The 57,671-nt window shown below is 42.0% G+C and carries 31 protein-coding genes and 2 pseudogenes; 24 read left to right on the top strand and 9 right to left on the bottom strand.

Annotated features, from left to right (window positions below; genetic code table 11):
- Nucleotides 1-52 precede the first annotated feature (52 nt).
- The 6 genes from SB775_RS10915 to SB775_RS10890 are packed head-to-tail and all read left to right on the top strand — an operon-like array spanning nt 53 to nt 6,124.
- Nucleotides 53-1,156 carry an amidohydrolase/deacetylase family metallohydrolase gene (locus SB775_RS10915; protein WP_410861609.1) on the top strand — a complete coding sequence of 368 codons (1,104 nt, stop codon included), beginning with the start codon at nt 53-55 and terminating at the stop codon, nt 1,154-1,156.
- On the top strand, nt 1,134-2,243 hold the full coding sequence (locus SB775_RS10910) for a DgaE family pyridoxal phosphate-dependent ammonia lyase (RefSeq protein WP_410861608.1): 1,110 nt from the start codon (nt 1,134-1,136) through the stop codon (nt 2,241-2,243). The genes SB775_RS10915 and SB775_RS10910 overlap by 23 nt, the downstream gene beginning before the upstream one ends.
- Entirely contained in the window at nt 2,240-2,995 is a 756-nt protein-coding gene (dagF, locus tag SB775_RS10905) for a 2-dehydro-3-deoxy-phosphogluconate aldolase (RefSeq protein ID WP_410861607.1), read from the top strand. Before SB775_RS10910 ends, dagF begins: the two co-directional genes overlap by 4 nt.
- The gene (locus tag SB775_RS10900) at nt 2,988-4,001 is read left to right on the top strand and encodes a sugar kinase (protein ID WP_410861606.1); all 1,014 of its coding nucleotides are present in this window, start codon (nt 2,988-2,990) and stop codon (nt 3,999-4,001) included. The genes dagF and SB775_RS10900 overlap by 8 nt, the downstream gene beginning before the upstream one ends.
- Nucleotides 4,002-4,018: 17 nt before the next feature.
- Nucleotides 4,019-4,741 (top strand): GntR family transcriptional regulator, encoded by a 723-nt coding sequence (locus SB775_RS10895; protein WP_089364489.1) that lies wholly within the window; start codon nt 4,019-4,021, stop codon nt 4,739-4,741.
- Between the two features lie 57 nt (nt 4,742-4,798).
- On the top strand, nt 4,799-6,124 hold the full coding sequence (locus SB775_RS10890) for a GntT/GntP/DsdX family permease (protein WP_089364490.1): 1,326 nt from the start codon (nt 4,799-4,801) through the stop codon (nt 6,122-6,124).
- Between the two features lie 240 nt (nt 6,125-6,364).
- On the opposite strand, the gene yppF is transcribed toward SB775_RS10890, so the two are convergent.
- Nucleotides 6,365-6,547 (bottom strand): YppF family protein, encoded by a 183-nt coding sequence (gene yppF / locus SB775_RS10885; protein ID WP_061463025.1) that lies wholly within the window; start codon nt 6,545-6,547, stop codon nt 6,365-6,367.
- A gap of 858 nt (nt 6,548-7,405) precedes the next feature.
- A complete protein-coding gene (locus tag SB775_RS10880; protein ID WP_410861605.1) occupies nt 7,406-8,695 on the bottom strand; it encodes an MFS transporter in 1,290 nt (429 codons plus the stop codon).
- Nucleotides 8,696-9,425: 730 nt separating this feature from the next.
- On the opposite strand from SB775_RS10880, the gene SB775_RS10875 reads away from it, so the two are divergent.
- The 12 genes from SB775_RS10875 (at nt 9,426) to SB775_RS10820 (ending at nt 21,681) form a co-directional block, all read left to right on the top strand.
- A complete protein-coding gene (locus SB775_RS10875; protein ID WP_410861604.1) occupies nt 9,426-10,262 on the top strand; it encodes an alpha/beta fold hydrolase in 837 nt (278 codons plus the stop codon).
- A 122-nt stretch (nt 10,263-10,384) separates the two neighbouring features.
- Complete coding sequence (locus tag SB775_RS10870; RefSeq protein WP_089364494.1) at nt 10,385-11,200, top strand: IclR family transcriptional regulator; 816 nt, start codon at nt 10,385-10,387, stop codon at nt 11,198-11,200.
- A 293-nt stretch (nt 11,201-11,493) separates the two neighbouring features.
- Nucleotides 11,494-12,027, top strand: coding sequence for a cupin domain-containing protein (locus SB775_RS10865; protein WP_284470894.1), 534 nt, complete (start codon nt 11,494-11,496; stop codon nt 12,025-12,027).
- Nucleotides 12,028-12,152: 125 nt separating this feature from the next.
- Nucleotides 12,153-13,091 carry a VOC family protein gene (locus SB775_RS10860; protein ID WP_410861603.1) on the top strand — a complete coding sequence of 313 codons (939 nt, stop codon included), beginning with the start codon at nt 12,153-12,155 and terminating at the stop codon, nt 13,089-13,091.
- Between the two features lie 118 nt (nt 13,092-13,209).
- Nucleotides 13,210-14,001, top strand: a complete 792-nt coding sequence (locus tag SB775_RS10855) for an SDR family oxidoreductase (RefSeq protein ID WP_089364495.1) — start codon at nt 13,210-13,212, stop codon at nt 13,999-14,001.
- A 30-nt stretch (nt 14,002-14,031) separates the two neighbouring features.
- Entirely contained in the window at nt 14,032-15,720 is a 1,689-nt protein-coding gene (locus SB775_RS10850; protein ID WP_410861602.1) for a thiamine pyrophosphate-binding protein, read from the top strand.
- A gap of 12 nt (nt 15,721-15,732) precedes the next feature.
- A complete protein-coding gene (locus SB775_RS10845) occupies nt 15,733-17,178 on the top strand; it encodes an aldehyde dehydrogenase family protein (protein ID WP_410861601.1) in 1,446 nt (481 codons plus the stop codon).
- A gap of 16 nt (nt 17,179-17,194) precedes the next feature.
- Nucleotides 17,195-17,980, top strand: coding sequence for an aspartate dehydrogenase (gene nadX, locus SB775_RS10840; RefSeq protein ID WP_410861600.1), 786 nt, complete (start codon nt 17,195-17,197; stop codon nt 17,978-17,980).
- 39 nt (nt 17,981-18,019) lie between these two features.
- Nucleotides 18,020-19,321, top strand: coding sequence for an aromatic ring-hydroxylating oxygenase subunit alpha (locus SB775_RS10835; protein ID WP_089364499.1), 1,302 nt, complete (start codon nt 18,020-18,022; stop codon nt 19,319-19,321).
- 21 nt (nt 19,322-19,342) lie between these two features.
- On the top strand, nt 19,343-19,852 hold the full coding sequence (locus tag SB775_RS10830) for an aromatic-ring-hydroxylating dioxygenase subunit beta (RefSeq protein WP_089364500.1): 510 nt from the start codon (nt 19,343-19,345) through the stop codon (nt 19,850-19,852).
- Between the two features lie 41 nt (nt 19,853-19,893).
- Nucleotides 19,894-20,682: an SDR family NAD(P)-dependent oxidoreductase gene (locus SB775_RS10825; RefSeq protein WP_284470888.1), complete on the top strand. Its 789-nt coding sequence runs from the start codon at nt 19,894-19,896 to the stop codon at nt 20,680-20,682.
- Nucleotides 20,683-20,721: 39 nt separating this feature from the next.
- A complete protein-coding gene (locus tag SB775_RS10820) occupies nt 20,722-21,681 on the top strand; it encodes a VOC family protein (protein WP_410861599.1) in 960 nt (319 codons plus the stop codon).
- Nucleotides 21,682-22,162: 481 nt separating this feature from the next.
- Here SB775_RS10820 and SB775_RS10815 read toward each other — a convergent pair whose 3' ends face one another.
- The 4 genes from SB775_RS10815 to SB775_RS10800 all read right to left on the bottom strand — a co-directional run bounded on the left by SB775_RS10815 (nt 22,163) and on the right by SB775_RS10800 (nt 24,984).
- The gene (locus tag SB775_RS10815) at nt 22,163-22,390 is read right to left on the bottom strand and encodes a twin-arginine translocase TatA/TatE family subunit (RefSeq protein WP_089364502.1); all 228 of its coding nucleotides are present in this window, start codon (nt 22,388-22,390) and stop codon (nt 22,163-22,165) included.
- Between the two features lie 229 nt (nt 22,391-22,619).
- Nucleotides 22,620-22,763: a hypothetical protein gene (locus SB775_RS10810; protein ID WP_410861598.1), complete on the bottom strand. Its 144-nt coding sequence runs from the start codon at nt 22,761-22,763 to the stop codon at nt 22,620-22,622.
- Nucleotides 22,764-22,778: 15 nt separating this feature from the next.
- On the bottom strand, nt 22,779-23,948 hold the full coding sequence (locus SB775_RS10805) for a ZIP family metal transporter (RefSeq protein ID WP_410861597.1): 1,170 nt from the start codon (nt 23,946-23,948) through the stop codon (nt 22,779-22,781).
- Between the two features lie 19 nt (nt 23,949-23,967).
- Nucleotides 23,968-24,984, bottom strand: coding sequence for a multicopper oxidase domain-containing protein (locus SB775_RS10800; RefSeq protein WP_410861596.1), 1,017 nt, complete (start codon nt 24,982-24,984; stop codon nt 23,968-23,970).
- 566 nt (nt 24,985-25,550) lie between these two features.
- Here SB775_RS10800 and SB775_RS10795 point away from each other — a divergent pair.
- Both SB775_RS10795 and SB775_RS10790 read left to right on the top strand, forming a co-directional pair.
- A complete protein-coding gene (locus tag SB775_RS10795; RefSeq protein ID WP_410861595.1) occupies nt 25,551-25,748 on the top strand; it encodes a hypothetical protein in 198 nt (65 codons plus the stop codon).
- A gap of 142 nt (nt 25,749-25,890) precedes the next feature.
- Nucleotides 25,891-26,334: pseudogene (locus SB775_RS10790) on the top strand (recombinase family protein).
- Nucleotides 26,335-26,417: 83 nt separating this feature from the next.
- Here SB775_RS10790 and SB775_RS10785 read toward each other — a convergent pair.
- From SB775_RS10785 to SB775_RS10775, 3 genes and pseudogenes are all read right to left on the bottom strand, one after another.
- Nucleotides 26,418-26,674, bottom strand: a pseudogene (locus SB775_RS10785) (IS4 family transposase); the annotation flags it as partial.
- Between the two features lie 203 nt (nt 26,675-26,877).
- Nucleotides 26,878-28,047 (bottom strand): serine hydrolase domain-containing protein, encoded by a 1,170-nt coding sequence (locus SB775_RS10780; protein ID WP_410861594.1) that lies wholly within the window; start codon nt 28,045-28,047, stop codon nt 26,878-26,880.
- A gap of 507 nt (nt 28,048-28,554) precedes the next feature.
- Nucleotides 28,555-29,751 (bottom strand): macrolide family glycosyltransferase, encoded by a 1,197-nt coding sequence (locus SB775_RS10775; RefSeq protein ID WP_410861657.1) that lies wholly within the window; start codon nt 29,749-29,751, stop codon nt 28,555-28,557.
- Nucleotides 29,752-30,049: 298 nt separating this feature from the next.
- On the opposite strand from SB775_RS10775, the gene SB775_RS10770 reads away from it, so the two are divergent.
- Genes SB775_RS10770 through SB775_RS10755 form a run of 4 tightly spaced genes read left to right on the top strand, consistent with a single transcriptional unit; the run spans nt 30,050 to nt 57,211 of the window.
- Nucleotides 30,050-31,279, top strand: coding sequence for an MFS transporter (locus SB775_RS10770; RefSeq protein ID WP_410861593.1), 1,230 nt, complete (start codon nt 30,050-30,052; stop codon nt 31,277-31,279).
- Nucleotides 31,280-31,311: 32 nt separating this feature from the next.
- A complete protein-coding gene (locus SB775_RS10765; protein ID WP_410861592.1) occupies nt 31,312-35,874 on the top strand; it encodes an amino acid adenylation domain-containing protein in 4,563 nt (1,520 codons plus the stop codon).
- 2 nt (nt 35,875-35,876) lie between these two features.
- Entirely contained in the window at nt 35,877-42,344 is a 6,468-nt protein-coding gene (locus SB775_RS10760) for an amino acid adenylation domain-containing protein (RefSeq protein ID WP_410861591.1), read from the top strand.
- Entirely contained in the window at nt 42,341-57,211 is a 14,871-nt protein-coding gene (locus SB775_RS10755; RefSeq protein WP_410861590.1) for a non-ribosomal peptide synthetase, read from the top strand. The genes SB775_RS10760 and SB775_RS10755 overlap by 4 nt, the downstream gene beginning before the upstream one ends.
- Nucleotides 57,212-57,671: the final 460 nt, after the last annotated feature.

Raw genomic sequence — 57,671 nt, 5'->3', positions numbered from 1 at the left:
CTTTTACAAAGTTACTTGCAATCGATAGGATGTACCGAAAAGGATGAGGGAAATGACAGGTAGTTTAATTCTGAAAAATGTAAAGATGTTAGACGGAAATGCAGCAGATATCATACTGGAAAATGGGATGATTAAAGAAATCGCTTTGCCCGGAACTGCATCTGGAGATGAAATAATAGATTATGATCACAAAGTTTTTGTTTCCAGCGGATGGATTGATATGCATGTACATGCATTCCCGGAATTCGATCCTTATGGTGATGAGGTTGATGAGATTGGATATAAAACTGGTGTAACAACGGTCATTGATGCGGGAAGCACAGGGGCAGATATGATATCTGATCTCGTTAACAGCTGTGAAAATTCCAAAACGAATGTTTTCGCCTTTCTGAATATTTCGCGGATTGGATTGAAAAGGGTTGATGAATTATCGGATATTTCATGGCTGGACGAAGGAGAATTAATGAAGGCAATTTCCAAGTACGGGGATTTTGTCGTTGGACTTAAAGCGAGAATAAGTAAAAGTGTAGTTGGTCCAAATGGTGTCGAGCCATTAAAAATCGCTAGGAAGTTCTCGGCTGAAACGGGTTTACCATTAATGGTCCATATCGGTTCAGGGCCGCCTGATATTAAAGAAGTCCTTGAATTACTTGAGGAAAAGGACATTATTACACATTTCTTAAATGGTAAAGCGAATAATTTATTTGATGAAAGAGAAGAACCGCTGCCTGAGTTCAGTAAGGCGATTGAACGTGGTGTCCATTTGGATGTAGGTCATGGAACGGCAAGCTTTTCTTTTAAAACTGCAGAAATGGCGAAAAAGCGGGGAATACGCTTCAATACGATCAGTACGGATATATATCGGAAAAACAGAGAGAATGGGCCAGTTTTTAATATGGCAAATGTGCTTACAAAATTTTTGTATCTGGGTTATCCATTAAAAGAAGTAATAGATGCGGTTACGGTCAATGCAGCAGCATGGTTGAATAAACCAGAGCTTGGAAGGATTTCAGCTGGGGATATTGCGAACCTGACTTTATTCTCGATCGAGAATGAACCGACCCTTTTATTGGATTCCGAAGGCGAAAAAAGGATGGCAGAAAAAAGAGTTGTTGTAAAAGGAGTGGTTATAAATGGAGAATTCATTGAATGCTAAATACGGTTTGAAAAGAGTCATCAATGCAAGCGGAAGAATGAGCATATTGGGGGTTTCTGCCCCAACTGACACAGTGATGGATGCGATGAAAAAAGGTGGGCAAAATTATGTTGAGATTTCTGATTTAGTCGATAAGTCAGGCCAGCATATAGCGAATTTGCTTCATTCTGAAGCAGCTGTCGTCGTAAACTCAGCATCAAGTGGAATTGCGCTTTCAGTAGCGGCGATCGTTACTGAAGGAAATAGAAGGAAAAGCGAAAGGCTTCATCAAGATCTCATTCAAAAGAATGAAATCATCATGCTGAAGGGCCATAACGTTCAGTATGGTGCACCCGTTGAAACCATGATTTATCTTGGCGGCGGAAAATTGGTTGAAGTTGGATATGCAAATGAAGGGAAAGCAGAACATATTGCGGAGGCCATAAATGAAAATACTTCCGCTATTTTATATGTGAAATCGCATCATGCTGTCCAGAAAAATATGATATCGGTCGAAGAAGCATGGGAAGTGGCAAAAATGAATAATATCCCTCTGATTGTCGATGCAGCAGCGGAGGAGGATTTGGAAAAATATGTACAATTCTCCGACCTGGCCATTTATAGTGGTTCAAAAGCCATTGAAGGACCCACATCCGGTATCGTTGCGGGCAGAAAAAAATATATCGAATGGGTAAAGGTTCAATTGCACTGTATCGGCAGGAGCATGAAGGTTGGAAAGGAAACGACCTTTGGTCTGCTTCAGGCATTGGATGAGTATTTTGTCAAGATGGATAATAGCGAAAAAGAAAAAGCTAGTTTACAAGTTCTCACATCACTTGACTCGATTGATGGCGTAAAAGTAACGATCGTTCAGGATGAAGCCGGACGTGCCATATATAGAGCACGCATTTCCATAGATCCTTTGATAACGGAAACGACGGCGAAGGAAGTGAACGAGCAGCTCAAAAATGGGGAAATCGCCATTTATACACGGGATTATGGGATACGGCAAGGCTTTTTCGATATAGATCCGCGTCCATTGCAAGGTGATGATATACATGTCATTGAAGCACAATTAAGAACCATATTAGGAGGAAAACAAGGATGACAAACATAAACAAACGGTTATTGAATGATCGTGTAGCCTTAAATGTACTTGCAAATAGTGTAGAAAATGCAGTGGAAGTCTTTGAAGCAGCGGAAGGCCATGTATTGGTTGGTGTACTCTCAAAGGATTATCCAACTGTGGAAGCTGGTGTTACAGCAATGAAAGAATACGGGGAAGCCATTGATGAGGCCGTTTCAATAGGATTGGGCGCGGGCGATAATAGACAGGCAGCGGTTGTCGCAGAAATAGCAAAATACTATCCAGGCAGTCATATTAACCAGGTTTTTCCTGCTGTTGGTGCTACAAGGGCCAATTTAGGTGAGAAGGATAGCTGGATAAATTCACTTGTATCTCCAACTGGGAAAGTAGGTTATGTGAATATTTCCACTGGTCCAGTAAGTGCAGATGCAAGTGAAACTGCCATTGTGCCTATCAAAGCTGCCATTGCGCTTGTACGCGATATGGGAGGAAATGCTTTGAAATACTTCCCGATGAAAGGCCTGAAGCATGAAGATGAATATCGTGCTGTGGCAAAAGCTTGTGGTGAAGAGGGATTTGCTTTGGAACCAACAGGTGGAATCGATTTAAATAATTTCGAGACCATATTAGAAATCGCATTAGAAGCAAAAGTGCCTAAAGTCATTCCACATGTATATTCTTCCATAATCGATGAAGAGACTGGAAAAACGAATGGGGAGGATGTACGTAAATTATTGGCCATAACAAAAAAATTGGTTGAAAAATATGCCTAAAAGGATTGTGGCATTCGGGGAAGTAATGATGCGTTTGCAGGTACCAGGGCATGAATTGCTATCACAGGCCAACACTCTGAAATACTCCTTTTCAGGCACGGGAGTAAACGTTGCTTCTGCGATGACAAAGCTAGGACATGATGGGTATCTTGTGACAAAGTTACCGGATAACCCCCTTGGGGATTCCGCGATTTCATCTTTGCAGCGATTGGGAATTGGAAGGAACTTCATCTCTAGAGGTGGCAAATACTTGGGGATGTACTTTTTGGAAAATGGTTTTGGACAGCGGGCGAGCCGTGTCACATATTCCAATCGACTGGAAAGCAGTTTTAATACAGCCTCCTTATCCGATTATGACATGGATATGATTGCAGAAAGTACGGATATCATCCATTTTTGCGGAATCACGCTTGCAATGGCGGAAAATGTACGGGAGAGTATGAAGGTGCTGGCAAGAAAAGTCAAAGAAAAAGGCGGTACAGTCTGTTTCGATTGCAACTACCGCCCCTCTTTATGGGAGGGAGGTTATGCTGATGCAAAGCCTAATTATGAAGAAATGCTTTCTTTGGCTGATATCGTCATGATGAATGAGAAAGACGCCCTATATATTTTAGGAATGATGTCTAAAGGCTCCACAAGGGAAGAACAGCTAATCGAGTTGATCCCTGAGGTGGCAAAGAAATTCAATATTCAGTCGATAGCAGGGACACATCGTTCAATCAACAGTGATAATAGCCATACGTTGAGGGGGTATATGTTCAAGGAAGAAACATTTTACTTTTCCGATATCCTATCATTTTCCGTATATGATAGAATAGGTTCAGGCGATGCTTACACCAGTGGAATTTTACATGGCGAATTGCTGGGATTTCCCCCAGAAAAGACAGTTCGGTTTGCGGCTGTTTCAGGAATGCTGGCATGTACTGTCGTTGGAGATACTCCTTTGGCAACCGAAAAGGAGATACTCTCGGCAATGGAAGGTGAAATGGAAGATATTAAGAGATAAAAGGCAGGAGATTAGGAATGAATGTGAACAGAAAAAATGGACCGATGTATTTACAGATAAAAGAAATAATGAAGGATCGTATTTTACATGGGGTTTATGCCATCGACACAAACATTCCCTCTGAGCCTCTTTTGGAAGAAGAATTTAACGTAAGTAAGGTCACTGTCCGTAATGCAATCAAAGAACTTGTGCAAGAGGGTTATGTTGAAAAGAAAAGCGGCAAAGGCACTAGGGTCATAGCGAATGGTTCGATTGTCAAACTTTCCAAAGGAAAGCGTTTCACAGAGCTTTTGGTGGAGGAAGGGCACTTCATTTTAAAAAAGGTGTTAAACATAAGTCATGTTGACCTTTCTTCAGGCTCTAAGTTGCATTCTTTATTTGGTGACCATTGCACAAGAATCGAACGAATATATTTATTGGACAATGAACCTTATATTTACTTTACACATTATGTTTCACTTAATTTAAACCAAGAAGAGATAAAAGAGGTCCAAATCAATTCTTTGTACAGATTTTTGGAAAATCAAAACGTCAAACTTGAAACATTCAGAGATGAGTTTGCCGTTGCCATCGCACCTGATCACATTTGCGAAACACTGAAAATCGAAAACAATAGCCCAGTATTAAAAAGGATTCGGATTTCCAGTGATGGGGACGGAAATGTAATGGAATACAGTGAAGGGTATTACAACACGGCTAAACAGAACTACATTGTGACATATAACGAGCCGGTACAATAAGCCTATTTATTGTATGGGTTTGATTGTAAGCGATTTCATTAAGGGTGGGGAGAACATATGGATCTATATTTATTAGGAATCACGCTGATAGCAATCGTAATTGTTATTTTGGGGGTATCATGGTGGAAATGGCATGCATTCATAAGTTTGACTGTGGCCAGTTTATTTTTAGCGGTTTTTTCTGGACTGCCGATGGACAAGATTGTAGGAGCATATGAAACGGGTGTCGGAGCGGTCCTTGGTCACCTTATTGGAATATTGGCTTTAGGGACCATCTTAGGAAAGATGATGTCCGACTCTGGAGCCGGTATGCAGGTTGCTGACTTTTTCATTAATAAATTCGGCGTGAAGAACCTGCCATGGGCCATGCTTTTATCAGGTTTCATCATAGGCATTCCCGTATTTTTCGAGGTTGGTTTAGTAATATTGCTGCCTTTGGTCATTTCCATTCGGAAATCAACCAAAGTGAACATCTTGTTAATAGGTATTCCAGTACTTGCTGGTTTATCGATTGTACATGGGCTGGTACCTCCGCATCCGGGAGCCATGACAGCTATAGGGATTTATAATGCAAACATGGGACACGTACTTCTGTACTCATTGATCATCGCTTTCCCGACTGCTGTAATTGCCGGACCTCTTTTCGCAAAATGGATTCATAAGCGGGTTATACCCGTTGGTGAACCGGAATTGATTCGGGTGGTAACAAAGTCAAGTGGATTACCAGGGACTGGAGTTTCGTTCTTCATCATCCTTTTGCCAGTATTGTTGATGGTTTTAACTGTAGTGGCGCCTTATCTGCCGCTACCGGGTTCGATTGAAAAATTCTTATTGTTTATCGGCAGTCCGGTGATCGCCCTATTAATCTCCTGTTTTGCAGCTTACTATTTCTTGGGCTACAGACAGGGAATGGATAAATCGCTAATTAAAAAGTTGACGGAAGAATGCTTATTGCCATTAGCATCCATAATTCTGATTATCGGTGCTGGCGGAGGGTTCAAGCAAATTTTAATTGATAGTGGCGTAGGGACTGCAATCGCTTCCATGTCTGAAGAAATTTCTTTATCACCGATCGTTCTTGCATTCCTTGTGGCCGGATTGATTCGGATTGCCACAGGTTCTGCAACCGTCGCTTTGACCACGGCAGCAGGGATCGTTTCACCGGTCGTTGCAAATATGACGGGTGTTAATCTAGAATTGCTCGTTATTGCCACGGGAGCAGGCTCACTTATGTTCTCCCATGTTAATGACGCCGGCTTCTGGTTAGTAAAAGAATATATGGGATTGACCGTAAAAGAAACGTTCAAAACATGGACAGTCATGGAAACCTTACTTTCTTTCGTGGCATTCGGTTTGGTTTTAATTTTGGATATATTCATATAGTCAACAAAGGAAATTCTGCGATTGCAGAATAAGTAGTCTTTACCTCCGTAATATGTCTTGGGGTGACATATTACGGAGGTTTTTATTTATGGAAAACATTCGGGATGGGATGGGGATATAGCCTTTCTTAGTAAAGAAAAGGGGTGAAAATAGCTGACTTAGCCCCTAAAGATAGGTCGATGCAACAGGGCAGAAACAAATTTCAAATCTTGATTTGAAAATGTATCAGAAGTGTTCCTTTCATCCAGAAGATGTTTGTTTTGCTCCTCGAAGATATAATTCCTGACAGAGACTCCTATATTGAAAGATTGACAGCTTCCCGTTTACATATTCCTTCTGAATATAATCCAATAATTCATTGGCATGATTGGGCTTTTGACGTTTTTCCTGAATATAATGGAGTATTAAAACTTCAATATTCACGCACTCACCTTACTTGACAAGTATTTTTATCATTAACAATATAACATGGGTTACCGAGTGATTGTCATTTTTTGAATATTTTAACTATCGACATTTTTATACAAAAAAAGGACAAGACATTCAGAGTGAATTTAGATTATGCTCTCCTCATCTAGTTTTAGCTTTTTTTAAAAATGCTGTTTTCCAACTCTTGCTGTATAACACCTAAATGAAGTTATATAATCTTTAATGCTTATTATAGGATATGCTCGTTCACTCAGAATTGTTTTCAAGTGTACTTCATAATAATAACCAGTAAAGGGTGGGTCCACTTTAATAGTTATCCGCCATTTTAAGAAGTTTGAACTAGTGATCCATGCTAATTAAGAACGGGGGCATGACTTTGCTGCATGCTCCTTTTGGTCGCGATCTGTTCTAGTAAGTGATGACTAAATGATAAAGCCGGTGGTATTGAGCAGGACTTTCTTGGAAATAAAATGGTTTTATGCTTCAGTTGTGGAAGACCAGGAATAACCCGAAGATCGGCTATCCAAGCAATTGATCCAGGAATGAAGCACTACTAATGGAGGTTGGAATAAGTGAAGCTATTTTTAAGATGGATGGTGGATGGCAGCCATAATAAGATTCTGGGATATTTGAAAAAATTAGATCCATGAATTCGCAGAAGAATAGGGTTGGATCTAGGAACAAGGAAAAATGCTGAGGGACAAGAGTAAAAGAACTATCTAGTAGCTACATGGAGTAATTGAAGGGATAATAGTACATGACTCATAGTCCGCTCAAGAAAAAACCCTTGATAATTCAAGGGTTGGATAAAGTCCATAAAAATGTTGGTCATGATTTCAAGGAACTTACGCTTCATACTTGGATCTTTTGTGCAGGCAAAGGTGATAAATGCAGTTCTGCCGCTTCTCTTTTAATGGAGAATATATACGCTCCCAAACCTAAGATGGCTGTAAAAATCAGCATGGCGATCGATGTACTGAAGTCCCCGCCAGACAAGTCACGAAGCCACCCCATGATATAGCTTGAAAAGCCGCCCATAATATTCGTGAATCCAATTAGACCAGCAGCCCGTCCTGCCGTTTCGGGTGTTGAGTATTTTATCATGAGCATATTACTTAAATGGAAAACACCGCCTTGACATCCCATTGCCAGTCCCATACATAGCCCGGCCATAATAGGGTTGGGGATGAAGACCGCAACAGTTAAAAAGACAGCAGTCAATGAAAATAGAATCGAGGCCATCAAACTTGGACGCCTGGTTTTGTCCGCCAGAAAGCCGCAGGCCAAGACAAATCCTAAAGCAAATAGCCAGGAAAGCGAAGTGATGCTCGACATCCCTTCCTTTTCGAATCCTTTTGCTTCAATTAGATAGGTAGGGAGCCAAATGCTGATTCCGAAAAAAAGGAAGGAGCATACGAGCATACCGAACCATACAATCCAGAAACGATAATCCTGAGCGAAACTCTTTTTCTCTGAATGGGCAATTTCTTTCCCTTCATCTTCCGATTGGCGAATGAAGGCCAATTCATCCTTACTTATACGGGGGTGCTCTTCTGGTGTATTCCTTGTCATAAAGATGAACATCGGGATATTAATAAATAAGTTGAAGGCCGCAAGCATAAAGAAAGCTGCTTGCCAGTGGAGTAAAGATATCACGAGCACCAAAACAATGGCTCCAGTTGCCGGACCTAAATAGTTTCCGGTAAGCCATGATGCCTGGGCCCTCCCCAATTCGCGTTTATTAAACCAGTTAGAAATCATTTTTCCGGAAACTGGAATCATCATCCCTTCGCCAAAACCAAGAATGATCCTGCTTATTAAAAACATTTCATATGAATTTGCTAAACCTGACACAATCATGGTAAGTGTCCATACGAATAATCCGGCGATGGCTGTTTTTCGGGCCCCTAATTTATCAATGATGAAGCCCCAAAAAAGATTTGAAACTCCATAAGCTATGGTGAATACAAAGGAAAGAAGACCGATCTTTGCATTTTTGTCATCGCCTGTCATTCCGAGTGCATTCAAGAATTCTGGATCTGTTTGAATGATGGAAATGCCAACCTTATCAATTTGTCCGAAAAACCAAAAGAAAAAAATTGGAACGGCAATATACAACCATCTTTTTTGCCCATTTAACATAATACCATCTCCTTGTCGCTTTTTAGCATTGCAAAAAACACTTACCATTGAGAATAGGTGGACTAAGGTTTTTCTTTAGATAGGCACTAGTTTCGATTTCCCCATTTACGAGCTGCATCCCGCCTTTCTTTAAAATACTGAGAGATAGATAAGGAATGGTAATGTTTTGTAAGTAAAACAAAGTTTTACTTTATTAACGATAAAATAAATAGAATTGATTGTCAATTTAATATTTTGATAATTTAATATTTTTAGAATAAATAAATATATTGTCATTTTTAACTTCTTCCATTGTGTTTTTTTATGTTTAAAATCGAACTACAATGGGATTCCTTTTTGCGTTGTGAGGGGAATCATACAAGGGAATGAGCTAAATGGCCTTTATTAAGGACTTAAAAGGGGGAGTGGATTTGATCTTTTGTGTCAAAAGAAGTAATTAATATCAAATTATTAAAAATTCTGACTTGTTGATATTGAATTTAAAATCAGGAAAATCTATAATTCATTTATATTGTTTTGTATATGAAATACTTATTATGGAAAATATCTATGGATTAAAATTCTTTAATTGTTCTTTCCTGCATATTTGGATATATTTTGTTGATCGATATGTCTTCGATAATATGCCAATTAAGTTAGGCCTCCCAAATAGTTTTAAATGTGTAATTATGCTTTAATTGACAAATAAACACTTAAATTATTTATTCAAAGGATTGTGAGGTTGAAAAGGATGCCAATTAGCCAATTAAAAGAATTCTCGATTCATTATCTGGAATCGGGAGAAGGAAAAGCGCTTGTTATCCTGCATGGTTTGGGAAATAATTCTCAGTCATGGAGAAAACAGCTCTGTCAGATGAATGAAGAATTTAGGGTAATTGCCTGGGATGCGCCAGGTTACGGTGAAAGTTCCGATCCAAAAGAGGAATTTCAAGATTTTTCTCAATTTGCAGATGTATTGAAAGAATTCCTTGAGAGTCTTGGTTTGCAATCGGTATACCTGCTCGGGCATTCGATGGGCTCGGCTATCGCACTCGATTTTACTAGCCGTTTCCCCGAGATGGTCGAGGCGCTGATTATATCTGATGCGACTCGCGGGGCAGCTGGTGTTAGCCAGGAAGAAAATAAACGGAAACTTCAGAATAGATTGCACTCCATCAATACGTTAAATCCGGGTGAACTGGCAAAGAAAAGGGTCAAAGCGCTAATGTCGCCAAATGCTTCTGTTGAGTTGGTTAAGGAAGCAGAACGCATCATGTCGCAAGTGCGCCCGGCTGGATACCGGTCTGTTTCCTTCTCTTTATCAAATTTAAACCAAATGGAAATCCTTTCTTCTATATCCGTTCCGACCTTGGTCATATGCGGTGAACTGGATCAGGTCACACCGGTTAGTGAATCGAGAATTTTTCATGAATTGATTCCTAATTCCGAATTTGCCATCGTACCGAATACCGGCCATTTATGTTATCAGGAAGATCCAGAAGTGTTCAATGAATATGTTACGGATTTTTTACAGAGACAACAGGTAGGGCAAAGTTGTAGTATGCATAAAAAATATACATCAACTTAATTTGCAGTAAAAGTTGTAAATATGCTGCAAGTTCCTTCTAGGTAAGAGTTGAGGTGAGAAAGCTTATTAAAATGGTTTATAACTCTTAGAGAATTGAGATATACAACGGGGGGAATACTCGAATGGAAAGCGAAGAAAAAGATAAAGAGAAATATAGTGCTAATTCATTGGTAAGAGGGTTGGAAATCATTAAGCTCTTTAATGAATTACAGCCGAGTTTGTCTCTTTCAGAAATTGCAAAACAACTGGGAGTAAGCCGAACGGTGCCATATCGTTTATTATTCACCTTACAAAATATTGGTTATCTGTCTCAGGATGAGCATACCAAACGTTATAGTTTAACACCAAAGGTTCTTGAATTGGGCTTCAGCTATTTGAATAGTTTGAAATTCCAGGAAATAGTCCAACCTTATATGGAGACCCTGCGTGATGAAATCGGAGCTTCCTGCCACCTGTCCATTTTGGATGGATTGGAAGTTGTTTATGTTGGCAGTGCCCCGATCAGAGGGGTATCTGCTGTCAATGTGAACATAGGGTTGCGGCTGCCAGCACATGCTTTGGCCAATGGAAAATTACTTTTGGCATATCAACCAAAAGAAATGCTCATGCAAATGTTCAAAATCTCAAACCTCACTCCTTATACAGACAAAACACTTACCGCGCCGGGTGAGTTTCAAAAACAGTTGGAATCGATTCGGCAAAATGGTTATTCGATGACAAGCGGGGAATTCCACCCTGGCATCCGTTCTGTTGCCGCTCCGATTTTTGACCGGACTGGAAAAGTATTGGCAGCCTTGAATGTCGTTGCAACAGAGTCGGCTTATCAGGAAGATTTCATCGATAAAATCGCCTTGCCGAAACTGCTGGAGGTTTCTCGGCAGTTATCCCTTTATATGGGGTATAGTGGGGTTATGTCGTTTCAACATGATGATGTGTGAACATGCTTTTAGTGCCAATCTAATAAAAAAGATAATCTCTTTCGAAAGTGTGGATATCCCAAATCTAGGGTGTCCGCACTTTTTTGCGTTAAGAAAAAGAAATATTTGGTTAAATCGATCCGAGTTATCGAAAAAAGAATAAATTGTTTGGATTATAAAAATAGTTTCAAATATTCTAAAAATTAATTGACAATGAAAAGGTTTCATTTTAGAATTAATTCATAGATGAAACACTGTTTTGCCAATGAAACACAATGTAATTTAGAAACAACAAATAAGGGAGGATTTTTAAAATGACAAAAGAAATTTTTTCAGTGAAAGATTTTGAAAAAAAATATGTTGCCCGATTGAAAGACCGTACGCTTGATTGGGATGTCTTGAAGTTCCAAGAAGAAATCGATCCAGCTTATAGACGTGCACAGATGAGATATATAGGACGAGGTGCCACTGCAAATAACGATACAAATGTAATTGCAGGTGAACATTTCACTCTAAGTACAATGGTTCTACCGCCGGGATGTATCGGGCCTTTGCATCTTCACGATGATGTTGAAGAAGTGTTTTTCATTCTTGAGGGTGAAGTCACGGCGTTAATTCAAGAGGATAGCTACAGCGAAGTGCATGAAATTAAACTAAGTGCGAGAGACTGCATCAGCAGTCCGCCAGGGGTTTATCGGGGAATTAGGAATGACGGGGATGTTGAGGCGCGCATGCTCGTAATGCTAGGGGCAGTGAAGCCTAACTTGCCAACATATCCTGAAGGCAGTGAACTGGAAGAACTGCGGAAACAACGCTCAAAAGAAAGAGAAGCCATCATTAAAGACTGATCATTTAGCCGAAAAGGGCACCTGCATTATGGAAATTAATGAGGCGCCCTTTTCGATTAGATTGTTAGATGTGGTCAATGCAAATCTTCTAAAAAGCAATCTAATTTATGGGAGGTATATAAAGGATGCTTGGGATTACTCATTTACGGCATATTAGCATGATTACTCCGAATTTCGACGATCAAGCAGAGTTTTATGAAAAGGTTTGGGGACTGGATAGGGTGGATGCTCCGGAAGAGGAGAATACGGTTTATTTTCGGGGTGCAGGACCGGAACATCATATTTTAAGCCTTCATAGGGGAGAAAAACGTGGTTTGCATCATATATCTTTCGGCATGGTCGATAAAAATGCAGTGGATCGTGCAGCGGGGATATTACAATCGAAGGGCGTTAGAATCATTGAACCACCTGGCTATTTGGATGAAGCAGGTGCTGGTTATGGATTACGGTTTATTGATCCGGAAAACCGCGTGATTGAGCTTTCGGCTTGGGTTGAAGTTCAAACGTCAATTTGGAACAAGAAAAATGTTGATCCAGTGAAACTGAATCATGTTGTAATGAATACGAAGAACTTAGATATGATCGTTGAGTTTTATACAGATGTACTTGGTTTTAAAGTTACCGATTGGAGTGAGCATCAAATGTCATTTCTGCGATGCAACAGGAAGCATCACTCCATTGCCTTTAATCAAGATGAACATGCGTCAATCAATCATATCGCATACGAAGTCGATTCAGTGGATGAACTGATGCGCGGCATAAGCAATGTGCGAAAAGCGGGACTGTCAGAACTTTGGGGACCTGGACGTCATGGACCTGGTGACAATATTTTTTGTTATTTCCAAGACCCAGGCGGTTTTGTTATGGAGTATACATGTTATCTGGAAACGATTGAAGATGAATCGGAGTGGAGGGCACGTGTATGGAAACGTGTACCACATCTAATGGATCAATGGGGGATTGCAGGGCCGCCGAAACCGGAAGCCCGCAAAGCAATGGGAGGAGATCCCGATCCTGGCTGGGTGAATTCCGTTATAGATGAATCAGTAACGGCCGAGAAATGAGATGGGCGTCCATTTCCTCCATTTCTTCTTGCACTGGATGTTATGGTTACAGTGAAAGTTAACTTCTTGTTTTTTAAAGGACTGCGCTTAAGGAAAATGGTTTTAAAGGAGTGAAGAGATGGATTTAGGATTGCAAGGTAAAGTGGCTGTCATTATGGGAGGCACGTCGGGCGTAGGATTAAAAACAGCAGAAATGTTTTTAGCTGAGGGAGCGAAAGTGGCTATATGCGGCAGAAGCACAGAGCGAATGGAAAGTGCACAAAGTCAACTACTCTCATTTGGTGAGAAGGCGGATATCTTTGCATCAACCTGTGATGTCACCTCAAAATCGGATGTGGATTCTTTCATTAATGGTACGGCTGAGAGGTTTGGCGGGATCGATATATTGGTGAATGCAGCCGGTCAAAGCGTCATGGGTCACTTTTTTGACATTACGGATGAGCAGTGGGATGAACAGATTCAATTAAAGTTCTTTGCCATCATATATGCCGTTCGTGCATCGCACCCTTATTTAGTGAAAAGGGGAGGGGGGCGGATTATTAATATTAACGCAACGCTTGCTAAAGAACCTGAACGTCATATGGTAGCGACTGCAGCAGCAAGGGCTGGTCTCCTTAATTTAAGCAAAACCTTGTCCCAGGAATTGGCCTTTGACAATATATTGGTTAATTCAGTGAGTCTTGGATTGATCCGGACCGATCAATGGGAGCGAAGAAGATTGAAAAATGCGCCGGATATGGATCCGGAAGAATATTACGGGGAACTTGCGAAAAAACGGAATATCCCTCTCGGCCGCGTAGGGGAAGCGGAAGAAGTGGCCAGTGTCATTGTTTTCCTTGCTTCAGACAAAGCAAGTTATGTAGCGGGTTCGACGATTGAGACGGCAGGAGCGATCGGAAAGGCACTTTAAATATATCATTAAAAAAGGTAGGCAAACGCGATGAAAATACAAGAAGAAATAGAGTTTACGACCGCCGATTCCATCGTAAAGGAGCTGGTTCAAGCAGGAGTGGGCGTTGCTTTCGGGATTGTCAGTATTCACAATATGCCCATCTATGATGCAATTCTTAGAGAAGGTAGCATTAAACTCATTTGTTCACGCGGAGAAAGCGGTGCCGTCAATATGGCTGATGGCTATGCCCGCGCCACTGGGAAATTGGGTGTGGTGATTACCAGTACCGGAACAGGGGCAGGAAATGCTGCTGGTTCACTAGTGGAAGCTTGGGCAGCTGGTGTCCCCCTTCTTCATCTTACCGGTGAGGTCGCTTCTTCTTATCTTGGTACAGGCAAAGGATACATACATGAGTGTAAAGACCAGCTTTCAATGATGAGAGGTGCTTGTAAAAATGCAGTGAGGCTTAGAAACCCTGCCCAATCAGCAGCGGTTGTAAGGAAGGTGATCCAAGAAGCCTTAACTGCACCAACTGGACCGGTCACATTGGAAATTCCCATTGACTTTCAATCGGCAATCATAGAAGATCTTTCACTCGAGGAGCTGCGAGTTTTGGCGTTTGAAACAAATTCAAAGCCATTTATTCCCGAACAAGCCGTGAAAAAAATGGTTGGAGCACGCCGTCCTGTGATATGGGCCGGGGGTGGGGTCATAAGTGCCAATGCTTCGCATGAACTGCAAAAATTGGCGGAGATCCTTGGTGCAGCAGTGATAACCAGTCAGTCAGGAAAAGGTTCGATCCCAGAAAATCATGAACAATGCATAGGACATTTTGCGGCCTATGAAACTACAAAAGAGTTTTTGAGAAATGCGGATTTATTGATTAGCGTAGGTGTAAGATTTAGGGGAAACGAAACATCCAACTGGAAAGTACCGGTTCCAGAAGAACATATAGCGATAGATGCAGATTGGCAGGCAATTAACCGCAACTACAAAGCCACACTAGGTTTGGTTGGCGATGCAAAAGATATGCTAGCTGGCATCATTCAAAAGCTCGAAGAAAACTCAGTGAATGCGGAACCTTCTTACTTACAAGAAGTTCTTTCGCTTAGAAATGAAGTGCGCGCTCAACTCCGGGAAACGCTTGGACCTTATGCGGAATTTTTAGATGGCATGAGGGAGATATTACCTGACGATACCATTTTAGTTCGAGATGTAACTGTGCAGGCAAACGTATGGGGTAGCCGTTTATTTGAAATCTATGAACCGAGAACCTCCATTCACGCATCTGGGGGTGGAATTGGTCAAGGTCTTCCAACGGCAATCGGTGCCCAAATAGGGTGTCAAGATAAAACGGTCGTTCTTATGGCTGGAGACGGAGGCTTTATGGTGAATGTCGGGGAAATGGTTACGGCCGCCGAAGAAAACTTACCAGTTATCATCGTATTGTTTGATGACTCAGGTTATGGGGTTCTGCGCAATATTCAAACAGCGGCATATGGCCGGCAGGTTGCCGTGGATTTATTGAGTCCCGATTTTGTGAAACTGGCTGAGTCCATGCATTTCGATGCTGTACGGATTGGTTCTGGAGATGAATTCATATCCGAATTGAAAAAGGCAAAGGAAAGACGTAAGCCTTCCATGATCGTTGTTGATATGGAAGCTGTGGGACCAATGGCAAAGCCATTTGGGGGACCGCCAGGAGCTGCGGAAGCATTTAAGCCCAAAAAACTGTAGGGGGGATTGAGGATGATTTCGACATATCCATTTGTTTCAGGAAAATACCTTGTTAATGGAGAATGGAAAGAAATGCCGGAAATAGTGGATGTGATAAATCCGGCAAACAGATCGGAAGTAGTTGGCCAGGTGGCAATATGCTCTGGGGATATCGTGAATGAAGCGATTGAAGCGGCAGAATATGCTTTTGAAAGTTGGTCTCGTTCTGATGTCAGGGATCGGGCTAACCGGATGAACTCGGCGGCAGCAGAACTTTCAAAAGTAATCGAGGAAAATGTTACAGTGTTCGTACGTGAAAATGGCAAAACACTAGTTGAAGCTAAAAAGGATTTACTACGATGTGTTGAAGTCATGAAGGGCTGCGCTACAGAGTTACTTGATTGGTGGAAACCTGAAGTGCTTCAAGGAAATCAAAAAGTCCAAATCCGAAGAAGGGCAAGAGGCGTCACGGCAATTATAACTCCGTGGAATTCTCCAATGATATTAACGTTCAAAAGGGTCATACCTGCTGTCTTGGCAGGCAATGCCGTTGTAGTGAAACCTGCAACGAATTGCCCGTTAACGATAATGACCTATTTAAAAGTAGTTGCTGAACATTTTCCACCAGGAGTCATCAATATAGTCTCAGGATCAGGAAAAGCAATCGGCGATACACTTTGTTCAGATTCCCGCGTCCGGACAGTGGCGTTTGTCGGTAGTACTGAAACCGGAAAAAATATCATGCAGAAATCAGCTGGAAATCTACAAAAAGTATATATGGAACTCGGCGGCAATGACCCTGCCATTATTTTGGAAGACGCCACTATGGATGAAGCGGCAATCAAACGTTTGAGGATGGGGATTTTACGAGCTGCAGGCCAGGTGTGTTCTGCTGTTAAACGAGTGTACGTCCAAGAATCACGTTTTGATGAGGTTGTTGAAAAGCTGACCAAAGAATTTAGCCGGATGGTAGTTGGTGATGGCATTCAGCCTGACGTAACGATGGGTCCATTGAATAATAAAGCACAGTATGACTTTGTGAATGGCTTGATCGAACGTACAGCTAAGTCGGGAGCAAACATAATCACCACTGGCATTCAACATAATCCTGAAGCTTGGGATAAAGGTTATTATATGCTTCCTTCTATTATTACTGATGTCAATCAGCAGAGCGAAGTGGTTCGGGTGGAACAATTCGGACCTGTCATTCCCATCCTACCATTCAATGATATTGAGGAGGCTGTGAAATTAGCGAATGATAGTGAGTTTGGCTTGCGTGCATCTGTTTGGACCGAGAATGAAGAGATAGCTATTGATATGGCAGATCGACTCGAAGCTGGTGCGGTTTTCCATAATAATCATACCGTTTTCAGTGACCTGGCTCTCGACTTCCCTGGATTAAAAGAAAGTGGTGTTTCCCGGGAAACAAGACATTGTGGGCTGGAATTCTTTGCGGACTCATACGGGTTTGCTAATTGAGGAAGGATGAATCTACATGAGGTTAGGCTTAATCGGATGCGGCAATATCGGGAAATTTCTGCTTCAGGCAATAAATAACGATGGGCTTCTTCCAGGTGGGAAAATCGTTTCGATTTATGCCCGCCGTGAAGAAATCGCAGCTCAACTAGCTGAAGAATTCAGGACACGGCCATTTAATGATGTTGATGAACTACTTAAATCCGATGTAGATTTAGTCATAGAGGCTGCAACGATTGAAGCTGCTGAAGAGTACGCATTTAAAGTGCTTAAAAGCGGGAAAAATCTCTTACTAAGCAGCATAGGCGTGATGGCCAATGCTGCCTTTGAAGAACAATCAAACCTGATTTGCAAAAATAATAACGTGAATATTTTCCTTCCGTCTGGTGCGATTGGAGGTCTTGATGTACTTAAATCGGCAAAAGCGGTGAATGGTCTTGAATCTGTTTGCATCACCACGAGAAAACCGCCAAACGCATTACCTGCAGGTTCTTCAATGGAAGAAGAAACGGTTTTATTTGATGGGTCGGCTGCAGAAGCGATCAAGCAGTTTCCGAGAAACATTAATGTTGCGATTGTGCTGGCTTTGGCTGGTCTGGGATCTGAAAAGACAAAAGTGAAAATCATTGCCGATCCAAGTGTACTGAAAAACATCCATCTAATAGAAGCGTCAGGTTCGTTCGGGAAACTCAAACTCGAAGTGGAAAATGATCCGATGCCAAATAATCCGAAAACGAGTTACTTAGCCGCATTAAGTGTTTTGGCTACTCTGCAAAACAAGGAAAAGAGCGTTCAAATCGGATAATGAATTATGAGGTCAAATTTATGGAAGGGAGAGAAAAGTATGCTTAAAACTGATAAGTCCCTGGAAGAAATGTCGAAACAGCAAGTTGTTAACTATTTGAACGAAACGGTTAAACCAGAGGAAGGCGTTATACCTGCATACCTCCTTGGAGATCAAAAGGTTTATGATATAGAACATGAAAAAGTGTTTTTGAAAACATGGGTTTTTGTCGGCCATGAATCTGAAGTACCCAACAAAGGAGATTTCTTGACCCGTGAACTGGCTGGCTATTCGCTCATCATAACCCGTGACGGTGAAGGGGAAATCAGGGCGTTTTATAATATGTGCACACATCGCGGAATGAAACTATGCCGTGCTGATAAAGGAAACAAGTCTTTATTTACGTGTCCCTATCATGGATTTAACTTTAAAAACACTGGTGAGCTAGTGGGGGTACCACTTCAAAAGGACATATATGGGAGCACACTTGACCGCTCAGAAATGGGCCTTCACAAAGTGAAGCTTGATTCTTATAAAGGACTTTTATTTGGAACTTGGAATGAAGACGCTGAGCCGCTTGAAGAGTTTCTTGGAGATATTAAATGGTATTTGGATATACTCGTAGGACGCGCAGAAATGGAAGTTATCGGGGTCCCGCAAAGATTCGTTGTTAATTCCAACTGGAAAGTGGGTTCCGATAACTTTGTTGGTGATTCCTATCACACGATGGTCACACACGGATCCATTGCAAAACTTGGCATGGTACCCAATGCCACCTATTCAAAGCGTGGTTTTCAAATCCATATGGATAACGGCCATGGGCTGAACTTAGGGACACCTAACCCTGACTTCGCTTTCCCGGAAGAATTGAAAGATGAATTTAAAAGTAATTTGTCTGAAGAACAATATGAAGTTTTATCAAACTTAAAGAATATGATTGGGAACGTTTTCCCCAACTTATCATTTTTAATATCCCATACAAAAATCAAAGACCAGTTCATCTCCAACACTTCAATTAGAATGTGGCGGCCAATTGGTCACAATAAAATGGAAGTGATCGCTTGGATGCTCGTCGAAAAGAACGCCTCCCAAGATTGGAAAGATAGATCAAGAGATTCGTTTATCTTGACCTTTAGCCCATCCGGTATTTTCGAACAGGATGATACGGAAGTGTTTACGGATATTACTGAAGCAGCCCAGGGCCCAATGCCTTTCCTAAAGAATTTAACCTATAATTATACCATGGGTCTTCATCGTGACCCTGTTGATTTCATAGGACCGGGCATTGCTTACGATGATAAATTCACAGAAGCGAGCCAACGGAATTTTTACAAGTACTGGCTGGAGTTGATGACGAAATGATAAGCGGGAGGGGGAATGGAAATGAATGTGGAGAAAATGTTGCTTAAATGTGAATTTGAACAGTGGCTGTATGATGAAGCACAATTACTGGATGATATTGAATTTGATGATTGGTTCGATCTAATGCACTCAAGCTTGCGCTACCAAATGCCTGTTCGCATTAATAAAGAAGGGGTGGAACGCCCGGATTATTCAACGGAAATGTTTACATTCAATGATGATATTGAGCTGCTGAGACTGCGCGTGGATCGTTTGAAAACAGATTATGCATGGGCGGAAATACCGCCATCAAGAACACGCCGTTTTGTCTCTAACGTGCGCGTTAAGGACTTTGTTGAAGGTGAAAAGGCAGTCGTCAAGAGCTATCTTCTTATCTATCGAAGCCGTAGCACGGATATTCAACACGATTTGATTTCGGGCGAACGAAATGATGAATTCATATTCGAAGAGGGTAAATGGAAACTTTCCAAACGGATATTCATCGTTGACCAAACAACGATAAATACCAGGAATCTTGCTATCTTCGTATAAATATTACTAGCATAAAAAGGATAACAAGGAGGCTGGTTGTAATGGCAATGGCGTTAAAGGATAAAGTAGTGTTGATTACCGGAGGGAACTCTGGTATAGGGGAAGCTGTCACTAGACGTTTCATACAAGAAGGAGCAAAAGTCAGCATTATCGGCCGCTCAATAGAAACGCTGAAGAAGATGAAGGAGGAATTTGGTGAAGGGATTCTGGTTCATCAAGGCGATGTAAGCAAATATGAAGACAATGAGAGGGCTGTACAAGCCACTGTCAGGCAATTCGGAAAGCTGGATGTTTTCGTTGCTAATGCTGGAGTCTTTGATGGGTTTGCCAAATTTGCCGACGTAACTCCCGATGCACTTTCCGAAGCATATGACTTTCTGTTCGATATTAACGTTAAAGGATCTTTCTTCGGTGCAAAAGCCGCTCTTGATGAACTGCAAAAATCGAATGGCAATATTATTTTTACTGTATCCGGTGCTAGTTTCTATCCTGATGGCGGCGGGGTTTGGTACACAGCAAGCAAGCATGCTCAAATAGGGTTAATGCGCCAACTTGCTTTTGAACTCGCTCCGAATATTCGGGTAAACGCTGTGGCGCCTGGTGGCACACTGACGGCATTATCGGTCATTCCCCCTCTAAGTCCATTCGTTAAAATCGTGGATAATGATACGAAGGCCAGCAGCATAAAGAAAAGAAATCCACTTCAGCTTGCCCAGATGCCCGAAGATCATGTAGCTGCTTATGTCCTGTTAGCATCGGACGAAGCGCGTGCAATTACTGGTGAAGTCATTTCCAGCGACGGTGGTTTGTCAGTTCGTGGACTGGGTTGAGTTTATAACAAAATAAACTGTGGAAGAAGGTTTATAAGGTTGGCAGAATCACTATTGGGCAATAGGAAAATTAATCAACTTGCATTTGTTGTTAAAGATATTGAAGCTGCTAATCTAGCTTTCACAAGACTGCTAGGCATTAAGAAGGCAGAACCATTTCTAACTGGTGACAGTTCTGTTTCGAAAGTGACTTTTAGGGGTGTACCAACGGAATCAAAATCTAAACTTGCTTTTCTGAATACACCAACCGTCCAAATTGAACTAATAGAACCAGATAAAAATCCAGGAACGATGCGTGAGTTCCTGGATGAAGTAGGTGAAGGGATCCACCATATTGCTTTTGATGTAGATTCTATCCAAAAGAGACTGCCAATCATGGAGAAAAGTGCATACCCAGCTTTGCAAACGGGTGAATTCACTTCAAGTGACGGCCGGTATGTATATGTGGATACACTAGATGATCACAAAACGTTAATTGAGCTGCTTGAAAGTGAAGAGCCAAGAAAAACGGCATGGGAAAGACCAGAAGATGAAAGAGTTCAGCCGTTATTAGGGACTAACAAAGTGGAACAGCTTGCGTTAGTTGTAAAAGACCTGGATGCGGCCGCAGATGCATATTGTAAGTTGTTGGGTATTGAAAAACCTCCCATCATTCATTCTGGATCAACCGAAATTACCAATGTGATTTACAAAGGGAAGCCCACTGAAGGAGAATCTAGATACATGTTCATCGATACCCCGTTAATTCAGGTTGAATTAATCGAACCGGGCGAATCACCTAGCACATGGAAAGATCATCTTGAAACAAATGGTGAGGGAGTTCACCATATCTCTTTTGTCGTTAAAGATTTGGAAGGTAAAATGAAGATGTTGGAGGAAATGGGCTATCCGGTCATACAGACAGGTAACTTTTTTAACGGAAAAGGGCGATATGCCTATATGGATACAATATCGACCTTTAAAGTGATTATTGAATTACTAGAACGTTTTGATGGGTAAAGTTTAATCCAAGAATATCAAAATGCTTATTCTTTTCAAGGAATCAAGCTGGTAAAAAACAATAGTAGGCGGAGGGAGTAGGGGATATCCGAAAAAAACAGGCTTTAGTATAGTTCTAATATACTTTATAAATCCAGATGAATAATATCGTCGAACAAGATCATCAGTTATTAATTAGCGAGTTCGTTCTAAGTTAGGCTAAAAATATTTCGAACAGCCAAACAATTAATCTGTGGAGTAGGTGATGCATATGCTGAAAAAAGGGCAACTTCAATAAATGGTGAAGTCTGCCTATAGTGAGAGAGTAAAAACATCATAATTCATAGTGGAAATAGATGTTGAGGTTATATGTTTCTAACAAATCATATTTGCATCAGAAACCGATAAGATGTATATCGCTGTATTCCTTGGCGGATGTCTCGTTTTTATAAAATTTATAAAATAAAATAAATAGACGGGTTGCCCCGTCTACCCTAGTACCTTATGAAACTGACGATTTATCCAGTTTCTTTTCACCAGTCGTTAACTCAGGGTTATTCTCTTCCTCTTTATCTTTTTCATCAGATACTAATCCATTGGTCGCACTTTTGAATTCAGTTAAAGTACGTCCAAAAGCCCGGCCGATTTCCGGCAGCTTTTTTGGTCCAAAAACAATCAAGGCAATGACAAGTACTAATATTAAACCTGGAATTCCGATATTTGAAAACATTAATAATCAGCCTCCTGAAATTGGAATTCTTTACAGAGTAACACAAAGGCATCGTTTCGCCAGGGTGACGTGCCATCCGCCACTCGGGTGCTGGACTGCAATGAATTACGCCTCTTCATTAGGGGGGAAATGGTGGTGTAGGCAAATTATGACGCCCCCATGTTTTTGAACCTTTAGAGAACACTCTTTAAATGATGGTCGTACATGTGACCTTATTTCAAGAAATCACCTAAAAAACATGAACAAGAGAATAGAAGTCTCCTGCAATGTCTTCTTCCTTGATATCTACTAATCCTTTAATTGATTGTTCACTTAAAGAACAACCTACTCCCGACATTAGAAAGCTTTTTAGGTCAAATACTCCAAGGTTCATTTATTTAGTTCTCCCTTAAAATTTAACGAAAAATGCAGTAAAGTACATGATTAACAGTCCAATCGTGAATCCAGAAAGGTTTAACCATGAGACAGATGGTTCTCTATGTGTTCTATGATCGTCAATGAGCATTTTCGTTATTACATAAATTACTTGAAGAATTGCCCCTGCACCAATACCCAGGAACAAAGCTCCCCAAATTGGCGAGAAGATGAACGCCCCAACCCAAGTACCTAAAATGGCGGGTGCACCTGCGATACCTCCCAGTAATAAAAAGTCTTTCAATCTAGGTGTGGTCTTTAATAAAGGAGCAGCGATTCCAATACCTTCCGTAATGTTGTGAAGGGTAAATCCGATAATTAAAAAGGTTCCTAAAGCGGCTTCACCAAGAGAAAAAGAAGAACCAATTGCCAAGCCTTCCCCAAAGTTATGAAGTCCTATTCCGGTAGCCATCAACAAAGCCATACCAAAAGGTGAATACCCTTTCTTTTCTTGCTTTCTTTGTTGATACTGATCAAAGCCGATTAAAAATAAGAAGGTTAAGGAAGCTCCAATAATGACAATCATATTGCCCTGAAAGACAGAAGGAGCTTCTGCACCAATCTCAAATCCATCAGCTAGCGTCCCAACAAATAAAAATAAAAGCAGCCCAACGGTAAGGGCAAGAATCGAATTAATCCACTTTCGTGAGAAACGTTTCATAAATGGATACCACAACAAACCCAATGTAATCGGCACTATTCCAACATAAAAGCCTATTAAGCCGTAGTTCAAAAAGTTGCTTCGGTTGGTTTCTGGAGTAAGCGTAGTGGCTGCAAGTGCACCTTCCGTGATAATCCCATTTTCTGTGATTAATTTAATGGTATGTGGATCACCTTCCACCCATGGGTAAGCGATGTTTACCTTTCCTTCCTCAAATCGTTCAAGTTTAGCTTGAGGGGAGACACTGTAATTCCACACCGAATCATTGACCATAACTTGGGAAATCGTTAATGGTGTGGGTCCCGTATTACTAACAGATAATTCGAAACCGGTATTAGTTACCTTGATGCGTTCAATGTTCAACACTTCTATTGGTGCTACAGGATCTTTTTCTACACCTGCTCCATTCTTTAGCACAAATCCCAGCACACCTATTAATATTATTAACGGTATTAAACCAGTAATTATTCCTTTCCCCTTCATATTAATATCTCCCCCTTCTTTACTCGACCTCAAAAAATCCCATCCAGCCTAACTCAGCAAATTCACTAACATGGGCATGAAACATATATGTTCCCGCGTAAGGAAAACGAACCTCAATTATTCCACGCTCTCCCTGACATTGCATGATGGTATCTGTAAACTGGGAGGGGTTATCGTTTCTACCGGTTGGATAGTACGTAAAATAATTCGCATGCAAGTGAAACGAATTTAATAAGTCGAATTCTGTTAAATTACTTAGATAGATCCGAACGAGTTGGTCTTTTTTAATTTTAATAGGGTGATTCATAAATGCGAAGGCATAGCCATTCACTGTGTAAAATTCGTTTTCGCCATCTAAATCCAAATCAAATCCATTCATAACCATGTTTAACTCGAATGCCGGCTCTCTTGGCTTCTTTGGATCAATAATAAAATTACCGTATAGACCTTTATGGATATGGCGGGCTAGGGGGAGTACATGGCAATGGTAAATTTGTAATCCGTATGGTTTCGCTTCAAATTCGTATGTGAATTTTTGTCCAGGTAAAATGGAAGTTAAACCGTCCATCTCTGGAGGATGGATACCGTGAAAATGAATAGAGTGGGGATGGCTGCCCTTATTAATAAAGTGAAACCGCAAAAGGTCCCCTTCGGTACAACGAAAAGTTGGTCCTGGAATAGTCCCGTTATAAGTCCAGCCAGGAAATTTAATTCCTTTGGCAATTTCAATTTCTTTATCAATAGCCACGACCTCGTATTCCCGGAGTGTTTGCCCGTTTGGCAGCTTGGTAACTTTTCCATAATCAAACTCAGTAAGGAGCCGTTCTGCCATTTTATAACCTGTCGTTTTTGTTTTATCAATCATGTTTGCATGATTGGAATGGTGGCTAGTTTTGTGAGACGAATCATTTGCTGCCTTAGCTACAGTTGGAAATTGTGCCATTTTATTAAAGTAATACGTTCCAGCTACCCCAAACGCTCCTGCAGTCCCCATCTTTAATATATCTCTGCGGGATACCTTGTTTTCTTCAGACATCACTTGACCACCTCTCAAAAAGTTTCTTTAAGGAAACTTTTTTTGTATTAGCTATAATTTAAAGCGGAGACAAGGTTCATGTCAACATATTTTTGCAAAATGCTTCGTATGCAAAGACACGCAAGTACAAATCTGTGAGAGGTGCATGAATAATTCATGATTCAACTTTAATTATTAGTTTTTTGTTCAATTTGATTACAGCTTGACTATATTTTCTGGAAGAGGATGATATTTTTGGTAATGTTAAAGTACACTTCGTTGAAAGAGAAGATTTGGAGTATTTATCGTTCATTTTGAGGAATGGTATGGTGACGGCCAAAAATTTGTCAAGCATGAACGCATTGCACATAAAGTAGGGGTTTATCTTGGAACGATTAAGGCAAGGAAATTAACGAATGTCAATGTGACCGTTCCAAATAAGGCAACGATCTACACCATGCAGCATGATCTTCTTATTACCGACTTGATACATGAACTACAATCGGAAAAGCAGGCCGTTGCCTTTATATCGAACAGAGAGGGAAATTTGCTTTTCTATGTTAGGAGAAGGAGATAATCAAAGTAAATTGAAGGCCTACAATGATAATCGAGACCGAATACCAGATGCTGTTTTCTTTTTAAAGGAACTGATGGGAACGTCTACCACTTGGGTTGTACTGGAATTGAATAAGAAAGATCGTAAGCGCTATGATAGATTAAGATGTTTGATGATATGCTTTCCAGTGGACGACGGGACCATCAGCTTTACTCCTACGATCAGGTGATCTATTTTGCGAATGACGTAAAAATTCATAATGCGATCAATCAGGCCAAACAGCGGTTGATTAATGCCAGAAAGATTACTGTGCGTAATATGGATATGCCAGAGTGAGTACCTTAAACCAAGATTCGGAATCTGAAATTCAAATGTTGAAAAAAGGTTGCGAGGTAATTTACTCCGAAAAGTTTACGGGGACAAAATTTGATCGCTTTGCACGTTCGGTAAAAATGCTATTCAAACAATTAGATGGTTTTCTCTAAAAAGGGGGTAAGGTTCATATACTCAAAATGATAGTAGTGGAAAATACACCAATAGAAAAAAATTGATGTTTAATATCATGAGTTCATTTGCCGAATTTGAAAGAGATACGATTGTAGAACACACAAGAAGGAAAAGTGATTCCGAAATTAAATCCGGATTTTAAAGAAGGGCGACCAAAGAAATATAAAAAGCAGATTGCACATTCTCTTGATTTATTAAAAACGAAATCTTATAGACAAGTTGAATAAATGACAGAGATCAGTGTAAGTACCTTGCCGCGGGCGAAAAAACAACACGAAGAAAAAAAAGTAAAGGTATTAGTATTGTGATGCTTGATATGAAGATAATAAATAAAAGGAAGTGAAATCTATGTTTATGATATTTAGAGGTTGTCAGTCTATTAATATTCGTTATTTAATGCTTGATAAAAAAGTGGAAAATAATCTTTAATGATATAAACAGCCTTATATTCACTCAATTTTCGTTTCTTCTTGATGAGGAGTAATTGGCGCATTTGAAGCATATTGTGGGAACAAAGAAGGATGCTAATTAATTGTCCATATAGATGACACTCTAATCTTTCCAGTTTTACGAATTACATTACTTAATACGAAAAAATGATTTCCGTGTTTTAAAGTTAAGTTCAATTTGCCAACATAATGAGTAAAAACGCCATCCTTTCCTATGGTTTTACAGAAAGAATAGCGTATTTTTTCATTTTAAGGAGGATTTTGTTTTATTAGCTAATAGCATGGGGTTGCCAACTGGATTCCAAAAAGCCCTAAATTTATTTTTAAAAGTAAGTCGGGTCTTTTGAATCAGAAAAGTATATTTTTAGCTATAAAAACTACGACAAAATTTTCCCTTTTTGCCTACTTGCTAAATTCAGCAAGTAAAATATTTTTAAAAGGATTAGGACTGTTATCTCTACCCAAACTGTTCAAACTGACGACCAACGTATGCTTGCCTCCAAGTGTACCTCCAGCAATAGTAGAAAACCCTAGAATGCCACCTGTGTGTCCCCATATCGAGACACCGTTTGGAAGCTTAGTTTCATAGATTCCAAGACCATATCCATCAATTCCTGCTCTTCCTGTAGGAACTGTAGTAAGCATTTGTTTTAGTTGCTGTTCCTTCAGTAATTTGCCACCGAGCAAGGAGGAGAAGAATTTATTTAAGTCGTCAGCAGTAGAAATCATATCTCCAGCCGAGCTGCCTGCACTTGGGTTATAATAGGTAACGTCTTTTATCTCACTTGCTTCATCTGGTTGGGAATATCCCCGGGCGTGCTTGGTGCCTGGAATAACGCTTGAATTACCAGGTAGGAATGTATCCGACAATTCAAGCGGTTCAATAATCCGATTTTCAATCTCTTCCGCGTAGCTGTTTCCGGTTACTTTTTCAATAAGAATACCCAGTAATACGTACCCTGTGTTTGAATAGGACCAGCCCTTTCCTGGGTCAAAGTCTGGGGGCAGTGAAATCCCCATCTTCACTAGTTCTTCAGCCGTATACGATTTTTTTGTATCCATAAAATCAGCGTCTTTTGACCTTGAGTATTCAGCGATACCACTTGTATGGTTCAATATCTGCCGGATGGTAATCTTTTTCTCATTATATCCGTTTCCTTGAATGACACCAGGCAACCATTTTTCGATGGAGTCGTCTAGACTCAAGCGGTTCTCTCCAGCTAATTGAAGTACAACCGTTGCGGTGAACGTCTTCGTCACGCTGCCAATACGAAAACGAAAATCTGTTTTCATTGGTTTCTTGGTGCTCAGATTCGCTACCCCAGCGGCATAACCCCACGTTTTTCCACTCTCGGAAGTTTTAGCAAGTATCCCTGGGAATCCAAGTTGCAATGTATCCCGCATTGCTTGCTTGACGGAATTATGACCTCGTTGAGTGCTTGTTTGTAACGGACTAGATACATTTTGAGTGGGCTCTACTTTTGCAATTGAGGTTGGCGATGTGTATAGCAGGGAACTTCCAGCTAGTAAAAGGGCCAGACTTGCAAAAGTAATTTGCTTACGTATTTTCATAAGGCATTCCTCTTCTCTATTAATATTGTATAGGTGATTTCTTACTGTTCCTTACCTCCTGACAAGGCTTAGGGAAAAGGCCCTTTCTCATATAGATAGATTAAACCCTCAGTACAAAGGTATCTATCAATATCAACAATTTGAGCCATTTAAATCTCCATCCCTTCTATAACAAAATTATTTAAAGGTATGAAAGCATATTATGTAACCTTAGTTATTGTAGATTAGCACAACATGAGATATACCATCAACCTACATTTTACTATTTTATCCATAATATGTATTGAGGGGGAGTGTAAATTCGAATCATTTCCGTACCCAAACTATTGATCGTCTTTTTCACCTATTATAATTAGATATTTAGAATTTCATTTTATGAATCACAGTGAAAAAGGATCTTCAACGAAGATCCTTTTGATGATTCAATTGACCTGTTACTTCGATAATCTCTTCTAGGAGTGATACAGATGTCAATCGATCATTTTCTGACCGTACCCCTTATATGCCTTAGAAGATACCCGAACTTACCTTTTTTAAGTACTCATCTATAGCCGTTAGAGCTTCTTTTGCTCCACCTGATGTTTTAAAGCTATTGCTCAACTTCTTAGCATTTTCCCGATAAGCAGGATTGGACAATACCTCTTGAACGGATTCTTGTAGCTTTTCTATGCTTACTTCATGTGGATCAATTCTAAACCCGGCTTGAAGTTCCTCTAATCGATTAGCGATCATAGGCTGATCTGAGGTCTGGGGGATGACGACAAGGGGCACTTCATAATAGAGAGCCTCGCTCGTACTATTCATTCCTCCATGGGTAATGAAGACGTCCGTATGCTTTAAAACTTCAAGCTGCGGTAAATATCTACGTACAATGAAGTTTTCCGGCAAAGGCTGCAGCTTGGCTAAATCAGTAGCCATGCCCACTGAAAATATGACTTTCCCCTCCAAGTTTCTAAAAGCCTCTACACAGGTTTGAAAGAAAGATTCAAATCCTTGCAATATGGTACCCATTGAAATATACAGTACTTTCTGGTCTTTCAGTTCCTCTAACGGAAAATCATGTGTTTGCACCCGTTTCGTGATGGAAGGACCGATAAATACATATGAATCATCCATATATTCTCCACCTGGTTGAAACTCTCTGCTTGTATAGACAATATTCAAATCAGAAGTATTCATCATAAATTGGAAGTGGTGCTTTACCTTCACACCGAAACGTTCCTGGATCCGTTCCGTTATAGTCGAACTTTCTTTCTCCATTTCCGGCGATGGATTTAGAGGAAGACCTCTGCCACTTTCTAGCATTTTCAGGAATTGCTCCTGAGGAATAGCGAAGGAAGATGATGAAGAGATAGAAGGAATGTTTAAATAGTCTTTGACCAGCAGTCCCGCACCAAATGTATCATGATACACATAATCAAATGGGATGGAATCAGCTAATTCTTGAACAACAGCCAAAATATCATAGGAAAGTTTTAATTGGATTTGCATAAATTCATGGATACTAGTGACTTTTTGAGGTGTTAATCCCTTTAAATGATTAGGATGAAGGTATACATTAGCACCCAAACCTTCAATTCTCTCTTTAAATTCTTCAGTGGTTACGTAATGAACAGAATCTCCACGATCAATTAAAGCTTTTACTACACCAAGAGTCGGATTAACATGGCCCTCAGCTGGAATGTTTATCATTAATACATTCATCAACTTTCATTCCCCTTTTCAATAATATATAAATCACTCAATCTCTTTTCATGATACATACCATTCTTATCTTTTTCCAATATAAACCATCGTATTTTCTTTTGTGTATAACTTCATCATTAAATCGCTTTAAATGCGTAATAGGGATATAAGTATATAATTGTAATTTTTACTTTTTTTTGTAGTAGGGGGAAATTTTGTATGATATTATGTTAGATGGAAAATCTAGATAATCCTGGAAAAGAGGGGTGCGGATTGGGTGTCCAAACTATTGTAAAAACTTAAGGAGCTCGTCTTCATGAAACCTACCGACTCAAAAAGTCTATGGGGAAATACAATTTATTTACAGGTTTTCTCTGCGTATTCACTGCTTATGCTCGGAGTGTTTATTGACATGTTAGCCATTATGACCATTGTTGCTTTTGAATGGGAAGTAGACCCTACCATGATTGGATTGATTCCTGTCGCGTATGCACTTCCTGGAATTTTATTTAGTTCATGGGCAGGTGTGATGGCTGATCGCTTTAGAAAAATTCCAATTATGATGTTTTGTAACCTTATGGTTGGTCTATTAACAATTGTTCTTTTATTTGTCCAAAATATTCATTGGCTTTTGTTAGCATTAATGATTCGTTCCATTTTTACCGTTTTCTATTTTCCTGCACAGCAAACACTAACACGACAGATTGTTTCCCCTGATCTGCTTACCAAAGCGGTAAGTATCAATGGGATAGTTGAGCAAGGAACCAAGATAGTGGGTCCACTTATAGGAGGAATGTTACTGAGCTGGTTTCAGCCAGAGTTTTGTCTAATTATAAGGGCAATATGCTGTTTTCTAGCTGCTTTGGTTCTGTTACCCACAATAAGGTTAAAGGAATCTCTGTCAAGAGAACATTTTGAAAAGCAACAGCAAAGTACTTGGACTGCTTGGTTACAAGGTTGGGGTTATGTATTATCCAATCGGATGATTTTATCAACCATGATTTTCGTTACAATAGCTATGGCAGTATTACAATTAGTGGACTCACAGTTCCCTACTTTATTTAAGAGTTTGTTCCCAAATGATAAGAGTAAAATGGGATACTTCATTTCTATTATTGGTCTTGGGGGAATAATTGGCGCATTCGTAACTCAGAAATTAAAACATTTTCAATATGGTTGGGCAGTATGTGGAGGCATTGCTTTAATGGGAATTGGCTTTGGTGGGATTGCTCTGATAAGCCCCAGTACATCCCTCATTTTTGGCTATCTGATTAGTTTTATCGCTGGTATCGGGAGTGGACTTATGCTTGTGACCAATCAAGTCATTCTGCAAAAAGAATCCCATCAAGAACAGGTTGGAAGAGTATTTGGGATTCAAAGCAGTTTAACAAATGCAGTCCTTATCATTTCTCCTGCCATGAGCGGACCACTGGTTCACTTTTTTGGAGTAACCCAACTCTATTTTTATGTGGGGATTGGGCTCATCATCATTGGAGTAATTGGAGTTTTATTACAAAAATATTTTTGGGTAAACACGAACACATAAGTATAAATAATCTTTTGAAGGGAGGATCTTGTATGTCCAATGAGGAGTGTTACCCTTTTAGTCATCCACAGAGGAGAATATGGTATACAGAAGTTATTTATTCAGGTAAAGGAATATGTAATCTGAAATTCTTGTTCAAGATCCATCGAAAAATGAATTATTCGATATTAAATCGTGCCGTGAATCGTGTCATCAGTGAACATGATGGTCTGCGTATCAGGCTGAAAGAAAATAGGCACCGGGAACCTGAGCAATATTTTGTTAAACATCAAGAACGAGAATTGGACTTCTTCGACTTCAGTTCCGAGAGAGAGCCGGATTTGCTGGAAAAATGGATTGAGCAGAAGACGCAAGATACGTTTACGTTATTTGATTCTGATTTATACTATTTTGCTTTAATAAAAATAAGCGATAATGAGTGTGCCGTCTTTGGCAATGTTCATCACATTATCATGGATGGTTTATCAATCCAAATTTGGACTAGACAGATTGCTAAATATTATTATGAGTTTCATAGTGAGAAAGATGATAGCATCCCTAAGAGCTCATATGTTCAGTTTCTAGTCGATGAACAGACGTACTTGAACAGCAGTCGTTTTCAAAAAGATCAAAGCTTCTGGTTAGAGGAATTCAAAACACTTCCATCGGTGACGGGATTGAAACCCTATAATGCTTACCAAGTTAGTACGAGAGCATCACGTGAGTCGTTTATATTATCGGAACATTCAAAGAAAAAGGCAGAGGAATTTTCTGACCATTCCGGATTTAGCATATATACTCTTTTTGTTGCTGCGCTTTCGTTATCGATGTATCGATGGACTTCGTCTCTTGATATTGCCTTGGGAATGGCTTATGGCAATCGTATGACTAAAATGGAGCGGGAATTAATTGGAATGATGGTGAGTACAGTTCCTCTGAGAATGGATATCGATCCTGAAGAAGAAGCACTCTCATTTATTGGTCGAGTGTCGAGAAAACAACGTAAAGCCTTACGACATCAGAAATATCCATTTGATTTGTTATTAAAGCAGATGAATCAAGAGAATAACAATAGTGTTCGACTTTTTGGAACTACGATCGATTATAGAGAGCGTGGCGAAAGTGGTGACTCTCTTTGGATTCCAAATCGTGAAGAAGTGCAAGATTTTGCAGTGCATCTCGAAAACTTGACTGATATAGACTCTTTGCAAGTACATATTGATTATCGTGAAGAATTATTTTCCAAAGAAGAGATAACTCGCTTTTTTAAAACCATGCTAGCATTAATGGAAAACATATATAAAAATCCGAAGCAGAAGGTTGCTGAGATCGAAATCCTTTCAGAGGAGGATAAAAGAAAAAGTTTAGTAGAGTTCAATGATCCTAAGCTTGACTTTCCACCTCAAGCAACCATTCATGAGTTGTTTGAGCAGCAAGCGATGATTCATCCCAATGCCATTGCAGTTATGTATGAAAAGGAGAGGCTTACTTATAGGGAGCTTAATGAACGCGCGAATCAATTAGCTCACTATCTGCAGAAAAAAGGAGTAGGACCCGATTCGTTGGTTGGACTTTGTGTTGAACGTTCTCCTGACATGGTTGTAGGTATTTTGGGGATTCTGAAGGCTGGTGGAGCTTATGTTCCACTCGATCCAACATATCCAGAGCAGCGACTTCGGTATATTTTAGAGGACGCTGGCATTGAGTTGGTCGTAACGCAAGAAAGTTTAAAAGGATCGAAATGGTTACCAGAGAATATCAAATCGATTTGTCTTGATCGAGATCAAGTTGAGATTGAGAAAGAAGGTACTGCTTTACCGATTTCTGATGTCAGTCCCCAACATCTCGCTTACGTGATTTATACTTCAGGGTCAACAGGGAATCCGAAGGGAGTTATGGTAGAGCATCACAATGTGATTCGTTTATTTAAATCAACGGAATGCTGGTATCAGTTTGATGAAAAAGATACTTGGACGCTATTCCATTCTTATGCGTTTGACTTCTCGGTATGGGAAGTTTGGGGGGCATTGCTTTATGGTGGAAGATTGGTCGTTGTTCCTTACTGGATCAGTCGATCGCCCAAGGATTTCTATCAACTGTTAGTAGAGGAAGAGGTTACGGTTCTTAATCAGACACCATCCGCATTTCGACAATTGATACAGGTGTGTGAACAAGAAGATGAGAATAAAAACTTGCATCTGCGCTATGTCATATTTGGTGGGGAAGCACTCGATCCTACCAGCTTGATACCATGGTTTCAAAGATATGGAGAGCAGAAGCCACAGCTAATCAATATGTATGGAATTACAGAAACTACCGTTCATGTTACTTATTATCCAATTACCCAAGATGATGTGCAGCATTCTTCAAAAAGTAATATCGGAAAGCGGATTCCAGATTTAGAAGTGTATGTGCTGGACTCTTGTCAACAGCCTGTGCCTTTTGGCGTAGCTGGCGAACTATATATTGGCGGAGCAGGACTCGCACGTGGGTATTTAAACAGACCCGAATTGACAGCAGAACGTTTCATTCCTCATCTATTCAGTAGTGACCCGGGAGCTCGATTATATCGGACAGGAGACTTAGCGAGATACTTGCCGGATGGAAGTCTGGATTATCTTGGGAGGATTGATCACCAGGTGAAGATCCGTGGTTTCCGAATTGAACTCGGGGAAATTGAATCTGCTTTAAACGCGCATGCATCCATAAACGAGGCTGTTGTGATCGTTCGAGAAGATCAGCAAGGTGATAAACGATTAGTGGCATATGTCGTGGGTGATGGAAATGTAGGTGCATATAGAGTGTATCTCAAGGCGGAACTACCAAGCTATATGGTTCCTTCAGAATTTGTGATGATGGAAGCCATTCCACTAACTGCGAACGGTAAAGTTGATCGTGAGGCCTTACCTGTACCAGAGGAGAGGGAAATCAAAAGTGAATGTGTTGCCCCCCGGAATGCTAACGAAGAAACACTGGCTACCATTTGGGAGCAAGTATTAGGGATTAAAAAGGTGGGAATCCATGATAACTTCTTTGAAGTTGGTGGAGACTCGATCCTCAGCATTCAGATCATATCACTAGCGAATCAATTGGGCTTAAAACTTACACCTAAGCAAATGTTTGAACACCAAACGATTGCCGAGTTGGTACAAGTAGTCAAAGAAGATGATCAGGGAGTACAAGCGGAGCAGGGTGCTGTGATGGGAGAGGTACCGCTCACTCCGATTCAGTACTGGTTCTTCGAGCAAGAACATCCGCATCCACAACATTGGAATCAGTCGATGCTTTTGAGAGTAAGAGAGAGATTGAATGTGGAGTTACTAGAGGAAGCCCTATTATACTTACTCAAACATCATGACGCCTTACGTTTCCGATATGGACAGTTGCTCAATGGAACCTGGAATCAGAGAAATGAGGGGATCGACGAACAGTCTATACTTCGTGTGATAAAGCGGAACGATGCTGATCAACAAGGGTGGAATCAAGTGATTCAAGATGAGATGGATATCACTCAAGCCAGTTTCAATTTACTTACAGGTCCGTTGATGAGAATAGTGTACTTCGATGGTGGTTCGAATGGGAACGATCGATTATTCTGGACGATTCATCATTTAGTAGTAGATGGGGTATCATGGCGAATTCTATTGGAAGATTTACAGGCCGTATACAACCAGTTGAAACAAGGTAAGAAGGTTCGGTTACCTGCGAAAAGTACATCCTTTAAAGAATGGTCGGAACGACTACAGGCATACAGTGAGTCAGATATTTCAAAAAAAGTACTAGATTATTGGCATGAACACGCAGCAAAACAAGTGATGACGATTCCGATGGACCATCCTATACAGGAAACGACAGAAGCATCGACTGATCAAGTGACGATGACGTTGGGAGCAGATGAGACCCACGCGTTGTTACATGAAGTTCCTGCGACTTATAAGACTCGGATCAATGAGGTATTATTGACGGCATTAGTACAAGCTATAGCCGACAGTACAAATCAGCATAAGCTTTCTGTTCACATGGAAGGACATGGGAGGGAAGAGATGATCGAAGGTGTTGATCTATCGCGGACAGTGGGTTGGTTCACGAGTATTTACCCGGTTCACTTTGATCTTCAGGGAACAACGACACCTATTGAGGGATTAAAGGCTGTGAAAGATCAATTGCGTCGAATTCCGAATCATGGTGTTGATTATGGTATTTTACGTTACTTGAACAGAGAATTGCTTCCGTTCTATCAGCAGCAAAAACCATCGATAAGCTTTAATTATTTGGGACAATTAGATCAAGTGTTTTCCAAAGAATCCTTGTTCATGCAGGAGACAGGATTTACACGCTTAGACCATGCTCCAGAATCGAAACCATCTCACCCGATTGATGTTGTCGCTATGGTAAAAGATGAAAAGCTACATTTTGTTTGGATGTACAGTAGAGAACAGTTTTCTAGATTGACAATTCAAGAGATGGCAAAGGGCATGTTAAATCAGCTTCGATTGCTGATAAATCCACCAGATGCAGAGTCTGCTTTTACGGTATCTGACTTTGCTGATGCAGAGGCTCTGACGGAAGAAAGCTTGAGTAAAGTATTACTTAAATTAACAAAGAAGAGGGTGTAACGATGAGCGACATTATCGATATATACGGATTATCACCCTTGCAAAAAGGGATACTGTTTCATACTTTATATGATCAAGACGATGATCATTCTTTTTCCTACATTGTACAGGTAGATTTCATACTTGGCGGTCGATTGGATGTTGCTGCTTTCGAAAAGGCTTGGGAATACATCATTCACCGGCATGAGATCATACGTTCTGTTTTTGTGTGGGAGGAAGTAGAAAAGCCATTGCAAGCTGTTTATCAACGTCTTCCTTTTACCATTCGCCGAGAAGATTGGAGCGCTCTTCCGTGTGGAGAGAGGGAAAAGAAATTACACCAGTTTTTGAATGAAGATCGGAGGCAAGGGTTTTCGTTAGACGAAGCACCGTTGATGAGAATCACTGCGATCAAAGAAGCAGAAGAAGAAACGAGAATCATTTGGACACATCATCATATTTTATTGGATGGATGGAGTGTGTCCCTGGTCTTCAATGAAGTGATGGAAGTTTATCTCAAGATGATAAAGGGAGAAGCATTCGACCTTCCCAAGTCTCTTCCCTATAAAAAATATATCCAGTGGATTAATAAACAAGATCGAAGTAAAGCTGAGAAATTTTGGACAGATGAATTAAAAGGATTTCATGCACCTACGCCATTAATGATGGAGAAAAATGACCAGGGGCATGAGAAGGGTTATGGAGAGAGCGTTTATCGGCTATCTGAGGAACTGACTGAGACTTTACAAGAGTGGGGGCGAAATAGTCAGCTAACATTAAATACGTTAGTACAAGGAGCCTGGGCTTACTTGATGAGCCGGTATAGCGGCGAAAGCGACATCGTATTTGGTGTGACTAGCTCTGGACGTCCTCCTGAATTAGTAGGAGCAGAGAAAATGGTTGGTCTATTTATAAACACATTGCCTACCCGAATTCGGGTAATGGATGATCATTCATTAGTGGACTGGCTCCGTAAGATACAGATGAAAGAACTGGAACGGAGACAATACGAGTATAATTCGTTGGTCGATATTCAAGGTTGGAGTGAAGTTCCAAGGGGTAGTGGTTTATTTCATACCTTGTATGTGTTCGAAAATTACCCGATACAAGGAGAGCGCAAGTCTGATTTAAGAGTGCTAGAGGTCCAAAGTGCTGAACAAACAAATTATCCTTTGACGCTCATTGCAATGCCAGGTAAGCAACTCACTTTGAAGTTGATGTATGACAGGCATCATTTTGATGAAGAGACCATTCAGAGGATTCAGGGCCATCTATCGCAAACATTGATCCAGATGACGAAAAGCTCAGACCCAAAGCTATCCGAAATTACCCATTTAACAATGGAAGAGCGGACACAACTGCTAGAGAAATGGAATGATACCCAAGTAGATTATTCATGTGAAAGCATGATTCATGCGTTATTTGAGCAGCAAGTGGAAAAAACGCCAGAAGCGATCGCGGTTATGTATGAAAATGAGCAACTTACCTATAAAGAGCTGAATGAGCGTGCTAATCAGCTGGCTCACTATTTACAGAAGCAAGGTGTGGGTCCAGAGTCTTTAGTCGGCGTTTATATGGAACGATCCCCGGAAATGATGATAGGGTTGCTAGGGATTCTAAAGTCAGGAGGAGCCTATGTTCCGCTTGATCCTACGTATCCCGAGAATCGCCTACGCTATATATTAGAAGATGCTAGAATCGAAGTGCTAGTGACGCAAGAAAGGTTAGAAAAAATAGGTACATCCGAACAAATCGAAATAATTTGTATGGATCAAGATCGCATTGCGATTGAACAAGAAGAACCGACCGCATGTACAAGCAGTGTAACAGGAAAAAATTTAGCATACGTCATGTATACTTCCGGATCTACAGGAAAACCAAAGGGAGTGATGATCGAGCATCATTCGGTGATCAATTATCTTGAATGGATGCAACATCAATATCCACTCTCTGAAAGAGATGTGGTTTTGCAGAAAACACCGATCTCATTCGACGTATCTGTGTGGGAGTTATTTTGGGGCATTAGTATAGGAGCATGTGTATCCTTCCTTCCTCCGGGCGGGGAGAAAGATCCTTCTATAATAGCTGAAGTGATAGAGAAGCATCGGGTTACGATTGTCCAATTTGTTCCCTCGATGCTATCTGTTTTCATAGATCATTTCGATCATACTGAGCTGAAACGGAAATGTTCATCCGTGCGTCATGTGTTTTCTGGTGGAGAAGAGCTTAGTCCGGGGTTGGTTAGACGATTTCAACAGCACTGGGATGAGAGCGGACAAGTTAAATTGACCAACTTTTATGGACCAACAGAAGCAACCATTTATGTGAATGCATATGACTGTCAATCCAATCAAGAATTTGTTTCCATTGGCAATCCGATTCAAAATATCCAGCTTTATGTATTCGATCGGAATCAGCGCTTGCAATCGGTAGGGATTGAGGGTGAGTTGTATATTGGTGGTGCAGGCTTAGCACGTGGTTACTTAAACCGACCTGATCTAACTTCTGAACGATTCGTTCCGCATCCGTTTCAATTAGGAGAACGGCTATATCGAACAGGGGATCTAGTAAGATATCTAACTGATGGAAATTTGAAATTCATAGGAAGAATGGACCATCAAGTGAAAGTGCGCGGCTTTCGGATTGAGCTTGGAGAAATTGAAGCGACTTTAGAAAGGCATACGTCTATCAAAGAGGCTGTCGTGATCGTTCGAGAAGATCGCCCAGGCGATCAGCGATTGGTAACGTATGTGATAAGCGATGGAAATATCCAAAAGTGGCGAGAGTATCTCCAAAACCAATTACCGAATCACATGGTTCCAGCACACCTTGTAGAGTTGGATTATTTCCCGCTTACTCCGAATGGGAAAATCGACCGAAAAGCCTTACCAGAACCGGAGGGACAGCCTATGGCCTTTAACGTCCTGCCGCGAACGCCATCGGAAGAGCTCATCGCAGCGGTTTGGAGTCAAGTGTTAGGAATAGAAAATATCGGCAGTCAGGACTCTTTCTTTGAACGGGGTGGGCACTCACTGCTTGCTACCCAAATCGTCTCTCGATTACAAGAAGCATTCCAGATCAAAATCCCGCTACGCGAACTTTTCAAGTACGATACGGTGGAGGCATTGGCGAAGCGACTGGATCAGTTGTGTAAAGGAGACAAAAAACGAGAGATTCCGCCACTTGTACCTATGGCACGGGAAGAATCCATTCCGCTTTCCTACGCACAGAAACGCCTATGGTTCATTGATCAGTTAACGCCAAATAGTGCGATGTACAATATTCATGCAGCATGCCGACTGACAGGGAAATGGTCACTTGAAGCATTGGAGACGGGATGGAATCAGTTGATTGAACGTCATGAATCATTGCGGACGGTGATTCAAGAGCGAGAGGGTCAACCGATCCAACAGATTCAGTCGCATGTCTTCAGGCCCCTCCCCCAAATGGATCTAACAATTCTCTCTCTGGAAGACAGAGAAAGAGAGATGAAGCGGTTCATTCAAAACGAAGCGGAAGAACCATTTCATTTGGGACAAGGTCCCTTGATTCGAACGCGAATTTTGAAAATGGACAAAGAGGAATGGATACTCCTTTGTACGATGCATCATATTATTTCGGATGGATGGTCAATGGGAATCTTGCTCGAAGAATGGATGGCTTTTTATGAAGGAGCGCTAAGTGGAAAGCCAGTGGAGCTGAAGAAGTTACCTGTTCAATATGCGGACTTTGCCCTGTGGCAAAAAGAATGGCAAAAAGAAGAGGATCTTGATGAACACCTTCAATATTGGAAGGAAGAATTGCATGGTGAGTTACCGGTCTTGCAATTACCGATGGATCGTCCTCGACCTGCTGTTCAAACTCACCGTGGAGCAAGTCAGACTCTGATGTTGCCATATTTCCTCCGGGAAAAGCTCAAAGAGTTAAGTCAGCAAGAAGGAACCACCTTTTTTATGACCTTAATGGCGGCGTATCAAAGCTTTCTTGCTCGTTATACGGGACAAGACGACATCTTGGTTGGAAGCCCGATTGCGAACCGGAATGTTAAAGAGATTGAAGGATTAATAGGTTTCTTTGTAAATACGTTGGTTTATCGAGCTGATTTCAGTGGAAATCCGACGTTCCAAGAACTTCTGTCGCAGATACGAATAAAAGCACTAAAAGCATACGAGTACCAGGACATTCCGTTTGAGAAAGTGGTAGAAGCGGTAAAACCTGAACGGAATACCAGTCATTCGCCGATTTTCCAGACCATGTTTACCTTGCAGAATACGAAACAAGGGTTACCTCAGCTATTTGAAAGAAACATGGAGATGATGGAAAGTCATACTTCGATTGCCAAATTTGATTTGAGTTTGTTTGCATCGGAGACGGAAGAAGGGCTATTGCTAACTTTTGAATATAATACCGATTTGTTTAATGCTGCAACCATTGAACGAATGGCAGGACATTTTGAACATTGGTTATCTGAAATTGTATCTCATCCAAAAGATTCTTTAACAAAACTGAATATGCTGCCGAAAGCAGAATATAAGCGGTTACTAGAGGAATGGAATGACACAGATGTTGTCGACCTACGTGAAGAAACGATCCATACATTGTTTGAGGAACAAGTGGAGAAAACGCCAGAAGCAATCGCGGTAGTGTGCGAAGATGAGGAGCTGACATATCGGGAACTGGACGAACGTTCCAATCAGTTGGCCCATTATCTCCATAAGCGTGGGGTGGGATGTGAATCATTGGTTGGGATCAGCGTTACACGTTCATCCGAGATGATTGTCGGTCTTTTAGGAATCATGAAATCAGGAGGAGCGTATGTACCGATTGATCCTTCGTATCCGGAGAGTCGATTACGGTATATTTTAGCGGATGCTCATATCGAAGTACTGGTGACACAGGAAAAGTTGCCGCAAAAAATGACGTTACCGGAATCCGTTGACATGATTTGTATCGATCGTGATCGAGCGGAAATCGAACAGGAAGTGACGACGGCATGTACGGGTGAAGTGACAAGCGATAACCTAGCTTATATCATCTATACCTCAGGATCAACTGGCAAGCCTAAGGGAGTGATGATTGAGCATCGGAGTGCGTTGACGATGATCCATTGGGCACATCAAACCTATTCCCGACAGGAATTAGCGGGAGTGCTGGCTTCAACTTCACTATCCTTTGATCTATCGGTTTTTGAAGTGTTTGTTCCTTTGACGATGGGTGGTAAGGTGATTGTCGCTGAAAGTGCTCTTCATCTGGACAAGTTGACTACGAGGGATGTGACTTTGGTCAACACTGTACCATCAGCTGCGAAGGAACTGGTTCGGGCAAATACAATCCCTTCTTCGGTAAAGGTGATGAATTTGGCTGGAGAACCGTTGCCCCAGTCATTAGTCGAGCACTTGTATGAGAGTAGTCCAATTGAAAAGGTGTACAACTTGTACGGTCCATCCGAAGATACTACTTATTCCACGTATATGAAGCTAGAAAAGGGTGTCAAGTACAAGGTACCACCGATTGGCAGACCCATTTCTAACACGGAAGTATATGTCCTCAGTGCAAACCAGCAAATGGTACCGATTGGTGTAGCCGGTGAGCTTTACATTGGGGGATCAGGCTTGGCGCGTGGCTACTTAAACCGCCCTGACTTAACAAACGAGCGTTTTATCCCGCATCCATTTAAAGAAGGGGAGCGAGTATATCGGACGGGGGACCTTGTGAGGTACCTGCCGGACGGGACTTTGGATTATCTCGGTCGGATCGATCATCAAGTGAAGATCCGTGGATTCCGGATTGAGCTAGGTGAGATTGAAGCGACGTTACAAAGTCATTCATTGGTAAACGAAGTTGTTGTGATGGTACGAGAAGATCATCCGGGTGATCAGCGTTTGGTTGCCTATGTAGTGGGAGAAGAAAATGCTCATGATTGGCGTGATTATCTCAAGACAAAGTTACCAAATTACATGGTTCCGGCACACTTTGTCGGATTGACAGCTTTCCCGCTCACCCCAAATGGGAAAATCGATCGGAAAGCCTTACCTGTACCAGAGCGCAAGGGAGCAGAAGGTGGTTATGTTGCCCCTCGTACACCTACGGAAGAAGCAATTGTTTCGATATGGCATCAAGTTTTAGGCACGGAAAATATCGGGATTCATGATTCTTTTTTTGAACTTGGTGGCCATTCATTACTCGCTACACAAGCTGTTACTAGCCTGAAAGAAGCCTTTGGGATTGAGTTACCACTGCATGATTTATTTACGTATACTACGGTGCAGGAATTGGCAGAACGGGTTAATCAGCTGCAATGCAGTGGAAATGAGCAAGCACAGAATGATAGTAAGGGGAATGTAAGTTTTCAAGACTATATTCAAAAAGAAGCAGCAGCGAGTAATGATGAAGAGTTACTTGAACTTCTTAAGCAATTGGAAGAGTTATCAGAGGAAGAAGCGCAAGGTATATTCGAGAGCAACTTGGTTGAGGAAGGGGTAAAAAAATGAGAAGTGATTTACTTGCGAAGCTGGATTCGCTTTCTCCTGAGAAAAGGGAGTGGCTTCAGAAGCAGATGCAAAAAAAGGAGAAAGAAACGCTTCCGTTGTCCTATGCACAACAACGATTATGGTTTATGGACCGATTTAACCCAAACAGTTCATTATATAATATTCCGACAGTATGGCGTCTGAAAGGGCATTGGCTACCTGGAGCATTGGAAAAGGGATTAAATCGGTTCATTGAGCGTCATGAATCATTACGCACCGTTTTTAAGGAAGTAGGAGACCAACCGGTACAACATATTGTGGAATATCTTCCTAGAAAACTACCTGTAGAGGATTATTCTCACCTTCCTCTGGAAGTAAAGGAAAAAGAGATAGAGAGTTTGATTGCAAGAGAAGCGCAGGAGCCATTTGATTTAATGAATGGCCCTTTGATCCGCAATCAACTGGTTCAATTAGGGAAAGATGAATGGTTATTGCTATGTACCATGCACCATATTATTTCTGATGCGTGGTCCATTGGCATATTGATCAATGAATTGCTTGCCTTCTATGAGGAGGAAACGAGTGGGAAGCCTGCCGGACTAAATTCGCTATCGATTCAATATGCAGACTTTGCGAAATGGCAAAAGCAGTGGTTGCAGGGTGAAGTGTTGGATCGACAACTCACGTATTGGCAGGAAGAATTGTCCGGTGAGCTTCCTATATTACAACTGCCGTTGGATTGCCCTAGACCGGTTACGCAAACGTACGCTGGGGACACATGTCGTGTGATTGTACCTCACACACTACTCAGTGCATTGAAGAATTTAAGTCAGCGAGAAGGATCCACCTTATTCATGACCTTAATGGCTGCGTATCAGAGCTTTCTTGCACGCTATACGGGGCAAAATGATATTCTCGTCGGAAGTCCGATTGCGAATCGGAATCATAAAGGAGTAGAGGAATTAATCGGCTTCTTTGTTAATACGTTAGTCTATCGGGCGGACCTGAATGGGGCTCCTACGTTCCGGGAGATTTTGTCTCAGATAAAGAAAAAGGCGTTGAAGGCATATGAATATCAAGATATTCCGTTTGAAAAAGTGGTAGAAGCGGTACAACCTGAACGGAGCACTAGCCATTCGCCCATCTTCCAGACCATGTTTACGCTACAGAATATAAAACAAGAACGATTAGAGCTGTCTGGGAGAAGTTTGGAAATGATAGAAAGTAATATCTCGATCGCGAAATTTGATTTGAGTCTAACCGCGTATGAGGTGGAGGAAGACCTACATGTCACTTTTGAGTACAATACAGATTTATTTGACAGTAGAACCATTGCACGTATGGCGGGGCATTTTGAAAACTGGTTGAACGAAATCGTTCATCATCCAGATGAATCATATACAAACCTGACGATGCTATCGGACACAGAGCAGAAGCAGCTCTTGGAAGAATGGAATGACACTGATGCAGTTTATGCAAATGAGAGCATGATTCACGAACTGTTTGAACAGCAGGTTGCGCGTACACCTGAAGCGGTGGCGGTAGTATATGAAGGTGGACAGCTGACTTATCAAGAACTCAACGAGAAAGCGAACAAAATGGCCCATTATTTACAAAAACGGGATATAGGTCCTGAATCATTGGTCGGGATATGTTTCGAGCGTTCACCCGATATGATGATTGGTCTCTTAGGAATTCTCAAAGCCGGCGGGGCTTATGTCCCGCTGGATCCGAGTTATCCCGAAAATCGCCTGAGATACATATTAAAGGACTCACAGATCCAAGTGCTTTTAACGAAGGAAGCGCTACTAGGTTGGTTGCCCGAAGGGATCCAAGCGATTTGTTTGGATCGGGATCAAGCAGCGATTTCTAAAGAGAGTGGCTTGGCGCCAGTGAGTGGAGTGACAGCAAAAAACTTGGCGTATATCATTTACACTTCGGGTTCGACAGGGAATCCGAAGGGAGTGATGATCGAACACCACTCGGTTATCAACCGATTACAGTGGATGCAAAAAAACTATCCATTATCTGAACAGGATACGATTCTTCAAAAAACGCCGTTTTCGTTTGATGTCTCTGTCTGGGAATTATTTTGGTGGTCATTTGTAGGAGCGCGTGTTTGTTTACTTCCGCCGGGTGGAGAGAAGGATCCTGCAATGATTGAGGAGTGCATTGAGCGATATCGTGTGACCACGATGCACTTTGTTCCGTCGATGTTATCTGCATTCTTGGATTATATGGAACAATCCAGAGCAAAAAAGGACGTATCGTCTTTGTGTCAGGTTTTCACTAGTGGAGAAGCGTTAAATTCCGAACAGGTTCGCCGGTTTAAGGGTGTATTTTATGATTTTCAGCAAACGAAGTTATGCAACTTGTATGGTCCTACCGAAGCGACTGTAGATGTTACTTACTATAATTGTGATTTAGAAAAAGAACTGATGCTCATTCCAATTGGTCGTCCGATTGATAATACCGAATTGTATGTATTGGATCAAAACCAACAGGTGGTACCGGTTGGTGTGGCTGGGGAACTTTACCTTGGTGGTGTAGGCTTGGCACGTGGTTACTTCAATCGTCCAGAGTTAACTGTTGAACGTTTTATTCCGCATCCATTTAAGGAAGGGGAACGACTCTATCGGACCGGGGACCTGGTGAGGTATCTGAATGACCGCAACTTGGAGTATATCGGCAGAGTAGATAATCAAGTGAAAATCAGAGGCTTCCGGATTGAGCTGGGAGAGGTTGAAGCGGTCCTACATGATCATCCATCTGTGAAAGAAGCTGTCGTGCTGGTAAGGGAAGATCGTCCAGGAGACAAGCGGTTAGTAGCATATGTGGTGGGTGAAGGAAACACTGGAGAATGGCGCGAGCACCTAAAGGCGCAATTACCGAATTACATGGTCCCGGCATACTTTGTTGAAATGGAAGCGATGCCCCTTACTCCGAATAGCAAAATCGATCGCAAAGCCTTACTGGCATTGGAAGGACAGTCCGTGAGTGCCGATATTGTCTTACCGCGGACACCAGGGGAGGAGCTCATCGCGTCTGTATGGAGTCAAGTGTTAGGCATAGGAAATATTGGTGTTCAGGCTTCCTTCTTTGAACTTGGTGGCCACTCGCTACTCGCTACCCAAGTTGTCTCACGTTTACAAGAAGTCTTCCAAATCGAACTACCGTTGCGTGAACTATTTGAGTATTCAACGGTGGAGGCGCTGGCGAAGCGACTGGATCAGTTGCGTAAAGGAGACAAAAAACGGGAGATTCCACCGCTTATGCCGATGGAACGGGGGGATGCGATTCCGCTCTCTTATGCCCAACAGCGCCTGTGGTTCATCGACCAATTCACGCCCAATAGTTCACTTTATAATATGCCGATGGTTTGCCGTCTTACAGGGAATTGGGTACCCGAAGCATTGGAGACGGGATGGAATCAGCTGATAGAACGTCATGAATCTTTACGGACAGTGTTCCATGAAGTGGATGGTCATCCTGTGCAGCAGATTCAACCGCATGCCTTTCGGCCCCTTTCTCAAATGGATTTAACTATGCTTTCTCCGGAAGAGCGAGAATCGGAAGTTAAGCGTTTGTTGCAGCAAGAAACAGAAGTGCCATTTGACCTAGAAGAAGGCCCGCTGACTCGGACGATCCTCTTGCGAGTGGGAGAAGAGGAATGGGTCCTCCTCTGCACCCTGCATCATATCGTTTCGGATGGATGGTCGATGGGAGTCCTACTTAACGAATGGATAGCTTTCTATGAGGGAGCAGTGGGTGAGAAGGTAGCGGAACTTGAACCTTTACCGATCCAATATGCGGACTTTGCTCAGTGGCAAAAGGGATGGTTGAAGGAAGAAGTGCTTAAACAGCAACTCCACTATTGGCAGGATGAATTGTCTGGTGAACTTCCCGTGCTACAACTGCCGATGGATCGCCCGCGTCCGGCGGTACAAACCCATTGCGGATCGACACACACTGTGTTGCTGTCACGTTCATTACGCGACAAACTGAACGAACTCAGTCGTCAAGAAGGATCGACTCTCTTCATGACCCTGTTGGCTGCGTATCAAAGCTTCCTCTCCCGTTATACAGGACAAGAAGATATTCTCGTCGGAAGTCCAATTGCGAATCGTAATTACAGAGAGAGTGAAGGATTAATCGGCTTCTTCGTGAACACGCTGGTCTATCGGGCTGACCTGAGTGGTACACCGACCTTCCAAGATATATTGTCTCAGGTACGTCAAAAGGCACTGAAAGCATACGAATATCAAGATATTCCATATGAAAAAATTGTGGAAGTTGTGCAGCCCGAGCGGAGTACAAGTCATTCCCCGATCTTTCAGACGATGTTCATCTTACAAAATATGAAACAAGAGCTTCCGGTTTTGTCTGGAAGAAGGATCGAAATGATAGAAAGCCATAGTCCGATCTCGAAATTTGATTTAAGTGTAATGGCAGCAGAGACGGAAGAAGGATTAATGTTCGCTTTTGAATACAATAAGGATTTATTTGATGTTACAACCATCGAACGAATGGCAGGACATTTTGAGACATGGCTAAATGAAGTTTCTCTTCATCCACAAAAACCGTTGAATAGTCTTGGTATGCTATCCGAATTTGAGCGTGATCTGTTAGTAGAGACATGGAATGACACCGCAACGGAGATGTCCCAAGTGGGTCTTATTTGCGACGGATTTGAGGACCAAGTAGCACGACGTCCCGATACGATTGCAGTGGTCGATCAAATGAGAGAGTGGACCTATGGTGAACTGGATGCGCAAGCAAATCAGTTGGCACAAGTTTTGCAGAGAAAAGGGGTTGTTCCTGAATCAGTTGTGGGCGTCTACCTCCCGAGATCGGCTGAGCTCATGGCAAGTTTACTTGGTATATTAAAAGCTGGCGGGGCCTATGTCGTCCTAGATCCGTTGTATCCGAAATCACGGTTACAATACATGATTGAAGATGCAGGGATCCAAATCGTGGTGACGACAGCAGCGCAAGAAAACCTTTCAGAACAGGTCGAAACGGTGAGATTAGAAGAAATGACAGATGAAAGCGTGAACGCACCGAAGCGGCGGGTAAAACCCGAGCACTTAGCTTATATCGTCTACACCTCTGGCTCCACAGGAAAGCCAAAGGGTGTCATGGTCGAATATCGGTCATTGATGAATATGGTTTCTTGGCATCAAGCGGTATACCAAATTACAGCACAGGATCGTGCGACTCAGATTGCGGGGATTGCCTTTGACTCAGCTGTCCAGGAGATATGGCCTTATCTCACTGCTGGTGCAGCACTATACCTATCAACAGAAGAGTTGCGGATCAATCCAGAGGCTCTAAGAGATTGGCTCATTGATTCACGGATAACGGCTAGCTTTGCGCCTACACCTATACTCGAAAGACTCTTGAAATTATCTTGGCCAGAGAAGACGGATCTCCGTTTTATCATTACGGGAGGAGATCAGTTAACACAGTATCCATCTGAACAAATCCCTTTTGCAGTGATTAATCAGTATGGTCCATCGGAAAATACCGTCGTTGCCACTGATTGTTACGTGCCTGTAGGAATGTCAACAGGTACTCCGCCAATTGGTCGGCCGATTGCGAATACAGAAGTATACGTGTTAGATTCTCACCTTCAGCCGGTGCCGGTGGGTGTGATTGGAGATCTCTATATCGGAGGAAAGAGCCTTGCTCGCGGCTATGCCAATCGTCCGGAACTCACAGAGGAAAAATTCATTCTGCATCCGTTCAAGTCAGGGGAACGTCTCTATTACACCGGGGACAAAGCAAGTTATCTTCCTGGAGGTGATCTCCAATTCCATGGTCGTATGGATGACCAAGTAAAAATTCGCGGTTTCCGGATTGAACTAGGAGAAGTTGAAGCAACGCTGCAGGCGCATTTGTCTGTAAAGGAAGCTGTTGTCCTGGTGAGAGAGGATCATCCAGGAGACAAGCGATTGGTAGCTTATGTAGTTGGTGAAGGAAGTGTTCATGAATGGCGGGAGCATCTGCAAACACATTTACCGAATTACATGGTTCCGGCACACTTTGTCGAGATGGCATTTTTACCACTCACACCGAATGGAAAACTCGATTTGAAAGCATTGCCAATGCCTGATGAACCATCTACTGAAAATACCGTATACCCAAGAACTCTGATGGAAGAGCTCATCGCTTCGGTATGGAGTCAAGTACTGGAAATAGAAAATATTGGTGTTCAGGATTCGTTCTTCGAGCGAGGTGGACACTCGCTACTTGCTACGCAAGTTGTCTCCAGGTTAAAAGAAGCATTACAAATCGAACTGCTAGTGCGTGAACTGTTTGAGCATACAACAGTGGAGGCGTTGGCGAAGCGACTGGACCAATTGTGTAAAGGAGACAAAAAACGAGAGATTCCACCGCTTATACCGATGGAACGGGGAGAAGCCATTCCGCTCTCTTATGCCCAACAGCGCCTGTGGTTCATCGACCAATTTCAGCCCAATAGTGCACTATATAATATGCCGATGGTTTGCCGTCTTACAGGGAATTGGGTACCCGAAGCATTGGAGACGGGATGGAATAGGCTGATAGAACGTCATGAATCTTTACGAACGGTATTCCATGAAGTGGATGGTCACCCTGTGCAGCAGATTCAACCGTATGCTCTCCGGTCCCTTCCTAAAATGGATCTAACTACGCTTTCTCCGGAAGAGCGAGAAAGAGAAATGGAACAATGGATCAAAAACGAAGTCGAAGCACCATTTGACTTAGGGCAAGGTCCGTTGATTCGTGGGCAAATCGTGCAAATCGCTGAAGAAGAATGGATTCTTCTTTGTACGATGCATCATATTATCTCTGATGGCTGGTCGATGGAAATCTTGCTCCAAGAATGGATGGCATTCTATGAAGATGCGGTTGGCGGCAAACCAGCAGAACTCGCACCATTACCGATTCAATATGCCGACTTTGCCCAATGGCAAAGGGAATGGTTAAAAGAAGAAGTACTTGATCGACAGCTTGCATATTGGAAGGAAGAGCTGTCTGGCGAGTTACCAGTCTTAATGTTGCCGATGGATCGTCCTCGTCCTGCGGTGCAAACCCATAGCGGATCGACACACACTGTGTTGCTGTCACGCGCGTTACGCGACAAATTGAATGAGCTTAGTCGTCAAGAAGGATCGACGCTCTTCATGACCTTACTTGCATCGTATCAAAGCTTTCTCTCTCGTTATACAGGACAATCGGATATTCTTGTCGGAAGCCCGATTGCAAATCGGAATTATCGCGAGATTGAAGGATTGATTGGTTTCTTCGTCAACACGTTGGTTTATCGGGCTGATCTGAGTGGCGCACCAACATTCCAAGAGTTGCTGTCTCAGGTACGGACAAAAGCATTGAAGGCGTATGAGTACCAAGATGTTCCGTTTGAAAAGATTGTAGAAGTCATACAATCCGAGCGAAGTATAAGTCATTCTCCGATCTTCCAAACCATGTTTACGTTGCAAAACACGAAACATGAGCTACCAGAGCTTCATGGAAGAAGTTTAGAAGCGATGGAAATTCAGGATTCGAACGCCAAGTTTGATTTGAGTTTAAGCGCCCTAGAGAAGGAAGAGGGTTTGGTCCTTTCTTTTGTCTTTAATACTGATTTATTTGATGTTGTAACCATCAGACGTATGGCTGAGCATTTTGAAAACTGGTTGAATGAAATCGTGGAACATCCCGATAAATCACTGACGAAGTTGACGTTGCTACCGGAGATGGAGTGGCAATTGCTGGAAGAGTGGAATGATAATGCTGAAGCGTATCCACGTGAGAGTGTGATCCACAGACTTTTTGAAGATCAAGTGGATCTTACATCTGACACGGTGGCGGTAGTGGATGAAAATCAGCAGTTGACGTATCGGGAGCTGAATGAAAAAGCAAACCAATTGGCCCATTATCTCCAAACATGTGGGGTTGGGACCGAATCATTGGTCGGGCTTTGTTTCCAACGTTCAGTTGAGATGATTGTCGGTCTAATGGGAATCTGGAAAGCTGGGGCAGCCTATGTTCCGTTGGATCCATCATACCCAGAAAGTCGCCTGCGATATATTCTGCAGGACACAGGGATTCAAGTATTGGTCACGAACGAAGCATTAGAAGAGTGGATACCCGAAGAAGTCGAAGCAGTTTGTTTGGATCGGGATCAAGCGATGATCTCGCGAGAAAGTACCCTTTCACCAATATGTGAAGTGGCAGGAGAAAACTTGGCATATGTGATCTATACATCGGGTTCGACCGGGAATCCAAAGGGCGTTTTGGTGCAACATCATTCGGTACTAAATCTATCATATGGTCTACAGAAAGAAGTTTTTTCGCATGAGACACCTGTTAACATGCGTGTCGGTTTAAATGCTTCGATCGCCTTTGATGTATCCATTCAGCAATTACAAATGCTTTTGTATGGTTCAAGTTTGTATATTATTCCGGACGAAGTTCGCAGTGATCCCCAACAGTTTGTATCATATATTCGGGAGAATAAGTTGGAAATGTTCGATATGACCCCTTCATTACTCCAATTACTCATAGATGGCGGGTTGTTAGAAACAAACGATGGTGTTCATGTTCCAAGCAAGGTACTGGTCGGTGGCGAAGCAATTGTACCGTCACTGTGGGAACAATTAGCTGAGGCTGACAAGATCCATTTTTATAACGTGTATGGTCCTACGGAATGTACTGTCGATGCTACATGCTATCGTATCAAAAAAGATGGTAAGCGAGTAACCATTGGGCGTCCGTTGCCGAACGTTCAAGCCTATGTATTGGATGGGAATTGGTTACCTGTTCCAGTTGGTGTAACGGGTGAACTTTATATCGGTGGAGCAGGCCTAGCGAGAGGATATTTGAATCGTCCAGAGTTAACGTCCGAACGTTTTATTCCCCATCCTTTCAAAGAAGGAGAGAGGCTATATCGAACAGGAGATCTCGTGAGGCACCTTCCTGATGGTAACTTGGATTATCTAGGAAGATTGGATAACCAAGTGAAAATTAGAGGATTTCGGATTGAGCTTGGGGAAATTGAGGCAACCTTACAGGAGCATCTCTCGGTAAAAGAGGCCGTTGTGATGGTGAGAGAAGATCAGCCAGGAGATAAGAGATTGGTAGCCTATGTAGTGGGTGAAGGGCGTAAAGAAGAATGGCGCGAGTATCTCAAAGCACAACTGCCAAGCCATATGGTTCCCGCCTACTTTGTCGGGATGGAAGAGTTACCATTGACCTTAAATGGAAAGATTGATCGGAAAACTTTGCCTGTGCCAGATCATCAAGGGACAAAAGGAGGTTACGTGGCTCCAAGAAATGAGAGTGAACAAATACTTACCATGATATGGGAACGTGTGTTAGGCACAAAACCGATTGGCATTCATGAAAACTTTTTTGAAATCGGTGGAGACTCGATTCTCAGCATTCAGATTGTCTCTCGCGCAAAGCAAGCAGGTTTGCAATTGACACCAAAGCAAATGTTTGAACACCAAACGATTTCCGAGTTGGCGCAAGTAGTCAAAGAAGAGCAGGGTGTACAAGCGGAACAAGGAGTCGTAACTGGAGAACTGATCCTTACACCAATCCAGCAATGGTTTTTTGCACAAGATCATCCTAACCCACATCATTGGAATCAATCCATGTTTTTTAGAACAAAAGAGCGACTGGATATAGTATTACTGGAGAAAGCTGTCCGTACCCTTCTAATCCATCACGATGCCTTGCGTTTAAGATATGAACGTTTTCCGGGTGGAGCTTGGAAACAGCGGAACGAAGGGATTGAAGAACAATCGACGCTGACCGTGATTTCATTAGAAGGAGTGCCACAAGCAGAATGGCATCAAGTAATTCAAGCGGAGATTGACACTGCACAAGCAAGCTTGCACTTACACGCAGGACCGCTAATGAGAATGGTGTATTTTGATGAAGGCGAGAAGAGAGCCGGCCGATTATTCTGGGTGATTCATCACTTAGCAGTGGATGGTGTTTCTTGGCGGGTTTTACTGGAGGATCTGCAAACGGCGTATAATCAAGCGAGCCATGCTCAGATGATCCAATTACCTACAAAGAGTACATCCTTTAAAGCGTGGTCGGAGAAATTGCATCATTACGCTGAAGCTGGGATTGTGCAAGGAGTGCGTGATTACTGGGAGCAGCAATCCGAACAAGAGGTGGCTATGCTACCAGTGGATACCACCCTCGAAGTTCCAGCAAACACAGGAACCGAGGAGATTACCGTGGTGCTGGATGAGAAAGAGACCCGTGCGTTATTGCAAGAGATTTCAAGCACTCATCGTGTCCAAATCAATGAAGTGCTATTGACAGCATTGGTACAGGCTACGGCAGCATGGACAGGTCATACGACGCTGACCGTGGATTTGGAGGGTCATGGCCGGGAAGAGATCATCGAAGACGTTGACCTATCGAGAACCGTGGGATGGTTTACAAGTATCTATCCTGTTCACTTGAATATTACAGGTGCTAACACGCCCACCGCAGCATTAAAAGCAGTCAAAGAACAAGTGCGCCAAATTCCTAATAAGGGCGTTGACTATGGGATTTTGCGGTACTTGAATCCAGCGATGCGTGAGCTATTCCAGTCTCAAATCACTCCGTCCATTAGTTTTAACTATCTTGGACAATTTGACCAAATGTTCTCTGACGATGCCATGTTTGCTCCGGAGACCGGGTTTACGCGCTTAGATCATGCTTCTGGTTCCAAGCGATCACATTTGATCGATGTAATCGGGATTGTAACCGATGGAAAACTTCATTTCACTTGGGTGTACAATGTTGGACAGTTTGCGGAGTCGACCATTCAAAGTGTTGCAGAGAATATGCTCCATCAACTGAGTGGATTGATTCATTCTTCGGGTGGAGAATCTACGCTGACCGTTTCGGATTTTGCGATTGCAAATCTCACCCCAGCAGATTTGAACAAAGTACTATGTAAGATGAATCGTGGAAAGAATTATCCGATTATCGACCTGTATCCGCTATCACCTTTGCAGGAAGGCATGATCTTTCATACGCTGCATGATCAAGGGGATGAACATTCGGCGCCGTATATGGTGCAATTAAGTTTCCTGTTTAAAGGGAAATTGGATATCCTTACTTTCGAGCAGGCGTGGAAATCGACGATCCAGCGGCATGAGATCTTTCGTTCGGCATTTGTGTGGGATGAGATTGAAAATCCTTTACAAGTGGTGTATGCACATATCCCATTTAAGCTGAATGAAGTGGATTGGCGTGCGCTGTCTGCTGAAGAAAAAGAGGAGAAACGAAAAGCCTTTTTGGCGACGGATCGAAACCAGGCCTTTCTTTTTGATGAAGCGCCATTGATGCGGGTGACTGTCATTCAAGAAGCGGAGGAAGAATATCGGGTTGTTTGGACGCATCACCATATTTTGTTGGATGGATGGAGCTTGCCACTGGTCTTTAACGAATTGCTTACAGTGTATCAGAAGAGGATAAAAGGAGAGGCTGTGGATTTACCCAAGTCACCGCCATACAAGAAATATATTCAATGGCTGAAAGAGCAGGATCAGGAACAAGCCGAACAATTCTGGAGGGAGAAACTCAAAGGCTTTACAGCGCCAACCCTGCTTGGCTTAGAAAGTAAGGAGCAAGAAAAAGGTTACACGGAGAAGGTAACTTATTTATCAGAAGAGCAAACCCAAGCGCTACAAAACTGGGCGAAGCGCAAGAGGCTCACTTTGAATACGGTAATTCAAGGTGCGTGGGCGTATCTCATGAGCCGGTATAGTGGAGAAGATGACATTGTCTATGGTGTAACTAGCTCGGGACGCCCTACGGAGATTATTGATGTTGAAAACATTGTAGGTCCCTTTATTACCACATCACCGACGCGAATTAAGTTGCTAGATGATATAAAAGTAATGGATTGGTTGCATAAGATACAAGAGGAAGAGATAGAAAGAAGACAATATGAATATGCTTCCTTGACAGAGATTCAAGGATGGAGTGAAGTTCCTAGAGGAACCCCGCTGTTCCATAGCTTGTATGTGTTTGAAAACTACCCAGTGAAAGAGGAGTCTTCAGGAAATCTAGAAATTGGTGAGTTGGAAGGAGTAGAGCAAACTCATTATCCATTGGGATTGACAGTTGTTCCAGAAAGCCAGTTGTTGTTAAAGTTGAAGTATGATCGCAGCAAGTTTAATGGCCTAACCATTGAACGGATGCTGGGTCATTTAAGCCAGGTGTTAAAGCAAATGATCGAGAACGTTGATCAAACTCTGTCGGAGCTGGTGTATGTTACGGAAATAGAAAAGAAACAACTACTGGAAGAATGGAATGATAATGCAGCGGCATATCCACGTGAGAGTGTGATCCACAAACTGTTTGAAGATCAAGTGGATCGTACACCTGACACGGTGGCGGTAGTGGATGAAAATCAGCAGTTGACGTATCGGGAGCTGAATGAAAAAGCAAACCAATTGGCCCATTATCTCCATAAATGTGGGGTTGGGACCGAATCATTGGTCGGGCTTTGTTTCCAACGTTCAGTTGAGATGATTGTCGGTCTCATGGGAATCTGGAAAGCCGGTGCAGCTTATGTTCCATTGGATCCAGCGTATCCAGAAAGTCACCTGCGATATATTCTGGAGGACACAGGGATTCAAATATTGGTTACGAACGAAGTATCACAAGGTTGGATACCTGAAGAAGTTGAAACAGTTTGTTTGGACCGGGATCAAGCAATGATTTCGCAAGAAAACACCCTTTCACCCATATGTAAAGTGACAGGAGAAAACTTGGCGTATGTGATCTACACTTCAGGTTCGACCGGGAATCCAAAAGGGGTTTTGGTGCAGCATCATTCGGTATTAAATCTATCCTATGGTTTACAGAAAGAGGTTTTTTCGCATGTGACACCTGTTAACATGCGCGTTGGTCTAAATGCCTCAATCGCCTTTGATTCATCCGTTAAACAATTACAAATGCTTTTGTATGGTTCTAGTTTGTATATTATTCCGAACGAAGTTCGCAGTGATCCTCAACAGTTTGTATCTTATATTCGGGAGAATAAGTTGGAAATGTTCGATATAACTCCTTCACTACTCCAATTAATCATAGATGAGGGTGCGTTGGAAACAAACGATGGTGTTCATGTTCCAAGCAAGGTACTGGTTGGTGGAGAAGCGATTATGCCATCACTGTGGGAACAATTAGTAGAGGCTGACAAGGTCCATTTTTATAACGTGTATGGTCCTACGGAATGTACTGTCGATGCGACATGCTATCGTATCAAAAAAGATAGTAAGCGGGTTACCATTGGCCGTCCGTTGCCGAACGTTCAAGCCTATGTATTGGATGGGAATTGTTTACCTGTTCCAGTTGGTGTAACGGGTGAACTTTATATCGGTGGAGCAGGCCTGGCGAGAGGATACTTGAATCGTCCAGAGTTGACGTCCGAACGTTTTATTCCTCATCCATTTAATAATGGGGAACGGTTATACCGGACGGGAGATCTAGTCCGCTATTTAGCTGATGGCCATTTGGATTATCTGGGAAGAATCGATAATCAAGTGAAAATTCGAGGATTCCGGATTGAGCTTGGAGAGATTGAAGCGAATTTAGAAAGTCATCCATCGGTGAAAGAGGCAGTAGTCTTGATAAGAGAGGACCAACCAGGAGATCAGAGATTGGTTGCCTATGTGGTGGGTGAAGGAAGTATGCATGAATGGCGTGAGCATCTCAAGAGACAAGTACCGAATTATATGGTTCCTGGACACTTTATTGAGGTAGACGCGGTTCCGCTTACAACAAATGGGAAGGTTGATCGAAAGGCACTGAACAGCTTAACGATTCAAAGAGAAAGTACCTTTTCTACACCAATCATCCCACGGGATGAAATCGAGTATCAGCTGATTACGATCTGGCAGGATTTGCTACAGATAGAAGATGTCCATGTAAACGATGATTTCTTCAATTTAGGGGGTCACTCACTCCTTGTAATCAAATTGATTTCAAAGGTCAGAGAGAAATTTGGAAAAGAGATTAAGGTGTCCGCACTGATTAAGAACCCGACAGTGGAAGGGATCGCTTATCTCATCCGTGAGAATCATGGTATGGCAAAATCGTTATCGGTTCTGGTTCCACTACAAGAATCAGAGAAAAGACCTTTCTTCTGTGTTCATCCGTTTATGGGGAATGTATTCTGTTACATTCAGCTAGCAAGGTTACTCAAGGATCACTGCTCATTTTATGGTCTACAGAATCCTCTCGTAGAGAAAGAAGGAATGAACGGGTTGACTTTATCGGAAGTAGTTCAACTCTACATCGAGGAAATGAAGCGCGCTCAGCCAGAGGGGCCGTATCGTCTGGGAGGATGGTCTCTGGGCGGTGCCATCGCCTATGAAATCGCAACTATGCTACGGAACCAGGGAGAAGAAGTTGAGGTGTTGGTACTCATGGATACCAAGGTGCCTTCAGAACAGGATTACAAGACAGAGGATGAAATGCTATCTTATATATTGGAGCATTTCACCCATTTAGAGCTAGTGGAGCAGGAAGAAGAGCTCGTCCATCAACAGGGCATGCTTGTTGATCAGTTGATCGCGGAAGGAGTGCTCCGGCCCGATGCGGATCTTACGAGTCTAAAGCAGATTACCGATGCTCACAGGAAGTGTCTAAATATAATGGCAGAACATATTTTAACGCCATATTTTGGGGAGGTCATCTACTTCAGTGCTGAAGAAGGCAGAGAGTTGTTCACGGATTGGAAGCCGTTATTACAGGGGAAAGTGAATAAACATTCGGTTCCAGGGCTGCACGAGGAGATCGTCTTCTCCCCAGCAGTGGAAAAGATAGCCAAAAATCTCGTGAATGAGTTTGAAGGGAGCGTAACTCAGATTTCCAGGTGAAAGAACATATTTTTGGAAAAGAAATTTTCTTGAACAAATTCAATCTACCAAAGATATTTTAGAGAAACACTCATCCTGAAAGAATTGTAGTTTAAGGTGGGGATTGCAGCGTTGACTTAGTTTCATTTTCTTATTTGGAATCAAAAATATGATGATGTTACCATAATCTAGGCGGATTTGGAAACCACCATGTCCATGTGGTTTCCAATCTAATGGTGCAAGTTTTCTTAAGAAGCCAAAAATGTTGATTTATCTACGATGTATAAAATCATGCATAATCGATAAAAAACAGACAAGAGCCAAACCTTTAAATACATAAGGGTTTGGCTCTTTGGCGTACTTCTGATAGTTGATTTTATGTAAATAGAGTTTATATAAAGAAATAGGCTCTTTTCGTAAAGATTGTTGTTTTTAAAACGAAACTATTTAAGGTTGATTGGAGCGGAAGTGCGAGACTCCT

It is taken from the genome of Peribacillus sp. SIMBA_075, from assembly GCF_046534585.1.
This window is presented reverse-complemented; position numbering and strand designations above follow the sequence as displayed.

Excerpts from the sequence above, each read along its gene's own strand:
- SB775_RS10890 (WP_089364490.1), top strand. The coding sequence starts at position 4,799 with ATGGATCTATATTTATTAGGAATCACGCTGATAGCAATCGTAATTGTT.
- nadX (WP_410861600.1), top strand. The coding sequence starts at position 17,195 with ATGAGGTTAGGCTTAATCGGATGCGGCAATATCGGGAAATTTCTGCTT.
- SB775_RS10875 (WP_410861604.1), top strand. The coding sequence starts at position 9,426 with ATGCCAATTAGCCAATTAAAAGAATTCTCGATTCATTATCTGGAATCG.
- SB775_RS10760 (WP_410861591.1), top strand. The coding sequence starts at position 35,877 with ATGAGCGACATTATCGATATATACGGATTATCACCCTTGCAAAAAGGG.
- dagF (WP_410861607.1), top strand. The coding sequence starts at position 2,240 with ATGACAAACATAAACAAACGGTTATTGAATGATCGTGTAGCCTTAAAT.
- SB775_RS10865 (WP_284470894.1), top strand. The coding sequence starts at position 11,494 with ATGACAAAAGAAATTTTTTCAGTGAAAGATTTTGAAAAAAAATATGTT.
- SB775_RS10850 (WP_410861602.1), top strand. The coding sequence starts at position 14,032 with ATGAAAATACAAGAAGAAATAGAGTTTACGACCGCCGATTCCATCGTA.
- SB775_RS10805 (WP_410861597.1), bottom strand. The coding sequence starts at position 23,948 with ATGAAGGGGAAAGGAATAATTACTGGTTTAATACCGTTAATAATATTA.
- SB775_RS10765 (WP_410861592.1), top strand. The coding sequence starts at position 31,312 with ATGTCCAATGAGGAGTGTTACCCTTTTAGTCATCCACAGAGGAGAATA.
- SB775_RS10810 (WP_410861598.1), bottom strand. The coding sequence starts at position 22,763 with ATGAACCTTGGAGTATTTGACCTAAAAAGCTTTCTAATGTCGGGAGTA.
- SB775_RS10900 (WP_410861606.1), top strand. The coding sequence starts at position 2,988 with ATGCCTAAAAGGATTGTGGCATTCGGGGAAGTAATGATGCGTTTGCAG.
- SB775_RS10825 (WP_284470888.1), top strand. The coding sequence starts at position 19,894 with ATGGCAATGGCGTTAAAGGATAAAGTAGTGTTGATTACCGGAGGGAAC.
- SB775_RS10915 (WP_410861609.1), top strand. The coding sequence starts at position 53 with ATGACAGGTAGTTTAATTCTGAAAAATGTAAAGATGTTAGACGGAAAT.
- SB775_RS10870 (WP_089364494.1), top strand. The coding sequence starts at position 10,385 with ATGGAAAGCGAAGAAAAAGATAAAGAGAAATATAGTGCTAATTCATTG.
- SB775_RS10815 (WP_089364502.1), bottom strand. The coding sequence starts at position 22,390 with ATGTTTTCAAATATCGGAATTCCAGGTTTAATATTAGTACTTGTCATT.
- SB775_RS10775 (WP_410861657.1), bottom strand. The coding sequence starts at position 29,751 with ATGAATGTATTAATGATAAACATTCCAGCTGAGGGCCATGTTAATCCG.
- SB775_RS10835 (WP_089364499.1), top strand. The coding sequence starts at position 18,020 with ATGCTTAAAACTGATAAGTCCCTGGAAGAAATGTCGAAACAGCAAGTT.
- SB775_RS10880 (WP_410861605.1), bottom strand. The coding sequence starts at position 8,695 with ATGTTAAATGGGCAAAAAAGATGGTTGTATATTGCCGTTCCAATTTTT.
- SB775_RS10860 (WP_410861603.1), top strand. The coding sequence starts at position 12,153 with ATGCTTGGGATTACTCATTTACGGCATATTAGCATGATTACTCCGAAT.
- SB775_RS10845 (WP_410861601.1), top strand. The coding sequence starts at position 15,733 with ATGATTTCGACATATCCATTTGTTTCAGGAAAATACCTTGTTAATGGA.
- SB775_RS10855 (WP_089364495.1), top strand. The coding sequence starts at position 13,210 with ATGGATTTAGGATTGCAAGGTAAAGTGGCTGTCATTATGGGAGGCACG.
- SB775_RS10910 (WP_410861608.1), top strand. The coding sequence starts at position 1,134 with ATGGAGAATTCATTGAATGCTAAATACGGTTTGAAAAGAGTCATCAAT.
- SB775_RS10770 (WP_410861593.1), top strand. The coding sequence starts at position 30,050 with ATGAAACCTACCGACTCAAAAAGTCTATGGGGAAATACAATTTATTTA.
- SB775_RS10830 (WP_089364500.1), top strand. The coding sequence starts at position 19,343 with ATGAATGTGGAGAAAATGTTGCTTAAATGTGAATTTGAACAGTGGCTG.
- SB775_RS10800 (WP_410861596.1), bottom strand. The coding sequence starts at position 24,984 with ATGTCTGAAGAAAACAAGGTATCCCGCAGAGATATATTAAAGATGGGG.
- SB775_RS10755 (WP_410861590.1), top strand. The coding sequence starts at position 42,341 with ATGAGAAGTGATTTACTTGCGAAGCTGGATTCGCTTTCTCCTGAGAAA.
- SB775_RS10780 (WP_410861594.1), bottom strand. The coding sequence starts at position 28,047 with ATGAAAATACGTAAGCAAATTACTTTTGCAAGTCTGGCCCTTTTACTA.
- SB775_RS10895 (WP_089364489.1), top strand. The coding sequence starts at position 4,019 with ATGAATGTGAACAGAAAAAATGGACCGATGTATTTACAGATAAAAGAA.